Annotated in this window: 52 protein-coding genes, 2 tRNA genes, 1 rRNA gene and 2 riboswitches (1 of these 57 running past the window's edge); of the genes, 41 read left to right on the top strand and 14 right to left on the bottom strand. The window is 38.6% G+C overall.

Going from position 1 to position 57671, the window contains the following annotated elements:
- A protein-coding gene (locus tag GH754_RS14965) for a hypothetical protein (RefSeq protein ID WP_153729494.1) crosses the window boundary here: on the top strand, positions 1–444 show its 3' portion. It extends 198 nt beyond the left edge of the window; 444 of the gene's 642 nt are visible here — the last part of the coding sequence; its start codon lies off the left edge, out of view; it ends in the stop codon at positions 442–444.
- Positions 445–580: 136 nt separating this feature from the next.
- Here GH754_RS14965 and GH754_RS14960 read toward each other — a convergent pair whose 3' ends face one another.
- Complete coding sequence (locus GH754_RS14960; protein ID WP_153729493.1) at positions 581–751, bottom strand: hypothetical protein; 171 nt, start codon at positions 749–751, stop codon at positions 581–583.
- 257 nt (positions 752–1008) lie between these two features.
- Entirely contained in the window at positions 1009–1896 is an 888-nt protein-coding gene (locus tag GH754_RS14955) for a cation diffusion facilitator family transporter (protein WP_153729492.1), read from the bottom strand.
- Between the two features lie 547 nt (positions 1897–2443).
- On the opposite strand from GH754_RS14955, the gene GH754_RS14950 reads away from it, so the two are divergent.
- The 10 genes from GH754_RS14950 (at position 2444) to GH754_RS14905 (ending at position 15137) form a co-directional block, all read left to right on the top strand.
- Positions 2444–5878 carry a YncE family protein gene (locus GH754_RS14950; protein ID WP_153729491.1) on the top strand — a complete coding sequence of 1145 codons (3435 nt, stop codon included), beginning with the start codon at positions 2444–2446 and terminating at the stop codon, positions 5876–5878.
- Between the two features lie 875 nt (positions 5879–6753).
- On the top strand, positions 6754–8439 hold the full coding sequence (betA, locus tag GH754_RS14945; RefSeq protein WP_153729490.1) for a choline dehydrogenase: 1686 nt from the start codon (positions 6754–6756) through the stop codon (positions 8437–8439).
- 868 nt (positions 8440–9307) lie between these two features.
- The gene (locus GH754_RS14940; RefSeq protein WP_194841370.1) at positions 9308–10063 is read left to right on the top strand and encodes a class I SAM-dependent methyltransferase; all 756 of its coding nucleotides are present in this window, start codon (positions 9308–9310) and stop codon (positions 10061–10063) included.
- 149 nt (positions 10064–10212) lie between these two features.
- Complete coding sequence (locus GH754_RS14935; protein ID WP_153729488.1) at positions 10213–10461, top strand: hypothetical protein; 249 nt, start codon at positions 10213–10215, stop codon at positions 10459–10461.
- An 80-nt stretch (positions 10462–10541) separates the two neighbouring features.
- Positions 10542–11744 (top strand): MFS transporter, encoded by a 1203-nt coding sequence (locus GH754_RS14930; protein ID WP_153729487.1) that lies wholly within the window; start codon positions 10542–10544, stop codon positions 11742–11744.
- A 171-nt stretch (positions 11745–11915) separates the two neighbouring features.
- Positions 11916–12464, top strand: a complete 549-nt coding sequence (locus GH754_RS14925; protein WP_153729486.1) for a GNAT family N-acetyltransferase — start codon at positions 11916–11918, stop codon at positions 12462–12464.
- Between the two features lie 184 nt (positions 12465–12648).
- On the top strand, positions 12649–13185 hold the full coding sequence (locus GH754_RS14920) for a GNAT family N-acetyltransferase (RefSeq protein WP_153729485.1): 537 nt from the start codon (positions 12649–12651) through the stop codon (positions 13183–13185).
- Between the two features lie 399 nt (positions 13186–13584).
- Positions 13585–14160, top strand: a complete 576-nt coding sequence (locus GH754_RS14915; protein WP_153729484.1) for a histidine phosphatase family protein — start codon at positions 13585–13587, stop codon at positions 14158–14160.
- A 124-nt stretch (positions 14161–14284) separates the two neighbouring features.
- Positions 14285–14704 carry a hypothetical protein gene (locus GH754_RS14910; RefSeq protein WP_153729483.1) on the top strand — a complete coding sequence of 140 codons (420 nt, stop codon included), beginning with the start codon at positions 14285–14287 and terminating at the stop codon, positions 14702–14704.
- Between the two features lie 49 nt (positions 14705–14753).
- Positions 14754–15137 carry a VOC family protein gene (locus GH754_RS14905; protein ID WP_153729482.1) on the top strand — a complete coding sequence of 128 codons (384 nt, stop codon included), beginning with the start codon at positions 14754–14756 and terminating at the stop codon, positions 15135–15137.
- A 96-nt stretch (positions 15138–15233) separates the two neighbouring features.
- Here GH754_RS14905 and GH754_RS14900 read toward each other — a convergent pair whose 3' ends face one another.
- Both GH754_RS14900 and cudC read right to left on the bottom strand, forming a co-directional pair.
- Positions 15234–16133, bottom strand: a complete 900-nt coding sequence (locus GH754_RS14900) for a glycine betaine ABC transporter substrate-binding protein (protein ID WP_153729481.1) — start codon at positions 16131–16133, stop codon at positions 15234–15236.
- Positions 16134–16322: 189 nt separating this feature from the next.
- Entirely contained in the window at positions 16323–16874 is a 552-nt protein-coding gene (gene cudC, locus GH754_RS14895; RefSeq protein WP_153729480.1) for a choline uptake/conversion transcriptional regulator CudC, read from the bottom strand.
- 293 nt (positions 16875–17167) lie between these two features.
- Between cudC and betB the strand changes: the two genes are divergently transcribed.
- The 5 genes from betB (at position 17168) to GH754_RS14875 (ending at position 21070) form a co-directional block, all read left to right on the top strand.
- Entirely contained in the window at positions 17168–18637 is a 1470-nt protein-coding gene (gene betB / locus GH754_RS14890; protein WP_153729479.1) for a betaine-aldehyde dehydrogenase, read from the top strand.
- A gap of 71 nt (positions 18638–18708) precedes the next feature.
- A complete protein-coding gene (locus GH754_RS19830; RefSeq protein ID WP_267206678.1) occupies positions 18709–18843 on the top strand; it encodes a hypothetical protein in 135 nt (44 codons plus the stop codon).
- Positions 18844–19400: 557 nt separating this feature from the next.
- Complete coding sequence (gene yiaA / locus GH754_RS14885; RefSeq protein WP_407690675.1) at positions 19401–19850, top strand: inner membrane protein YiaA; 450 nt, start codon at positions 19401–19403, stop codon at positions 19848–19850.
- 278 nt (positions 19851–20128) lie between these two features.
- The gene (locus tag GH754_RS14880) at positions 20129–20827 is read left to right on the top strand and encodes a Crp/Fnr family transcriptional regulator (protein WP_153729478.1); all 699 of its coding nucleotides are present in this window, start codon (positions 20129–20131) and stop codon (positions 20825–20827) included.
- Positions 20828–20932: 105 nt separating this feature from the next.
- Positions 20933–21070 (top strand): anti-repressor SinI family protein, encoded by a 138-nt coding sequence (locus GH754_RS14875; protein ID WP_323742046.1) that lies wholly within the window; start codon positions 20933–20935, stop codon positions 21068–21070.
- A gap of 64 nt (positions 21071–21134) precedes the next feature.
- Here the strand turns inward: GH754_RS14875 and GH754_RS19735 are convergent, their stop codons facing one another.
- From GH754_RS19735 to GH754_RS14860, 4 genes are read right to left on the bottom strand one after another with little or no spacing between them, the layout of a single operon-like run.
- Positions 21135–21347, bottom strand: a complete 213-nt coding sequence (locus GH754_RS19735; RefSeq protein WP_323742054.1) for a response regulator — start codon at positions 21345–21347, stop codon at positions 21135–21137.
- 6 nt (positions 21348–21353) lie between these two features.
- The gene (locus GH754_RS19730) at positions 21354–21497 is read right to left on the bottom strand and encodes a response regulator (protein WP_228550282.1); all 144 of its coding nucleotides are present in this window, start codon (positions 21495–21497) and stop codon (positions 21354–21356) included.
- Between the two features lie 30 nt (positions 21498–21527).
- Complete coding sequence (locus GH754_RS14865) at positions 21528–22094, bottom strand: MEDS domain-containing protein (RefSeq protein ID WP_153729477.1); 567 nt, start codon at positions 22092–22094, stop codon at positions 21528–21530.
- 25 nt (positions 22095–22119) lie between these two features.
- Positions 22120–22944 carry a helix-turn-helix domain-containing protein gene (locus GH754_RS14860; RefSeq protein ID WP_153729476.1) on the bottom strand — a complete coding sequence of 275 codons (825 nt, stop codon included), beginning with the start codon at positions 22942–22944 and terminating at the stop codon, positions 22120–22122.
- Positions 22945–23142: 198 nt separating this feature from the next.
- On the opposite strand from GH754_RS14860, the gene GH754_RS14855 reads away from it, so the two are divergent.
- From GH754_RS14855 to GH754_RS14770, 18 genes are all read left to right on the top strand, one after another.
- Positions 23143–23295: an aspartyl-phosphate phosphatase Spo0E family protein gene (locus GH754_RS14855; RefSeq protein ID WP_153729475.1), complete on the top strand. Its 153-nt coding sequence runs from the start codon at positions 23143–23145 to the stop codon at positions 23293–23295.
- A gap of 183 nt (positions 23296–23478) precedes the next feature.
- Positions 23479–24714, top strand: coding sequence for a Bcr/CflA family efflux MFS transporter (locus GH754_RS14850; protein ID WP_323742053.1), 1236 nt, complete (start codon positions 23479–23481; stop codon positions 24712–24714).
- 515 nt (positions 24715–25229) lie between these two features.
- Positions 25230–28724, top strand: coding sequence for an NEW3 domain-containing protein (locus GH754_RS14845; RefSeq protein ID WP_153729474.1), 3495 nt, complete (start codon positions 25230–25232; stop codon positions 28722–28724).
- 390 nt (positions 28725–29114) lie between these two features.
- Entirely contained in the window at positions 29115–30482 is a 1368-nt protein-coding gene (locus GH754_RS14840) for a sigma-54 interaction domain-containing protein (protein ID WP_153729473.1), read from the top strand.
- Between the two features lie 187 nt (positions 30483–30669).
- Positions 30670–31464, top strand: coding sequence for an enoyl-CoA hydratase/isomerase family protein (locus GH754_RS14835; RefSeq protein ID WP_153729472.1), 795 nt, complete (start codon positions 30670–30672; stop codon positions 31462–31464).
- Complete coding sequence (locus GH754_RS14830; RefSeq protein ID WP_323742052.1) at positions 31458–32639, top strand: acetyl-CoA C-acetyltransferase; 1182 nt, start codon at positions 31458–31460, stop codon at positions 32637–32639. The genes GH754_RS14835 and GH754_RS14830 overlap by 7 nt, the downstream gene beginning before the upstream one ends.
- Positions 32611–33456, top strand: a complete 846-nt coding sequence (locus GH754_RS14825) for a 3-hydroxyacyl-CoA dehydrogenase family protein (protein WP_323742045.1) — start codon at positions 32611–32613, stop codon at positions 33454–33456. The genes GH754_RS14830 and GH754_RS14825 overlap by 29 nt, the downstream gene beginning before the upstream one ends.
- 12 nt (positions 33457–33468) lie before the next feature.
- A complete protein-coding gene (locus GH754_RS14820; protein ID WP_153729470.1) occupies positions 33469–34602 on the top strand; it encodes an acyl-CoA dehydrogenase family protein in 1134 nt (377 codons plus the stop codon).
- Between the two features lie 13 nt (positions 34603–34615).
- Positions 34616–35383: an SDR family NAD(P)-dependent oxidoreductase gene (locus tag GH754_RS14815; protein WP_194841369.1), complete on the top strand. Its 768-nt coding sequence runs from the start codon at positions 34616–34618 to the stop codon at positions 35381–35383.
- A 16-nt stretch (positions 35384–35399) separates the two neighbouring features.
- Positions 35400–35561, top strand: coding sequence for a hypothetical protein (locus GH754_RS14810; RefSeq protein WP_153729468.1), 162 nt, complete (start codon positions 35400–35402; stop codon positions 35559–35561).
- Positions 35562–35582: 21 nt separating this feature from the next.
- Positions 35583–37157, top strand: coding sequence for a sodium:solute symporter family protein (locus GH754_RS14805; protein ID WP_153729467.1), 1575 nt, complete (start codon positions 35583–35585; stop codon positions 37155–37157).
- 29 nt (positions 37158–37186) lie between these two features.
- Complete coding sequence (locus tag GH754_RS14800) at positions 37187–38800, top strand: long-chain-fatty-acid--CoA ligase (protein WP_153729466.1); 1614 nt, start codon at positions 37187–37189, stop codon at positions 38798–38800.
- A 12-nt stretch (positions 38801–38812) separates the two neighbouring features.
- A complete protein-coding gene (fabG, locus tag GH754_RS14795) occupies positions 38813–39553 on the top strand; it encodes a 3-oxoacyl-[acyl-carrier-protein] reductase (protein ID WP_153729465.1) in 741 nt (246 codons plus the stop codon).
- Positions 39554–39655: 102 nt separating this feature from the next.
- Entirely contained in the window at positions 39656–40102 is a 447-nt protein-coding gene (locus GH754_RS14790; RefSeq protein ID WP_153729464.1) for an acyl-CoA thioesterase, read from the top strand.
- 155 nt (positions 40103–40257) lie between these two features.
- Positions 40258–41253 carry a zinc-dependent alcohol dehydrogenase family protein gene (locus GH754_RS14785; RefSeq protein WP_153729463.1) on the top strand — a complete coding sequence of 332 codons (996 nt, stop codon included), beginning with the start codon at positions 40258–40260 and terminating at the stop codon, positions 41251–41253.
- Between the two features lie 406 nt (positions 41254–41659).
- A complete protein-coding gene (locus GH754_RS14780) occupies positions 41660–42169 on the top strand; it encodes a hypothetical protein (protein ID WP_153729462.1) in 510 nt (169 codons plus the stop codon).
- A 371-nt stretch (positions 42170–42540) separates the two neighbouring features.
- On the top strand, positions 42541–43923 hold the full coding sequence (locus tag GH754_RS14775; RefSeq protein ID WP_153729461.1) for a DUF6880 family protein: 1383 nt from the start codon (positions 42541–42543) through the stop codon (positions 43921–43923).
- 146 nt (positions 43924–44069) lie between these two features.
- The gene (locus GH754_RS14770; protein ID WP_153729460.1) at positions 44070–45071 is read left to right on the top strand and encodes a DUF3231 family protein; all 1002 of its coding nucleotides are present in this window, start codon (positions 44070–44072) and stop codon (positions 45069–45071) included.
- Between the two features lie 49 nt (positions 45072–45120).
- Here the strand turns inward: GH754_RS14770 and GH754_RS14765 are convergent, their stop codons facing one another.
- The 4 genes from GH754_RS14765 to GH754_RS14750 are packed head-to-tail and all read right to left on the bottom strand — an operon-like array spanning position 45121 to position 49379.
- Complete coding sequence (locus GH754_RS14765) at positions 45121–45564, bottom strand: flavodoxin domain-containing protein (protein WP_153729459.1); 444 nt, start codon at positions 45562–45564, stop codon at positions 45121–45123.
- Positions 45565–45573: 9 nt separating this feature from the next.
- Complete coding sequence (locus GH754_RS14760) at positions 45574–46611, bottom strand: ribonucleotide-diphosphate reductase subunit beta (RefSeq protein ID WP_153729458.1); 1038 nt, start codon at positions 46609–46611, stop codon at positions 45574–45576.
- Between the two features lie 12 nt (positions 46612–46623).
- Positions 46624–48912, bottom strand: coding sequence for a ribonucleoside-diphosphate reductase subunit alpha (locus GH754_RS14755; RefSeq protein WP_153729457.1), 2289 nt, complete (start codon positions 48910–48912; stop codon positions 46624–46626).
- Positions 48909–49379 carry an acyl-CoA thioesterase gene (locus tag GH754_RS14750; RefSeq protein ID WP_153729456.1) on the bottom strand — a complete coding sequence of 157 codons (471 nt, stop codon included), beginning with the start codon at positions 49377–49379 and terminating at the stop codon, positions 48909–48911. The genes GH754_RS14755 and GH754_RS14750 overlap by 4 nt, the downstream gene beginning before the upstream one ends.
- A 182-nt stretch (positions 49380–49561) precedes the next feature.
- Positions 49562–49753: riboswitch (cobalamin riboswitch) on the bottom strand.
- Positions 49754–50095: 342 nt separating this feature from the next.
- On the opposite strand from GH754_RS14750, the gene GH754_RS14745 reads away from it, so the two are divergent.
- From GH754_RS14745 to GH754_RS14735, 3 genes are all read left to right on the top strand, one after another.
- The gene (locus GH754_RS14745) at positions 50096–50437 is read left to right on the top strand and encodes a hypothetical protein (protein ID WP_153729455.1); all 342 of its coding nucleotides are present in this window, start codon (positions 50096–50098) and stop codon (positions 50435–50437) included.
- A 15-nt stretch (positions 50438–50452) separates the two neighbouring features.
- Positions 50453–51271 carry a GNAT family N-acetyltransferase gene (locus GH754_RS14740; RefSeq protein WP_153729454.1) on the top strand — a complete coding sequence of 273 codons (819 nt, stop codon included), beginning with the start codon at positions 50453–50455 and terminating at the stop codon, positions 51269–51271.
- Between the two features lie 53 nt (positions 51272–51324).
- Positions 51325–51426: riboswitch (SAM riboswitch) on the top strand.
- A gap of 103 nt (positions 51427–51529) precedes the next feature.
- Positions 51530–52633, top strand: coding sequence for a 5-methyltetrahydropteroyltriglutamate--homocysteine S-methyltransferase (locus GH754_RS14735; RefSeq protein ID WP_153729453.1), 1104 nt, complete (start codon positions 51530–51532; stop codon positions 52631–52633).
- A 527-nt stretch (positions 52634–53160) separates the two neighbouring features.
- On the opposite strand, the gene GH754_RS14730 is transcribed toward GH754_RS14735, so the two are convergent.
- Entirely contained in the window at positions 53161–54330 is a 1170-nt protein-coding gene (locus GH754_RS14730) for a GNAT family N-acetyltransferase (RefSeq protein WP_153729452.1), read from the bottom strand.
- Between the two features lie 180 nt (positions 54331–54510).
- Between GH754_RS14730 and GH754_RS14725 the strand changes: the two genes are divergently transcribed.
- From GH754_RS14725 to GH754_RS14715, 3 genes are all read left to right on the top strand, one after another.
- Positions 54511–55161 (top strand): SDR family oxidoreductase, encoded by a 651-nt coding sequence (locus GH754_RS14725; RefSeq protein ID WP_153729451.1) that lies wholly within the window; start codon positions 54511–54513, stop codon positions 55159–55161.
- A 92-nt stretch (positions 55162–55253) separates the two neighbouring features.
- Positions 55254–55331 (top strand) — tRNA-Asn (locus GH754_RS14720).
- A 1-nt stretch (position 55332) separates the two neighbouring features.
- Positions 55333–55404: transfer RNA gene (locus GH754_RS14715), tRNA-Ile, on the top strand.
- Positions 55405–55470: 66 nt separating this feature from the next.
- Here GH754_RS14715 and GH754_RS14710 read toward each other — a convergent pair.
- Complete coding sequence (locus GH754_RS14710; protein WP_323742051.1) at positions 55471–56223, bottom strand: YqcI/YcgG family protein; 753 nt, start codon at positions 56221–56223, stop codon at positions 55471–55473.
- Between the two features lie 844 nt (positions 56224–57067).
- Here GH754_RS14710 and GH754_RS14705 point away from each other — a divergent pair.
- Positions 57068–57671: ribosomal RNA gene (locus GH754_RS14705) — 16S ribosomal RNA — on the top strand; the annotation flags it as partial.

Raw genomic sequence — 57671 nt, 5'->3', positions numbered from 1 at the left:
TTGGTAAAGGAGATTGCAAAGGGATTTAAATATCGGCAGTTTGATGTGAATTTTTCTAACTTATCTTCATTTAGTCCAACCCAATTTTATGAAGAAATGTATAAAAAATTTAATGAATATGCAACAGAGGATGCCATGGAACACCTGCTAAAACATAATGCTTTTTATCACGCTGTTATGATGGCAGAAGGTACGCGTAGCAATTTGAGAATGAGCCAAATGCACATAAAAGATTTAAAGTTTGAATCAGAGGAAGAGGTCGTACTTTTTTATGATGTTGACATAGAGTTTGAACGACTAGATTTAGAGAATCAAAAACAATATATGACAAACCCAGGTATATTACGTTTGATTCTTACGGATGATGGCTGGAAGGTAAATATTGATGAGCAAAGAATGAGGTCCTTGGAAGAGGTTAAGGAACATTTAAATCAACAGGAATGATTGATATGCTAATAAGGGCAAGAATTTATTTACGGGTACCTTTCACTCCCAGGGTTAAGCACTCCCAGGTGGTTGATATATCAATCCTGATGAGTGCTTTTATGTAAATTAAAAATCAAATGTCGGTTAAGAAATACTACTCACTAAACTCCTTTACACACCACTTCTTATCTGAATGGGTATGAGTGTTAAGTTTTTTAGCAAAGACTTCAGCCTCCGAATAATGATGGAAGGTCTTATTAGAATTACGATTTGAGTCTTTTAGGATTTCTGTTTTCCCTTCTAATTCCCTCAATATTATGTACATTATGAATCCACTCCCTATACACAGAATCCTAGATTTGTATAATATTATATCCCAAAGTTATAGATTTTCGGGTTAAAGTTTGTTTAAGAATTCTTTACGATTTTAAAGTTATATTACAACCAATATGTTAGTGAACAAGTGCCTGTCAATTCCCGGTTTAAGTCGGAAAGTGCAGGCACTTGTGCATGATTACCACTTTTCCAAAGATATCAAGTACGATAAAAAGACAAATAAGAGATTTCCCTTACTTGTCTTTGTTAACGTTTTTTTCTAAGTTTATTCTCAGCTGGCTCTACATGAATATGGACATAGTTTATATCCATACTTTTTTGTAGTTTGTCTTCAATTTTATCTGCAATGATATGCCCCTCTAGCACAGAAATATAGGGATCAACCTCAATAATAACGTCAATTAATGGATTGCTCCCATGATACCTACCTTTTATGTCTTTTAATGTTATGACACCGGGCGTTTGAATAATGACATTTTCTATATCTTTTAAGTTTTCATCTTCAAAACTGTCTGTTAAAGAGAGGGAGGAATCTTTAAAAATGTCCCAGGCAGTTTTACATATTAAGATCCCTACGATGAATGCAGTAATCGTGTCAATCCAAGCAAAACCGAATTTTGACCCAAAAATACCAATACATGCACCAATACTAACTAACGCATCAGATTTATTATCTTGTGCGGCAGCCATCATGGCGTGACTCTTAATCTTCTTCGCTAATCTGAAGTTAAATATAAAGACTCCAAACATGACGCATGCACTGAACAAAGCTGTCCAAGCAGCAATGATGTCAGGTGATTGCTCTTTTGGGGTAATGGCAGATAGGGATGCATCATAAAGGACATGTAGGCCCACAGCCATAATGATGAAAGAAGCTAATAGAGCGGCAATTGTCTCTGCTCGGAAATGTCCATATTGATGATTATGATCTGGTGGTTTTCTCGATATCTTAAGCCCAATTAAAACTGAAATGGATGCAATGATATCAGTAGAGTTATTTAATCCGTCTGCTGTCAGTGCCTCAGACCCTGCTATATTTCCAATTAATAGTTTTAAACTAGAGAGAATGATGTAGGCTATAATACTGAGCCAAGCGCCAATTTCTCCTAGCTTTAAATTTTCGGTATGACCCATTCTTTTGCTCCTTCACTCCATAATTCAGCTTTATTAGATTACCATAGCGATATCGTGTGGGTCTACAGAAATCTTTTTGTATGAAGGAAACAATTATTTGTCTGGGAAAGATATATCGATATAATAGTCGGCTGAAACGATCGAAGTACCTAACATTTATCTCGGATGAAATTTATTTTCATTCGGGATAATAAAATCAAACCAAAAATCAAGGGCTGTCAAGAGTCGGCATTATTCGGTGATAATGATAGATATTTCATGCTGTGGTTACCGCAAAAGACATGAAGCTGAGAGATGTTAATTCGAGAGTGACAGGGTACCGAAAAAATAAAGTGGGGGAGTCATACTTAAATATTCTATAACTTTGAATATTTTCAAAAAATAGGTGTTTTTTACTATAAAATCGATGTCGCTTTCTGTCGATAATAAATGAAGTGCAATATTTAACTAATAGAGAAAATATTGCCACTAATAGATAATTTAAGGGGGGACATAGAACGGTTACACAGGAAATTAATATGAATAATAAATTAAGAGGGGGAATTTGATGAGAAAGAGCTTTATAATCTTTATCATCTCAACATTACTAATATCAATTGTTATAACGGAATCTCTTATTAACAAGGCATACGCAAGCGACGACAGTGTAATTTCCTTAGAATCAGACAACTTAGTTGATTGGATACTTGATAAGGAAAATAATACAATCTACGCCATTACAACTAATGGTAATTTACATTATATATCTTTGGACTCATTTCAGATCATAAATACTTTTCCAATAGGTAAAAACCCAGTCGATCTTGATCGACAGGATGATCAGCTATACATATCCTTACCAGACTTTTCTGCAATAAAAGTATTTGATCTGGTATCCCAGAAGGTTGTTAAGGATATCCAAACTTCCTATAACCCGTATAGAATTGCGGTTAGTCATGACCAAATTTTTTATGTAGATGATCAAAGTGAAACACTGTATGACTACAGTTTAGCCACAGCCTCGGAAGTAGAGGTAACAGTTCAGGGAGAAAACTATTCGTCATTTTATAAGCCAGTAATACACTTAGAAGACGAAACCGATACTTTATACATTGCTGAGACAAACTTATCAGGAACAGAAATAGAGGCTATTTCTACCATTGATTATGCAGTTAAAAGCCAATCTACTTTTGACGAGGGGTACGGATTTCCTTATCCGGAAAGACATTTGCTGCTAGATGGACAAGAGGTTTATTTTGCGGGTCATAAAATAAATCAGACGAATTTAGAAGAGATTTATGGTGTATATACAGAAAATTACAGTCCAAATTCAAATAATATTACAGCAGCAGACGTACTTGCGGTGGATGAAAACTATGTTTACTCCACCAAAAGTATATTTGATCGAGAGACGTATAGGAAAGTAGGGTCATTTCAATCCGAGGTTAGTCACATTTTAACAAATGGTCAGGAAAGATACATTTACAATGCCGATGATCATACCATAACTATACACAATGATACCTTTTCAGCTCCTTCCGTTGAGTCGGAGGTACTAAACAATAAGCTTTTGCTTGATCAACAAGTGGATGACTGGGTAATGGATGAAACGAATAATCGCATTTATGCTATTTCTGAGAGTAGTAATGAGCTGATTTACATTGATACGAATACCATGAAGGTTGTGGCTAGACAGTTTATTGGTTCTATCCCAACTGACATTGAGTATTTGGATGGAAAGCTGTACATTGCTCTTTTTGGTGGTACAAAAGTAGCGGTGACTGAACCTATACCAAACGTTCCAGTAACGTATATAACCACAAAGCAAAACCCATTTGAAATCGAAACAGATGGGACGAATTTGTATTATACCAAGGAAGATCAATGGGTTGAGATTTATCATATTGACTTAAGTACCAATACTGAAAAAATAATAGAACCAACAAATACAAACGTTTATAACTACTATGAAGCAAACATTGAACTAGATAGTCAGAATAACCAGTTATATATAGCAGAATCTGGACTATCAGGTTCAAGTCTATATGTAATGAATGTAGTAAATGGTAGTCATGTGATGGCAACAGACTACAATGATGGATACGGTTTTCCTTATCCTGGGCGTCAAATGTTACTAGATGATCAGTACGTTTATTATGCAGGGTTTCGATTACAGAAATCAGACATTACGGTAGAACAAGGCAGCTATTTTAACAAAGGCGAAGATCTAGTGTCCTTACAGGGGGATTATGTTTTTTCTTCTCATAAAATCTATCATAAGGATACCCTGTTACCGGTTTATACTTTTCCACAGGATATCAGAATTAATCTAGCAAACACCAATAGTAAGGGAGAGATATTTCTTTCTGTTCCTGGAAAGAATGCTATTTATAAGTTCAATTCACTTGAGGAATTGCAGCAACGTATCGTAAAGAATCCTCGAAATAGCTTTAACCCGAATGGAAAATTTCAATTGAATTGGGATATGGTGACCGGGGACGGCTATAACATCTATGCGAAGAAAACAGATGCAGAAACAATGAACTTGCTAAATACATCACCGTTAATGGAGCAACAATATACGGTAACCGACTCACAGTTGAAGAACTGGTATGGGAATACGGTACAATTTGGAGTCAGATCGGTATTCGGAGAAAGTGAATCTACTGACATGAAAACGATAGAATATACTTTTGATATTCCTGTTCCATCAAATCTACAATCTAAATTTGAGGAAGTGCCTGTTGAATTAAAAGAACAATATGGTGAAACATTTTTCACGGTAACCTGGGATCCTGTTAATTTAATAGACGGCTATAATTTCTATTATTATACGGATGATAGCACGGTTAAAACAAAGGTTGATAATATTTCAGCAGATGACCAAGAGGTTTCCTTTCCAAGCTCATTCACTGAATCATGGGAAGGCAAAACCGTTTACTTCCAGGTCGCATCTGTTGTAAATGGAAAAGAATCGAACCTATCTGAGGCCCATAGTTATACATTTGGGAAAAACTCAGATGACTCAACTCCAGAAGAGCAACAGGATAAAGAGGAAGAAAATGGGGATAATGAACAACCATCGTCTGAACCAACAACTGACAACAATACCGACAATGAAGAGTTACATACAGATGAAGAGCCAAGGGGAAAAACGGAACAGCCTGAGAATGGTTCAGATAAAGATTCAAGTAATGTAGATTCAGAAGAGGAGCAAAGTGACGAGTCAGAAGAAAATCACACAACTAAAGAAGAAAGTACTACCTCTGAACAAAATTCACAAAATGATGGAAATAAAGTATACGTACATCATACAAAAGAAGGAAACACTGTAGTCGTTTCAGAAGAACAATTTAATCAACTAGAGAATAATTCTGAAGTAGGAATCGATTTAACTGATTCTGAGGATCCAACCAGTGAAGTTTTATTTACAACACATCAAATAACGGTATTAAAAAGAACAAATAGTAGTATTTCAATAGAAAAGGATACGACAAGCGTTTATCTCCCATCGTCTATTTTTGATGACAACGCTCAGGAAACGAGAATAACTCTGAAAAAAGAGGATGCTGTAACGGGAGCTATCAGTGATGTTTATGATTTTACAATCACTCAAGGAAAAGATATTCTTAGCCAATTCTCAGAGCCAGTATTATTATCTTTCAAAGTAGACAAAAGCAAAGTCGATAATCCTGATAACGTAAAAGTTTATTACTATAATGAAGAGGAACAGAGTTGGGAACTGATTGGTGGCGTTTATAAAGATGGTGTCGTAACTGCAGAAACCAATCACTTCAGTAAATATGCTGTATTTGAGAAGGAACAAACAGCATCAGCTGACGAACAAGCTCAGAAGAATGTTGAAGAAAAAGGAACTGAAAAAATGGAATCTGAAGATCATTCCGAAAAAGCTGATTCTTCTACATCAACATTTATTTGGATTATTGTAGGGGTGCTTGCGGTTATTGGGTTAATCGTGATCTATATTAGAAAGAGAAGGTAGTTCTCGCCTATTTGACGGTGCAGGGCACGAATAAAATGAATTGTGTGCGTTGCTTGATGAATTTGGTTTTGGTAATTAAAAGGTGCTTGTCACTTCTAGTAATTTGGGAGTGGCAGGCACCATTTTTTTGTTGTGAAGAAGGGGGACGGGAATAGGTTCACATTTGACGGGATTACATGAAATAGTGACGGAAATATGCCATGAGTTGATGGGAATAAAGAGCGTGGACGGGAATAAGAGGAAAACAGACGGAAATACAGTGATAGTCAACTAGAATAGTAGCTGTCATGACAAGAATCCCACAGCAATTGACGTGAATAACCATCTAAATGACGTAATGCTTATTCCGCTAAAATGTTACGACGTGAATCATCTGCATGTTGACCGATTCTCCAACATACTGACGGAATAAAATCATAAACTGACGTGATTACAAGAATTATAGACGGGTTTCGTTCACAGATGCCTGCCACTTCCCTGTTTTTGTCGAGTTTGGGGAGTGGCAGGCATCTTTTCTAATGCGCTGGTTTACAAAAAAAACACGCTATGGTATATTAAAAAAGTTAAAAATGTTAAATAAAAATTTAACTAAATTAACAAACGGAGTAAAATGCAATTTGAGTGGTTCTGCTCTGATTAAATAAAGGACTTCACTCACCCATTTATGCAAGCTAGTGGGTTCATACTGGCTTTGGCAGCATGGTTAGGTAATTCCGGATAGAGAGAATACATATAACCTTCTTAATGTATTAATGCCTAAGCTGTTGTATGGGTTTATGACCCTATTAAACAATTAACTAGTTTCAATAATTGAAGGCTGTTAATAAAGTTTTCATCACACATTGAATTCTAAACATCATAGGAGGTACTTAAAAATGAATCAAACATATGACTACGTAATTATAGGTGGCGGTAGTGCGGGTTCTGTACTCGGTGACCGTCTTAGTGCAGATGGGAAACGCAGTGTACTAGTTTTAGAGGCAGGACGTAAGGATTTTTCATGGGACTTATTAATTCAAATGCCTGCCGCTTTGCCGTTCCCTGCAGGTAAAAGCCTTTACGACTGGAAATATGCATCTGACCCTGAACCATACATGAATGGACGACGTGTCAAGCATGCTCGTGGAAAGGTGCTCGGAGGTTCGGGCTCCATTAACGGTATGATTTTCCAACGTGGTAATCCAATGGACTATGAACGTTGGGGAGCAGACCCAGGAATGGAAAATTGGGACTTTGCGCATTGTCTTCCGTATTTCAAACGCATGGAAAATGCTTTAGCCGCAGATCCAGACGATGAGTTTCGTGGCCACGATGGTCCTCTCAAATTGGAACGCGGACCAGCCACTAACCCTTTATTCCAAGCCTTTTTTGACGCAGCTGTCGAGGCTGGCTATTCGAAAATTCCTGATGTGAACGGTTTTCGACAAGAGGGGTTTGCACCGTTTGATAAGCATGTATATAAAGGTAGACGGTTTGGGCCTTCCCGTGCATATCTGCATCCGGCTATGAAGCGTCAGAACCTCACTGTCAAAACGCGTGCATTTGTAACAGGTATTGACTTTAATGGTACTCGTGCGAATGGTGTAACATATCAACGTAATGGGAAGACTCATCATGTCACTGCTGGTGAAGTCATCCTCGCAGGCGGTGCAATCAATACGCCGCAGCTCCTTCAATTGTCAGGTGTGGGGGATGCTGAACACTTGCGTTCACTTGGCATTAAACCAGTAGTTGATCTTCCTGGTGTAGGTGAAAACCTTCAGGATCATCTTGAAGCCTACATTCAATATGCTTGTCCACAACCGGTTTCTGAGCAGCCTAACTTAAATAAGCTGAAGATGCCTTGGATTGGTCTGCAGTGGATACTTGGACGCAAAGGACCAGCAGCTACGAACCATTTCGAAGGGGGAGGCTTTGTTCGTTCGAATGAGAATGTCGACTATCCAAATTTAATGTTCCACTTCCTGCCGGTAGCTGTACGATATGATGGAAAGAAAGCAGATACGGAGCACGGGTTCCAAGTACACGTTGGACCTATGTACTCTGATGCTCGAGGATCACTGAAGATTCGCTCGAAGGATCCTAAGGAGCATCCAAGCATGGTCTACAACTATCTTTCTACTGAACAGGACCGTCGTGAGTGGATTGAAGCCGTACGAATTTCAAGGGAAATTATGTCTCAGTCAGCTATGGCACCATACAATTCAGGAGAAATTTCACCAGGTCCTTCCGTTCAAACAGATGAGGAGATTTTGGATTGGGTGGCAAAGGATGCTGAGACGGCACTTCATCCGAGCTGTACAGCTAAGATGGGACCAGCTTCAGATCCAATGGCTGTCGTGGACCCTGAAACTATGAAGGTTCATGGTCTTGACAATGTCCGTGTAGTCGATGCATCTGCAATGCCTTATGTGACGAACGGAAATATCCATGCACCTGTCTTGATGTTGGCAGAAAAGGCATCTGACATTATTCTTGGACGTAAACCTTTAGAACCAATTAATGCTGACTTTTATCGTCATGGCGTACATTCACCTGATGCTGGGACATTAAAAGCATAAACCAAATCATACTTATCAATCAAAAGGCACTCTATCTAAAATGATAGGGTGCCTTTTTTGGTTAGAAGATAGATTTTGCTATCCCCATTTAAATGTAATTTACTTTTATCGAAGAATCGATGAATCGAAAGGTGATGCCTCTACATATAACGCTACGTAAATGACAAAAGGGATTTTGAAGTAGATTATGCACTTATGGCCTTGTGCGAAAGAGGAGAGTGTTTCGACTGCGGTGGATACAGCTCAATGAATTCTTGATATAAATTAAGAAGCTATCCCTTTATTGAGTAGTTCAGTTTTGGAGTGCAAAATTGCAATTTGTATCCCTAATTGGACTACTATTTTTATATGAAATTATAATCTAAAATGTAAGGCTTTTTGTTATCGAAATTGTATAACTAGTTAAAAGAATTTTTCTACAATCAAATAGTCAGCTTGATGAATGGGAGATAGAGGCAGATAATCACAACTTTAAATTATTTTGGTCTCCATTAGACAACTTACCACAAATTGTTTCTCCTCAAAATGAGTGGCTTGTCTATCTATTAAATGAGATGAATAATTTTTAATATTATATTCTAAGCAAACGCTTATTAAATTAACGGGAGCTTTTCTTTAGTAACGAATTGCCCCTAGTTCCATTAAAAAAGCAGGATTGTTGAATAAGACAATTCGTATACTGAATTACGCATAATTATCTTGACCATTTTTTACCATTAGAATAAAATAAAAATTAATTAATTATAGAAAGTGAGTGAATTTGATGATTGCAGAAAATAGAAGAAATCAAAACATTTTTAGGGGCACGGAAGAATAATAGAATAATAATTTCTTCCGTGTTATTAAACTATACATGGAGGGAAAAACGTTGAAATTAGATAATAAATTAAACGATGCATTCGAATATAATGGTAGCTATTTCGAGGAAATTGGTGATTTTATCAAAGAAAATTACCTGGAATATGGATTTACTAAAGGTACCAAACAGGAAGTGGATTTTTTAGTTAAAATCATGGATCTTCCTCAAAATTCTAGTATTCTTGATATTGGTTGTGGTCCAGGTCGTCATTCTTTGGAGTTAGCAAGACGAGGGTTTAATTCAGTTGGAGTTGATATTTCTTCTGAATTTATTAAATATGCTAATCAAGTAGCAAAAGATGAAAAACTTAAAGCAGAATTTTTTGTTACTGATGCTCGTGAATTAAAATTTAGTCAAGAATTTGATGGAGCGATTTGTCTTTGTGAAGGTGCTTTTGGATTAGCTGGTAACGAAGATAATCACCGAAAAGTTTTAAAAAATGTTTATAATGCACTGCGTCCAGGTTCTTTATTTATATTAACTGTTATTAACGCTTTAAGTGCTGCCAGAAGTATAACAGATAATAGTGAATTCGATGTTTATACCTGCACTAAAATTGATAAAGATACAATTACAAGTCCTGAAGGTGAAACAAAAGATGTTAAAATATACACTACGGCTTTTACTTTCCGCGAATTGAAATTTTTAATGGAAAGTGAAGGCTTTGAAGTGGAAACTGCATATGGCTGTTCGGCTGGCGATTTTAGTGAAAAAACATTGACTGTTAATGACATGGAAATTATGATGATTGCTCGACGAAAATAAAAAAGAAAGAGGTCTTGGGTTTTATCCAAGACTTCTTTTTTGTAATTTTCTTTTTCAACAAACGAAGCAGTAATGTTGAACAATGAATTGGTTATTCATGGTCGAATTTTAATGAGTTTAATTGCTTTAAACCGAAATGGGGGAGTAACTTGAAAAAATCTGTTGCTTTATTTTTTGTGTTTCTTTTATTAGTTGGTTGTTATTCACCTTCACTTGAAGAGGCAATAAATAAAAAAGGATATGAAAATGTAGAGGTCTTATTCCAAGATGACACTGATAAAATTGTAATCTTTTCTAGTCGGAACAAGCCGAATCAAACACTACATACATTGAATTCTATTAGTAAAAACACAGAATTTATCTATATGACCCCTTTGGAAATAGAATGGAACTTTTAGAGTGGGAAAAGTAAAAAAATCGGGTTAGTTACTTATAAAAGTGTACCTAACCCTTGATTATGCTACTGGGGGAATGATCTTTGAGAGGTTTTAAAAATATAATAATTACCTTTTTTTTATCTGAATTTAGTAGGGCTATGTACTTTGTATCAGTAACTTGGCTTTTATACCAACTAACAAACAATGCACAATATACAGGAGTATTAGTAGGTCTTGGTTTTTTACCTGGACTTGTTTTGAATTTGTTTTTTGGTGTTATTGTTGATAGATTTAATCGAAAAAACCTATCGATTTTAGCTAACCTATTATGTACTTTTTCAATGGCATTATTATTGTTCTTTTTTGTAATTGATAAGGTAGACCCTTGGTTAATAATTGGTGTTCATATGATTTTGCAGGTTTCTGGCTCATTATTTCGTCCAGCCATACAAGCTTTCATTGCAGAATGTTTTGATAAAGAGTATTTACCAAAAGTATTCTCTCAATCATCGTCTGCTGCAATTGTAGGAGGATTACTTGGAGCTTCAGTCGGGGGGCTTATTATTAGCTTTATTTCTGTTTCGGGCTCTATGTTAATCGTAACTGGAAGCTTTGCTATTTCTTCGCTTTCGTTGATATTAATTAGAGGTAAGGTGAAACAAAAACAAGCGATAACTAAAAGAAATTCTATTGGCAAGGACATTACTGATGGTTTTCTCTATATTAAAAATAATAAGTTTTTACTAGGTCTATTTATTATTATGTTAAACGGTCAACTTGTCTTCCATACAACTTTAGGTTTTTTGTCAGTATATACAGTAGATTATTTGCTTCAGTCTGCTACTATTTATGGCTTATTAGATGCTACAATCTCATTAGGGGGAGTTCTTGCTGGATTATTTGGAACATGGTGGTGGAAAAAAGTCAAAAGTAAAATTGCTCTTTATTCACTGTTCATTGTATTAGTTGGCTTATTGTTCGTTGGAGTCACTCCTATATTATCACTTTCATTTTTGGGAATTTTCCTAATTGGACTTGGCACGACTTGGATTCGTGTACTTCTGCAATCGGTTCAACAAATGGCTACTGATCCAGAGTATCACGGTAGAATGGCGAGTTACCGAATGATTGGGAATCAAGGTTCTGTTGTCATAAGTGCTCCACTCCTTGGCTGGATAGCATCAAATTTTGGAGCGAATTATATATTTCTAAGTTTAATGGTACCAATAAGTTTATGTATTTTGTTAGCTTTTTTCCAATCGAATCAAGAGCCATTTACGAAAATAACAAGAAAGATTGCATAAGTTAATGAGCCTCGTTAGTATTTGTAATGTTTTTTTTTATTTCATGATCTTAAGATGTAAAATAGTGTACTTAAATTAAAGGATGCGATTGTGGAACATGGCAGTCGCTTCTTTTGCTAACGGGCAGATTACTACAACAAAATCAACTTTTAAAAGTGAGGGGGAGAAAGTATGTTTTATTTTAAACTTAATGAGGACTCTGAATTACGATTGCTAGAACCAAGACATGCAGAAAACCTATTCAATTTAACTGATAAATCAAGAAATTATCTTAGAGAATGGTTGCCTTGGGTCGATGTTATAAAAGAGAAAAGCAATTCAAAAGGGTTTATAGAAGGGACAATGAAGCAATTTAGTAATAATAATTGCTTTCAAGCTGGAATTTGGTATAAAGGTGAACTAGCAGGGGTTATAGGCTTACATGGTATAAACTGGGCTAATAAATCAACTTCATTAGGTTATTGGTTAGGGGAAGAATATCAGGGTAAAGGTTTAATGACAAATGCTTGTAAATCAGTTATTGAATATTGTTTTAATGTACTAAACTTAAAAAGAATAGAGATTCGTGCAGCAACAGAAAATCTCAAAAGTCAAGCTATTCCAAAAAAACTTGGTTTTCAAAAAGAAGGTTGTATCCGAAGTTCGGAATTTTTATATGATAGGTATGTTGATCATTATGTATATGGATTGATAAACGAAGATTTTAACCGAGTTACTTAATAAAACGGAAATATTTGGGGACAAAATATTTCTGTCCTTGTGTCGCTAACGGGTGCAAATATTGAATAAGAAGTTGTCGGTGGCAGCTCCTATTGTGTTAAAGGGCAGGTTAATGGAACAAAAAACTCCGTTAAATATGACACGATACTCTGTATGGAACAAAAGAAACGAGGGGAACTTTATTATGATTGAATTAAAATTTTTCGAGCGTTCAGATTTCCAACATCTAATAGATTGGATTGAAACACCAGAGTTTCTACTTCAATGGGGAGGTCCTAATTTTAGTTTTCCATTAGATGAACAGCAATTAGAAAACTACCTCAACAATGCCAATAGTGACAATTCTAATACATTGGTTTATAGCGTTATAGAAAAGGAAACTGGGAAAGTCATAGGACATATTTCGTTAGGGAATGTTGATAGAAAAAACAAATCAGCAAGAGTTGGAAAAGTTTTAGTTGGTGATAAGAATGTAAGGGGAAAAGGTATAGGTCAACAAATGATGACAGAAATTCTTAAAGTTGCATTCGATGAACTTCGCTTACATAGAGTTAGTCTCGGAGTGTTTGACTTCAATTCCTCTGCAATTGCTTGTTATGAAAAGTCAGGATTTATAAAAGAGGGATTATTCAGAGACGCAAGAAAAATAGGTAATGAGTATTGGAATTTATGGGAAATGAGTATTTTAGAAAATGAATGGTTTGAAATAAATAAAGGTTAGCTTTATTCTGCTAACGGGGGCGTTCCTGTAACAACGGTAATGCTCTTTTGCTTATTGAAGTAAAGAGCAGTAATACTCAATAAGTTTTTATGGATTGTTATAGTAAAACAAGTAGGGGGTGATGAAGCGAATTTTGTACAAGCGTTAATGTTTATTGTTACTATAATGCTTTTTCTATACACTGTATTAGGTAAAATGGTTTGGGATTATCCAGTTTCAACGTATTACTATATTTGTTTATTTTTCTCATCAGGAGTATCGCTGACTTTATTGTTTAATTCAAAAAAACATCAAAATAATTAAACTAATGGGGGCTTATCTGAACAATGGATACAAGCCTTTATTTGTTACAAGGCAGGTTATTGGAATAAGAGTAAGTTATGAACAAGGGGGAGTTTAATGGAAATAGTATTTATTAGACACGGACAAGGGGAACACACTTTAGATTTACCTAAAAGTCTACATACTCCAGACCCTGCATTAACAGAGGAAGGAATAATTCAAGCCAAAACTTTAAAAAATCATTTTCCTTTATCGCAATCAGATGTAATTATAGTTAGTCCAATTAGAAGAACCTTACAAACAGCACGAATTTGGAGTGAAGGAATAAAGTGTCAAAAAATAGTTAGTCCGTTAGTATCTCCAAGAATGTTTCCTCAAAATCCAGAATGGCAAACACTTCCTTGTGATGAAATCCTAACAAAAGAACTAATAAAAGATGATTTTAATGATTTTTACCTTGAAGAAGAACTTTCAAATGAATGGTGGTTAAAAGGGATAAATAAATTACCCGAAAAAGAGTTTAAGGTTATAGCAGAAGGATTTTTAGAATGGTGTAAGCACATTGGAAACAAAAGAATATACATAGTTTCACACGATGGAACAATAACGTCTTATAGACAACTTATTACTGGTCGAAAACTCAGCAGAAATGATTTTCCAAAAGAAACTGGGTTTCTAAAAGTTAATTTATAATATTAAGCTAATGGGACAATTTTAAAGAAGGAAATCGCTCCTTTTTTATTGAAGTAAAGAGGAGCAATGTTAAAAAATGTATGTTCTATCTTTCTTTTAGGGAAAGCTATTTTTGGTGAGAAACATGAGAATAAGAACAGCTTTATTAAGCATAGTGATGCCAGGGCTTGGTCAGTTATTCAATCGTCAATACATTAAATCCATCACATTTTTAATTATAGAACATTCTATAAATCGTCTATCCCATCTAAATCAGGCACTTTATTTAGATATGAATGGATTACATAAGGAAGCATTATCAGTAGTAAATTATGAATTTGCGATGTTTTATCCTGGATTTTATGTATTGGTCGTGTTGGATGCAGTAATGAACACAAAAGAAACCAAAGATACAAAATTCATTTACTGGTTTATTTTATCTGGACTATTAGGGACAGTTGGTATCATTTACTCAAGGTTTATTCCTATACCTGTTTTTACAGTTGGGTTCTCTATGGCTGTTTTAATGCTAATCGGTACTATTCATTGTTCTAAAAATAATTAATAGTATTCTTCAACTAATGCTTTGTAATAGCCGTTTGAGAGGGGAAAAAATGAAACTAAGAATGGAATTGTTCGTGAAGAATATAGAAAAGTCAATGGAGTTTTATAGTAATGTGTTAGGTTTTAGCTTGCCAAAGGATATAAATAAAAAATACGTACCTGTTAGAAAAGATGATGTAGTGTTAGGTTTAGGGGAAATGAAAAATTTACTTAAAAATCATCCTCTTAAAGCGACTGAGGGTCATCAAATCGGTTTAGGAGTTGAAATAGTCTTAGAAGTGGAAGATGTAAAAGCTATTTATGACAAAGTAGTTGCAAAAGAATATCCAATCCATACCAAATTGACTAAAAGACCTTGGGGATTGGAGGATTTTAGAATAATTGACCCCGATGGATACTATTTAAGAATAACCTCTTCAACGTCAAATGACTAAAATTCATTGTTTTACTACAATAAAAAATGAGCGTTGAATCAACGCTCATTTTATAATACATAATTATTTGTACTCCAAAACTAAACTACTTACTTCTTATTTTACCCACTCATCAACCAATTCTTGATTCTCTTTAATCCATTTCTTAGCTCCATCAAGTGGTTCTTCAGCATTTTCTACATAAGCGATAAGCTCACCAATTTGTTTGTCATTCATCTTCCAATTGTTAAGCCACTTGCTCACTTCTGGATGATCTTCTCCAAAACCTTGTCTTGTAGCATGGTAAATCTTTTCGACACCACCATATGTGTTTTGCGGATCTTCTAGGAATTTTAAGTCATATTTGGAGAATACGGAGTGTGGACTCCAAAGTGGTGCCACAATCGGTTCTTCATTTTCTACTGCTTTACCAATCTCCGCTAACATGGCTGGTTCAGAGCTTGGCAGTAATTCCAAATCAAGATTATAATCTTTAATCAATTGTTCCGTAACCTTCATCGTACCTGCACCAGGTTCAAAACCAACAATTTCTCCATTAAACATTTCTTTGTGTTCATTTAAGTCTTCTATACTATTAATTTCTTCTAAATAAGTTGGAACAACAAGTCCTACCTTGGCATTATCAAACCAAGCAGTTTCTGCGAAGTTAACGGTATCTTTATATTCCTCATAATAAACAGCATCTTGGACCGGTAACCATAATTCTAATGCAGCATCTAGCTCGCCGCTTTCTAACCCCTGCATCATAATACCGATGTCCAACACCTGTAATTCCACGTTATACCCTTTATCTTCTAAAATGGCTTTCCATAAATTTGTTACGGCAATATTTTCAGCCCAGTTAATTTGGCCAATCGATATTTCTCCCTTACTTTCCTCTGTTTCAGCATTTGCCTGATCGCTGTTTGATTTCCCGCTAGTGTCGCCACATGCTGTTAATACAACAGCCATTAGTAGTGCTAAGATGAAACTAAGATTTTGTTTCCATTTGTTCATGTTGTAAAACTCTCCTTTATTATTTCTATATATATTTAAAACATTCCAAACATTAATTTTGTTTGGAAATATTTTAACAACAAAATTGCAATAAACCTACCTCTTATTTTTAAAGAGGCAAGTGTAACATCCATATACTGAGTAGTCTATAGTTGATCCTTAATAGACTACTCAATAACTTTTTTCAATTTATTCCTGTTCATCACCTTTAGGCAAAAACTCAAAAATCTTACCACTTCTTATACTTGCAACTAAGTCTTCCAACCAATTATAGTATGTTTTAGATTCTTCTAATTGGTCATAGTATTTTTTTGCCTCTGTAACGACGTCTGGTTCGCTGGATTCTTTTATGACATTTATTAAATCTTCCTGCGCTTCCTTGATTGCTTCCATGTTCATTTTTACTTCTCGTTCCCACATTTGACAATAAAACACCATAAAGGAACGGAAGAAGTTTTTTTCAGCTATATAGGTATGTTTCCTAGAACCGCGTGTAAATGTTTTTTTAACCATCTCGATTTCTTGAAGCTTTCGGACACTAGTACTCATACTCGGCTTACTCATTTCAAGTTCTGAACGCATTTCATCAAGCGTCATTTGATCCTTAAAGTACATGGTTGCATATAAATTTGCAGCAGATGGTGTTACACCATATAAATCCATTGTCTCTGCAATTGCTCCAATAACTTTATCTTTGGCTTCCTCTATTTTCATTTTGGATTTTTCAGTAGATTCACTCATAAAATCGCTCCCTCAATGTAAAGTAAAGCGTGTTAAATATTTTTAAAATTTTTTTCACAACATTTATGTTAACGTGTTCAGATTAAATGTCAAATGGAAAAACAGGATTATATCTTTTTTAAATGTCGACTAGCTTAGTATCCACTACTATTCTAGCTGATTCTATTTCTTTTTAAACTTTTTGTTATACATGATTAATCTTTGACAGTCTTCAAAAGAAATGTTACCATCATTAAAAACGTTAAATAAATTTTTAACAAACTAAATTTAGTCTGAAAACTGGAGTTGATAGAATGAGTATAAAACAACAATACATAGATGGTAAATGGGTTGGTGCAAATTCAGGGAATACGCGTGATATTATTAACCCTTTTAACCAGGAAGTGATTGCTACTGTTCCAGAAGGTGATCAAACGGATGCAAAAGCGGCAATTGCTGCGGCGAGAGCGGCGTTCGATAGCGGAGAATGGTCATCCACTCCTGCAACCGAGCGCGGACATATTGTAAGGAAAATTGCTGAATTAATAGAAAGAGATAAAGAGGAGCTTGCTAGATTAGAATCTTTAGATACGGGTAAAACGGTTGAGGAAAGCCGCGGAGATATGGATGATATCGCAGGTGTATTTCGTCATTATTCAGAACTTGCAGATAAAGATGGTGGGGAACTGATTGACTCTCCGGTGCCAAACTCTATTAGTAAAGTAGTCCGTGAGCCTGTTGGAGTTTGTGGTCAAATTACCCCTTGGAATTATCCATTACTCCAAGCATCTTGGAAATTGGCCCCAGCCTTGGCTACAGGTAATACGCTAATTATGAAGCCAAGTGAGATTACACCACTTACTACCATTAAAGTGTTTGAGCTGATGGAAGAGGCGGGAGTACCTGTTGGTGTAGCGAATCTAGTTCTTGGTGCTGGTCATACAGTTGGTGCAGAGCTTTCTAGTAATATTGATGTGGATTTGATCTCGTTTACAGGAGGAATTGTGACTGGCAAGAAAATCATGCAAGCGGCAAGCGTTAACGTGAAGAAGCTTGCACTTGAGCTTGGCGGGAAAAACCCTAATATCATTTTTGCTGATGCAGACTTTGAGACAGCTGTTGATCAAGCATTAAACGGGGTATTCTTCCATGCTGGACAAATCTGTTCTGCTGGTACTAGATTAATAGTAGAAGAAAGTATTCATGATAAGTTCGTGAACTCACTTGTAGAGCGAGTGAAAAAATTCAAGCTAGGTAACGGATTTGATGAAGATACACAAATGGGCCCACTCATTTCAGCTGAGCACCTTGCGAAGGTTGAAAAGTATGTAGAAATGGGTATTGAAGAAGGCGCGACATTAGCAGTTGGTGGTAGCCGTCCGGAAGACCCAGAACTACAAAACGGATTTTTCTATTTACCAACGATTTTCACAGACTGCACAACAGATATGAATATTGTTCAAGATGAAGCTTTTGGTCCTGTGATCACCGTTGAGAAATTCCGTACAGAAGAGGAAGCAGTAAAGCTAGCTAATGACTCTATCTACGGACTTGCGGGTGGCGTTTGGACAAGCGATATCGTAAAAGCAGAACGTTGTGTCGCAAAGATGCGCATGGGTACCGTTTGGATTAATGAATTCAACCTCTACTTCCCACATGCACCATGGGGCGGATTTAAGCAGTCTGGTATTGGACGTGAACTTGGAAAACAAGGAATTGAGGAATATACTGAAACGAAGCATATTATGCATAATCTTAAACCTGAACCTATAAATTGGTTTTAAGAAGTAGTATTAAAGGTCATGAGCTGGGCTCATGGCCTTTTTTGTTTATGGGACAGTTCTGGTGTAGACGGATGGGAATAGGTGTGCATTTGACGGCATTACCTGTAATAGTGGCGGGAATGATGCCGCGAGTTGACGGGATGATAGGGCGTGGACGGGAATATGAGGGAAAAAGACGTGATTACGTTGATAGTCAACTAGAATAGTAGCTGAAAGGACAGGAATTCTGCTGCTATTGACATGAATGCTCATCCAAGAGACGGAATGCTTTTTCCGCTAAAATGATTAGACGTAAATCATCTGCATGTTGACCGGATTCTCCAAAAACTGACGGAATAAACATATAATCTGACGTGATTAATAGCATAATAGACGGGTTCCATAACAGAGCCCCAACTTAAGATATAACTTTTTCGAAAAAATTGATTGTTATAACTCAAAAACTGGACATACCCGCATACGGAGGGGGTATACATTTAGAAAAACATTGATGGCTACTGCAATACTTATGGTGAAATGAAGTCTATGGTTACAGATTTAATAAAATCAACACCATTAGAGGAGTAAACAGTTGTGGAAAGAATTGAAATACCGGACGTTACGGATGGTAAGAAGGGGAGTTTTCGAGAGTAACTCAAGCATTAAAAATTTTCCGTCAATTACATTGGCAAAATATGCTATTATGGATGTAACAAGCACTGTAGAAGAATTTTGTTAAAACGAACAAAGGGGGGAGAAGGCAGTGTCTAATGAAAATGAGGCCATCGTTGAAAAAGAGGAAATAGAAAAACCTTTGCCTGAAAAACAGAGAGTGGAAGGTGAGCCGACAGCTGCGTTTAAGGGGGCAGCTTGGTCCGCGTTGTTCATAGGTGTGATTGCTTATTTGATTGGGCTATATAACGCAGACATGCAGTTGAATGAAAAAGGATATTATTTCGCGGTGTTAGTGTTTGGTCTTTATGCTTCTGTGTCCTTGCAAAAAGCGGTACGAGATAAAGAAGAGGGTGTTCCAGTGACAAGCATCTATTACGGGATTAGTTGGTTCGCCTTAATTATAGCCATCTCTTTAATGGGAATTGGGTTATATAACGCTGGAAGTATTACATTAAGTGAAAAAGGTTTTTATGGAATGTCTTTTGTTCTCAGTATTTTTGCAGCCATTACGATTCAGAAAAATATTCGTGATACACAAAGGGCTAGAGAAAATGAATAATATGACGAAAGGATCCAATCTATTTAAATAGAGTTGGATCCTTTTTTGTAAATATTCATTCGTTTGTTTAGTACAAGAGGATATTACGAGATGTGTTTTAAAGCGACTTTGAAATTAGGATATTATTATATCAATTTAACACAAAAGGTTTAAAATTTACCTAATGAGGTATTAATAACTCATTAATTTTTCAAATAATTCCAAAATTAAGAAATCAAGCGCAAGTTATATGTTATCATATTATATGGCTATAGTAGTATAAAAGATGGGGTGATTGGATGAAGTCAGAGCAATCTCTAGATAAAATGTGGTATTTATCTAAAATTGGTTTTTTTGAATTTTTACCAATGGATGATTTGAAAATATTTTCATCATATATTGATCATCAAGAGATCCGAAAGAGCAATCTGATTCAAACTCCAGAAACAACGAAAAATGGCCTTTTCTTTGTAAAAGAAGGAGCTGTACGAATATATGGCATAAATAAAGATGGCAGAATGTTTACACACAGTCTGCTAGGGCCGTATAGTACTTATGGAACTTTACGCTCATTTTCTTTGGGGACAGAAAATGTTTATATAGAAACGATTTCTGATGTCCATCTTTGCTCTGTTTCAGAAGCAGATTTTCATGTTTTATTGAAGGAATATCCTTCGTTAATATATAAAGCAATGGAGCTATTATCTGATAGACTAAGAGAAAGGGAAAAAATGCTTGAAATAATTGCAACTGGTAGTGTGAGGGAGCAAATGATGCATTTACTCTTTTCCATGGCAGATACATATGGGAAAAAGGGACAGAGCTTTGTAGATATACCATTCCCTTTATCTCACCAGGAAATTGCCAATATGTTAGGGGTAACAAGGGAAGCTGTTTCAGCAAATATGCGCTACCTTAAAGATAGAGGATATATCTGTAGTGCAGGGAGAAAAACGATAAAAGTCAATCAGCAGGCTATTCCTTCACTTACTAATTGACAATAGAAAGCTAAGTTTGTGAAATAGATTACAGAAAATGAATTAATCTTGCTCTATAATAAATGAAATGGATGAGGATATACGTTCAAGAGGAGGTGGGGAGGCGTGTTTGATAGAGAAAATACAGTTTCAGAAGAGAATTTAGATCCTGATTGGATATACTTAATCCAAGAAGCCAAAGCGTATGGGCTCAATATTGAAGAGATAAGAAACTTCTTAATCCTTGGGAGTGAAAAGTATTAAACACGCAAAAACTTGACCTTACCAAACTATTTCATGTTAAGGGGCATATCCATACAGACCTTAACTATTTCAAAGCCCCTCTTATTTCTTCTATTAATCCAGCTAAATGTGGTTTTACAATAAACCCCTTCGCACCTGCATCATATGCGGATTTCATATTTTGTTCCGTTCCTAAAGATGAACGCATGATTATATTTGCTTCAGGGTCTAAGCTGATAATACCTCTCAGCGTTGATATACCATCTAATTGGTCCATGGTTATATCGAGTAGAACAATATCAGGTCAATATTGTTCATATTTTTCAATAGCTTCTAAACCATCTTTTGCTTCAGCCACAACTTGAAATTCCCTAAGCTGTTTACCAATTATATTTTTCAACCAATTCCGCATAAAACTTGAGTCATCAACAATTAATATGTTTTTCATCATGCAATCCTCTAACCTGTTGTTTTTTATCTACATATGATGGTGTTGAATTGAATATAAAGACGATTGTACAAGCTCTTGATCGGTCATCAGGTACTCATGACTTCGCATTAACCTCGTCTGAATAGATGCGGAGACTTTTGTGGCATCATATGCACATACTGACATTAACCCCATATTCTTCACGCTACAATCCGCAAGACATTCAAATTCATCAAGTTTCTCTATGATATTATCTTGCTTTTTCCAATCTACATGTGCCCACGTACGAACCTCCAACTTCTCATTTAATAATGGCTCTAACAGGTCACTAAAACTTTGAATAATATGGTGAATGTTGAAGTCTCCATAACATTGATAATATTGTTGATTGTCCACAAAATGGATATACTTGTGCTTGTCTTTGTGAACCCTTTTCTGAACTTCTTTCCAAAATGGTAATTCTTCTATTACGATGATGTGGTGATTTCTTTTTATTCCTTCATTAATATAGGATATCAAGTTTTGAAGATAATACTGGTTATCTTCATAAAAATATAGGATATGTGCAGAATTATGAATCATTAAGTTATTAGTTAAGGAAATCAAATCTTTCATACTATCACCTTTTTATCATATAAAGTCAATCTTGTTGTTTTGTACTTTTTTCTTGTAGAAATAGGGAAGGAGAGACCTTTGAGTTATTACTAGAAAGATAGATGGGCGAATTTACTATTTCATAGTCTGTCATTAAAAACGGATATATTCGCATCATTTTGATATGGTCGCCTGCTGAAATCTTAGTTGCATTGTAGCATCGTATCAATTTTATACTTTCATAATCTAACTCGTTTCCTTTTGCCTTTATGTCATTCTCTATCATGTATAACCAATTCATTGGAAAGCAAAACTGTTCATCACGCAGCCAAATTCCGATAGAGCGTTTACCTTTGAACTGTGATTGTACATACTGAATTGCCTTCTCTGGCTCATAATCAAAAAACTCGTCATGGTCAATAAACAATATTGAATTGCACATTTCATCCTTTGTTAACATGGCTTGCAGACTTTGTTGTATTTGATTAATGTTATTACGATCATCAATCATTATTCGAAAACTTTTTGTCTCTACTCCTGTTAGTAAAAAAGTAATAGCCTGGTAAAGATAACTTTCTTTATTATTGTATAAATATATTACTCGTCCGTTGCTTTTCTTTTTAAAGAATTCGGTTATCCCTCCTTTTAATGGAGCTCCTTGCTGAGGGTTGGCACTGAATTGCTCTTGAAAGAACATCAATGGATCAAAGTCTAATACTTTCGAAATGTTAATGGCAACATTAATTCCAGGGTCACGCTTTCCCGTTTCAATTTGTGAATAATAGCCTCTATCAATAAAAGCATCAGAAGCTACTTTTTCTTGGGTCATTTCCTTGGATTTGCGAAATTGGATCAACCATTCTCTTTTCATATCTCTCCTCCAATCTCACTTAACTAGTACATATACTTTAACTACTATAAGTATTGAAATAAAGTTTAGCAAATATTAAGCGTATCTTGTGTGGCTACTTGCCACATGGTTATCTGTTGAATTTTAATGAGAAATTATTACCATTATATTTATCTCATTTTATTCAGATAGGTTTATTCACAAAGGAGTAAAGAGACCATGAACCATTTGAAAGAGAAAGAATTACAAAACAAGATTTATGCGAAACGAAAGAAAATGATAGAGTTAGGGTTAACAAAAGGCCTACACCATAAAGAAACGTTATGGATTAGTCAAGAACTAGACAGGTTAATAAATAAACTTCAGAGGTAGTATTGAATTGGTGCCTGTAATTGAATTGGCGCCTGTCACTGGCTGGGTTTTGTCAAATATGATGATTTCATTCTAGGTACTTTGTAAATAATGATTGTATATTTCTATACTTAACCCCCCGAATCCATTATAATGGATTAGATTAAGGAGGGGTTTGTTATTCAACACGAGAAACGTAATGAAATTATACAAAATCCAACTGGGAAAGAACGCTTAGGATTGGCTTTGTTACTCGGTATGCTATGCATGTTGGGACCATTTAATATTGATATGTACTTACCGAGTTTTCCGGAAATTGCGGAGGATATGAATGCTCAGCAATCACTCGTTCAATTAAGTTTAACTGCGTGCTTAATCGGGCTTGCTATTGGGCAGCTTATTGTTGGGCCAATCAGTGATGCAAAGGGTAGAAGAAAACCGATATTGATCTTTATTAGTTTATTTTCATTAGCTTCTATTCTTTGTGCACTTGCCCCGAATATTATCGTTTTAGTGATTGGGCGGTTTTTACAAGGCTTTACGGCTTCAGCGGGAATTGTATTATCCCGTGCGGTGGTTCGTGATGTGTTCACAGGAAAACAATTAACGAAATTTTTTGCTTTACTAATGGTGATTAACGCAACAGCGCCGATGATAGCTCCGATTAGTGGAGGTACATTGTTATTGTTACCTTTTGCTTCATGGCATACTATCTTTGTCTTTTTAGGCATATTGGGTGTTGCGATCGTATTTGTTGTTGCTTTTAAATTAAAAGAGACGTTACCAGAGGAAAAAAGACAACCTAGTTCACTAGGAAACTCTCTTCGTACAATGGGAGGCTTACTAAAGGATCGATCCTTTATCGGATATGCGATTGTCGTTGGCTGCATTCAAGGTGGAAGCTTTGCCTATGTTGCGGGAACGCCATTCGTCTATCAAGATATCTATCACGTCTCCCCACAAGCATTTAGTATTTTGTTTGGGATCAATGGGTTAGCGATCATAACCGGTAGTTATTTAGTTGGACGCTTGAGTGATATTTTTGAGGAAAGAAGCATCCTACGTGTGGGAGTCTTAGGTTCTACTTGTGCGAATGCCGTTTTACTTTCCATGGCGATTATCAAAGGACCTTTATTTATGATTGTTATACCGATTTTTATCCATATGTTATCCATTGGAATTATCTTAACGAGTACGTTTACGTTAGCCATGAAAAATCAAGGCCATCGTGCAGGAAGTGCTAGTGCATTCTTAGGCATGCTTCCTCTAGTTGTTGGGGCAATGGTCGCTCCAATTGTTGGAATTGATGAAACAACCGCAATTCCGATGGCGACGATTTTATTTAGTTGTTCGTTTATTGGGTTAGTTGCTTTCTTTGGGGTGACAGGGGAAAAGAGGAAGAGGCATACTAAAGAACTTGAAGTAGTTTCAGGGAGATAAAAGTTGGATTATTGAAAATTTTGTCTCGTTTTTTTTCATTATATAACACAAAATTATGTAGAGTGTATTTAAGGGGCATGAGGGGTCAATTTGCATAACAAAAGCTATTTCTGAACTTCTAATGATGATAATAAATTATTGGATTTGAATTGCAGGCACCACAAATGGACAAATGTCTAATTGTGGTGCCTAACACCTTTTGAAGGAGTTTAAAGTCACTTCAACACCTCAATTATCTTTCCATTAACCACAACATTATTAGGATACATCTGAATAGACAATATAGAACTCTTTAGAATATGCGGAATAATGAAATTGAAAGATATCGATACAACGTGGGAAGTGTTATTTATACCATGAGCCGACCAAGTGCTTTTGTCTATCTCTCTTACCAAAGCTAATATTCCAGCGCATTTTATAGGTCCAAACAACTATAGACAGGTATATACCTCAGTGCTACGATTATGATAGGTTTATAATTTATTAAAAATTCCGAACATTATGGAGGATTGCCTATGCAGAAAAATCATTTTCGGTTTTTAACTAGTATTATGATCTTAACCCTACTTATGTCCATGTTTAGTACACAGTCATTCGCGACTTCACATGGTGAAAGTTCGGATGACACGAAAAACAATCGATCAGTCGTTCCTATTGATTGGTCATCCATTTCAAAAGAAGAGCTAACAAGTAAAGATGCACAGTTGTTAGAGGACGTTATGCTCAACTCTACGAAATACATTTTAAATACATGGTATCTAGAAAATGGATATGATGAGGTAGATGGATATATTAATTTTGGGGGAACATCTGAAGTTCATATCCGTGGACCTAGTATGGCTGCATTGGGTGCATCAGTAGCTATTGCAACTGGTTCGTTTGATTCAGAAGTGGTGGGACTTTCAGAAGAGATTGCCCGGAAACGTGCTATTCATGTCATTACTTCATTAGCACATCATCATCGTGTCAATTCATCAAGTGGTTGGGGTGGCTCAGAAAACCATTGGCAGACTCCATTATGGAGTTTTTACACCGGGTTTGCTGGTTGGTTACTTTGGGAAGATATAGAATCCCAAGACCAAGACAAAATTCGAAACATGATCGAATCAGAAGCGGATGGAATTCCGTCCCCACGTTATTACAAAAATAAAGAAGGGGAAATTGTTTACGGTGGCAATACCCAATCCGAAGAAAATTCATCATGGGCTAGTCTATTAGGCCTTGCTACGGCCATGATGCCAAATCATCCCAATTGGAAAGAATGGCAAAATAATTTGGTCGATTTATTAATTGCGGCATATGCTCGCCCTGCAGATCTTAGAAGTGACCAAGTTGTAAATGGTCGTGTCCTGAAGGAAGTATTGAATGGATCGAATATTGAAAACGATGGGACCGTCATTAACCATGGATTTTTGCATCCCATCTATATGCTTGCTTTTGATCAGAGTGTGAATGTCGCTCTTACCTCCTCGCTTGCAGGTCAGTTTACGCCAGAGGCAGCTTTCCACAACACAGATATTATCTACAATGCTTTAGTCGACAAAGAGTTTCCTACATCTCATTACAACTCACCTGGTGGAACGATTTACCGCGATGGCTCATCCGATATTTATTATCCAGAAGGAAACGACTGGGGGACAAAGTTTCCGCTTTATTTCGGCCAAGCTGATGTTCTAGCGAATGCTTTTGGCTTTGATAACCTAAGCAGTACTCCGGCATCGACGTGGGAAAACCTTCATATTCGCGAAGCCCTTGCTATGCAAGAAAGATTTGAAGACGGCCATAGCTATGATGGTTTAGATGAAAGTAATTATAGGCTCCGTGAAGAAAGAATTGCTCAGATTGCTGGTTTGTCTTACCTTGCTAAATGGATTAAAAAGCAGGGAGTTTTTCACGTAACAGATCGGGCCTATACGTCAGATGAGGCGGACCCAATTGTTGGAGAGCTTGAAGAACTTGAGTTAATGGTTCAATCACTTATCCACGATTTATCGAGATCTAAAACCATTGAGAATGGCAAGAGGAATCATATCGAAACCGTCATCAAGGACCTTCAAGGTGAAATTGAGGATGCACGCACATCTTATTTAGACCAACATCAGAAAAAGTTTAATTCGTCTTTAGAACGAGCACTAACTACAGTTGAAAAATTAAAGAAATGGTTGTCTGAGCAAGTAAAGGCTGGTCACATTACGAAAAATATAACTTCACAGTTTATGGATTTGTTGGAAAAGATCAATAGTAGGCTGTCTACCCTTCATAAGTCTTCCGATGGGGAGGTAAATGCTACTCTCGTTTATCGCGAAAAGGCTATTGATGTTGGAAGAACATTTCAATTATCAGCGGTCATAGAGAACTCAGGAGACCGTACATTAAAAAACGTAAAATTTTCATTAAATATGCCAAATGGATGGACGGTAAAACGGGTGAATAAAAACGAGACAGTAGAAGTTGAACCTGGAACTTCATATGGAGCGAAGTATGAAGTAACCATTCCTCAAGATGTTCATTTACCTTGGAACACAGCTATAACTGGACAAGCAATCTATGAAGTACGAGGTGGAGAAGTACAACTTCCTATGAGAATGCCAGTAGGTTTGGAAATTTACCACTTTGACCCGTTGCCTAAGTTACCAGAAGGGGCCACTCGTTCATTTTCAAGTGAGGATTCCTTCGTTAGAGGAGGAAACTATGCTGATGAAAATTATTTTCAAAACACTGAAATTGATGTGAAATTAGACCGAAGTAGTTCTTATACAAGGGAAGCTTATATGAAGTTTGATTTATCCTCTCTTTCTATGACACCGACAGCGGCAACCATTAAACTCCCAGTCATCCGGGTTGGAACTGATGTTAAAAAACAGGCCGTCGAGTTAGTCAAAGATGATTGGAGCGAAAAGAGCTTAACGTGGAACACCAAACCAGAACCAAGCGGAATTACAATAGCTGAGTGGATTCCGAATACGGATGGACTGGAAATTGATGTGACAAAATATGTGAAAGATGCGTTGGAAAATGGGGAAGATAAATTATCCATTCGCATTTATGGAGTCGAATCCCCGGGTGGAGAAAATTTTGCCGTTTATGGTTCCAATAATCAACTTGACCCGAACTTACGCCCACGAATCATTTTCGAAAATACTCCACAAGAATTATCGCTAAATACAAAACTTCAAGAAGTTCCAGCTGGTGTCCCGGTTCGAGTGACTGGCTTATTCCAAAATAGAGAGGAAAAAAATCTATTGGATGTCCAGGTATCTCTTGAAGTACCTGATGGTTGGACAGCTGAAGCTATATCTGCAGATGAACGAGATTTAAGTCCACAGGAAGAAACGGAATTCACTTGGAAAGTTATTCCTCCTGATGATGCCGGTGTAGGGACGCATGATCTGAAAGCTTTAGCCACCTATATGGTTGATGGAGAGGAGCATGTCCTTGATTCTCAGTTATCGGTAGATATATCAGTTCTCCATCATAAACTAATGGAAGCGTTTAATAACATTGGCATCACGGATGACTCAAACCCTGAACCAGGAAATCTTGATGGTAGTGGAAACAGTTTTTCAGCTCGGGCGCTTGCTGATGTTGGTCTAACACCTGGAGCAGAGGTAACACATAATGGAGTATCCTTTATATGGCCCGATGTCCCGGCTGGTGAACCAGATAATGTGAAAGGAAAGGCGGCAATTAGTGTATCCGATAGTGGAAATCTACTCGGTTTTATCGGAATCGGAGTCCGTGATCAAACTGGAGTTGTCACAGTGATTTATAATGATGGAAGTAGTGAAGAATTGCCTGTTTCGTTCCCAAATTGGGCTGGAACTCCACCAGCAGAAGCTGATGTCGTTGCAGAGTTTGAATACCGCAACACCCAATCTGGACCTGCAAACTTTGGATATGGTTATCAAGTGTTTTATGACGAGGTTTTGGTTAATCCAGATAAAACCGTGGAGGCAGTAGTTTTGCCAGATAATTCTAGTATGCATATATTTAGTTTGGCATTGGAATAAAAGTTTAAATGAGGAGAGAAGCGATAGGTTGCTACCGCTTCTCTTGTAGGTGTGCTCGGCAGGTATAAACTCAAGATAAAAAGTCCCGAACAGTGAAGGCAGTAGTAGCTGTAGCATAAGGTTACTTTATAAAATAAGGGACTATGATTATTCCAATGTACAAATTCAACATGAAATGGTTTAGTTATAAGAATCACCCTTTGTGGCGATTTTTCACTTAGTTGTTCATCATATGTTCTATTCTTCTATTCTAGCAAAGGCACCAGTTAACAAGACGCAAAAAACAACAAACACAATACATAAGCTATTTCAGATTCCCTAAGTATGCTAAACTAGTAATAATTAATAGAATATTATTACTAGTTTTTCTTTTGTGATCTGAGGTGAACCATGTATAAGGACAACCTAAACTATCGACTAAAACACACCGACCTAATCGAAACCATTGAGCAAATGTACGAAGGTTTTTTGCTTTCAACGATTGAAGGGCGAATCTTTTATGCCAATCAAGCCGTGGCAGATATTTCTGGAATTCCCCTAAAGGATATTGTAGGTAAAACGCCAAAAGAAATGGAAAAGGCGGGCATTATCGTTAAGCAGTCTACGAAAGTGAAGTCCAAAGCTCCCATTACCATGATTCAGAAACTGAAAAATGGCAAGGAGATTTTTATTACGAGTCGACCGATCTATGACGAAAAAGGAAGTATTATTTGCTTTGCTGCAAATTATCACCACTTGCAACAGTTAAATTATTTACATAAGCTTCATGATCACAGTAGCCAAACAGAATCCAGGGATGTAGTACCACCCCCTAGTATTCAAACAGAAAACTGGATTGGAGAAAGTTACGCTACAAATCAACTAAAAGAAAAAGTGGCTAAAGTGGCGACTACAGAAGCGATTGTTCTTATTCAGGGTGATTCTGGAGTGGGAAAAGAGGTCGTCGCGAAAAATATTCACAAGCTTAGTCAGCGCAAAAATAAACCATATATTCAAATCAACTGCGGTGCCATTCCGGAAGAATTGATTGAAGCAGAATTATTTGGGTATGAAAAGGGTGCATTTACAGGTGCCAATTCCGATAAAGAAGGGCTATTTGAAGCGGCAAATGGAGGAACGGTTCTGTTAGATGAAATTGGTGAAATGCCTTTACACTTACAGGTGAGGTTATTACGGGTTATTCAGACTAAAAAAGTTACCAGAGTAGGTGGAACGAAAGAAAGGCCGTTAAATGTACGCTTTATTGCTGCATCCAATAAAAATCTACAGGAATCAGTGGATCAGGGTGAATTTCGTGAAGATTTATTTTACCGGTTAAATGTCATTCCTATATTTATTCCGCCTTTAAAGGATCGTAAAGAAGATATCTTACCTTTATGTGAGTATTTTTTGGGTACATTTAATGAAAAGTATCAGACGAAAAAGGTATTAACTCCAGAGACATTGCAATTATTTCAGGAATTTGACTGGCCTGGGAATGTACGACAATTGGAGAATATCATTGAGCGCTTAGTCATTATTACGGAAGAAGATACCGTCTCGCCTATTTTTCTTCCAGATGAATATAAACATAGACATCCTCAAGTGATTAAAGGGATTAAACCCTTAAAGGAAGCGCGTGAACAGGCTGAAATCAATATGATTCAACTAGCGATTAACAAGTATGGTTCTATTCGTAAGGCCGCCAAACATTTAGAGGTAGATCATTCGACGATTGTAAGGAAAATGAAAAAATATCATATAAAAGAGGATTTCTAGGGGAGGAAGTGGTTCGAAATTGCACCATTTTCTCCCCTTTTAATTAAGTGGTGTATTTTTGCAACAAGTATCGGTGCGATAATGCACCGTTTATGGTTTAAGTATTTAAAGAATTTCAACGTTTATGGGGGTTTAAATCTTGGCATGAATTTTGCATATAAGGACAGTGAGGAGGTGCTAACGAAAGATGGAAGTAAAAGACTATCAATATTTACAAGTGGAAAGACGCTTGGACGATCAAATTGCAATCGTTCAAATTCAAAGACCAGAAGCTATGAACGCACTGAACTCAAAGGTCGTAAAGGAATTGAAGGATACCGTAACCCAACTGGAGAATGATCCACCCATTACATGTGTAGTGTTAACAGGAAATCCTGGTTACTTCGTGGCTGGTGCGGATGTTCGTGAAATGAATGGGTTAAGTGTTAAAGACGCCTATCTTTTTGCAAAAGAAATGAAAGCGCTTCATGACCAAATCGTTCAATCGAAAAAGCCATACATAGCTGCTATTCAAGGCTACTGCTTAGGTGGTGGGTTTGAGCTTGCGTTAGCATGTGACATTCGTCTTGCAGATGAGACAGCAAAGTTTGGACTGCCGGAAATCAATCTTGGCATTATACCCGGAGGAGGCGGTATTCAGCGATTACTAGAGTTAGTCGGTACATCTCAAGCCTCTCAAATCATTATGACTGGGGATATGTTTGATGCGGAAAGGGCCGAAGAGCTAATGGTGGTCAATTCTATCTCGACCGATGTAGTGGAGGAGGCAATCTCTATAGCGACGAAAATGGGATCCAAAAGTCGTTATGCACTAGCCGCATCGAAAAAGCTATTAAATCAACGCAAACTGAACCAATCCACAAAAGACTTTGAGGAAGAATTACATGAATTTGCGCTCCTCTTTGATTATCCAGATGCTTTTGAAGGCATGAGTGCATTTATTGAAAAAAGAAAACCAGCGTTCCAAAAGGGGGAATCGTAATGAGTGATGTCTATATAGTTGAGGCGAAAAGAACAGCCATTGGTAGTTTCGGGGGTAGTATGAAAGGGCTATCTTCGGTTGATTTAGCGGTACCCATTATCAAAAATGTGTTATCAAAAAGTAACGTTCCTGCTGATCAAGTAGATGAAGTGATTTTAGGTAACGTATTTAAAGCCGGTGGCAAAGGAAACCCGGCCCGTCAAGCGGGGATTAAGGCTGGATTAGCTAAAGAAACACCTGCGATGACCATTGATAAACAATGTGCATCCGGACTTCGCGCTATTACGTTAGGAGCATTAGAAATAGGTGCAGGAGATGCTGATATTGTGGTTGCAGGTGGAACGGAGAGTATGTCCAATGTCCCTCACCTTTTATTAAACAGTCGTTGGGGGCAAAAAATGGGTGACATGAAAACGGTAGACGGATTACTCTATGATGGTCTTCACTGTGCGATTGAAGGATATCATATGGGGGTTACGGCCGAAAATCTAGTAGAAAAATACGGAATTTCTCGTGAAGAACAAGATGAATTTGCATTAAGAAGCCAAGATAAGGCGTTGAAGGCTATAGAAGAAAATCGATTTGCTGATGAGATTGTTCCACTTACGATTAAACGGAGACGAGAAGAACTAGAATTTAAAGTTGATGAATTTCCGAAAAGTACGAGTAAAGATAAGTTAGCAAAATTGAGCCCAGCCTTTAAAAAGGGCGGTAGTGTAACTGCGGGTAATGCTTCAGGAATCAATGATGGTGCAGCCATTACGGTTTTAGCTTCTGAGGAAGCAGTGAAAAGACATAACTTGAAACCAATTGGTCGTATTGTGAGTTCCGCTAGTGCAGCTGTAGATCCTTCTATTATGGGTATTGGTCCAGTGCCTGCAACTCAAAAAGCTTTAAAGAAAGCAAACATGGATATTAGCCAAATGGAATTAGTGGAATTGAATGAGGCCTTTGCCGCACAAGTTCTAGCTGTTAATAAAGAACTAGGGATTGATGAAGAGAAAATTAATGTAAATGGTGGTGCGATTGCCTTAGGCCATCCGGTTGGTTGTTCAGGTGCAAGAATTGTCGTGACCTTATTACATGAAATGAAGAAAAGACAACAAACGTATGGTTTAGCAAGCTTATGTGTAGGAGGTGGACAAGGTGTCTCTATTATCGTCGAGTCCTTGTAAACAAGTATTAGTGGTAGGTTGTGGATTGATGGGTGCAGGCATTACCCAAGTAATCGCACAAGCGGGTATAAAAGTTATTGCCAATGATCGAACAGAAGCTGATTTAGAGCGGGGAAAAAAGCAAATCCAAAAAGGCATCAGGAAAAAGAGCGAAGAGGAACAACAGACTATTTTAGAAAACATCACGTTCACCACATCGATGGAAGATGGGAAAGATAGTGATCTTGTGATTGAAGCTGTACCAGAAAAATTAGAAATAAAAAAAGACGTTTTCGCTCTGCTAGATCAATTTATGAAACCGGAAGCGATATTAGCTACCAACACTTCTTCTTTGTCCATTGCAGCCATTAGTTCAGCAACAGAAAGACCGGAAAAAGTTATTGGACTTCATTTCTTTAGTCCTGTCCCAATTATGAAACTATTGGAAATTGTAAAGGGCATCAATACAGGTGAGGAAACTGTGGAATTTGGAAATATGTTTGCTGAACAAATTGGCAAGAAAGTCATCGTAGCCAATGACTTTCCAGGCTTTACGGTGAATCGAGTGTTGGTGCCAATGTTGAATGAAGCTGCATTTTTAGTTATGGAAGGTAATGATCCTGAAGAAGTGGATCGTGGCATGATGCTTGGAGCCAACCATCCAATTGGACCCTTAAAATTAGCAGATATGGTTGGTGTTGATGTCCTATTACACACTTTAGAGAGTCTATATGAAGGGTTTAATGATTCCAAGTACCGCCCATGTCCAGTCTTAAAACGGATGGTAGAGGCAGGACATCTTGGTAAGAAATCAGGTCAAGGATTTTACCAATATTAAGGAGGAACCGATATGTTATTAACGGAACAACAGGAAATGATCAAAAGTGTAGCCCGTTCCATTGCGAAAGATTACATTGAACCGCGTGCCATGGAAGTAGACAAAACGGGTGAATTCCCTTGGGATAATATAAAGGTTATGGCCGAGAATGGATTGTTTGGGGTTCATGTCCCAGAGGAGTATGGCGGAGTTGGAAGTGACATGATAAGTCATGTTGCAGTTGTGGAAGAGATTGCCAAAGTTTGTGCGTCGACTTCCGTTGCCCTGTCTACGCAAGCATTAGCTACGGCTCCATTCTTAATTGCTGGAACCGAGGAGCAAAAGAAAAAGTATGTCACAGCTTTAGCAACTGGGGAATCACTTGGTTCCTTTGGTATTACAGAACCAGGGGCAGGCTCAGATGTGGCGAGTCTTAAGACGACAGCTGTTCCTGATGGAAATGATTATATTTTGAATGGCCAAAAGGTATTTATTACAAACGCAGGGGAATCTGGTATTTACGTGTTCGTTACCCGTACGTCAGAGCATCGAACAAAAGGTATTACTCTTTTTATTGTAGAGGACGGTACACCAGGTTTATCTTTTGGTAAAAAAGAGGATAAAATGGGAATTCGTGGTTCAGTAACGCGTGAAGTTTTACTAGAAAACGTGCGAGTGCCAAAAGAAAACATGCTCGGAGCAGAGGGTGAAGGTTTTAAAATCTTAATGAAAGTATTTAATGAAACCAGACCTGTTGTTGGGGCACAAGCAACAGGAATTGCCCAGGGTGCTCTAGATTATTGCTTGGACTATGTGAAGGAAAGAAAACAATTTGGAAAGGAAATTCATCAATTTCAAATGGTGCAATCCAAACTAGCAGACATGGCCATGAAAATTGAATCTTCTAGACTATTAGTTCAGAAGGCTGCCAGGATGCTAGATAATGAGGATAAAAATGTTGCTGGCTATTCTTCTATGGCTAAATGTTTTGCTTCTGATACAGCAATGGAAGTGACTACTGATGCCGTTCAGTTAGTGGGTGGCTATGGCTATATTAAGGAATATCCAGTAGAGCGTATGATGCGTGATGCGAAAATTACACAAATTTATGAAGGCACGAACCAAATACAACGAGTCATTATTGCCAATCATTTAATCAATGAGTAAGGAGGAGAAACGAATGGATTTGTTTAGCTTAAAAGGAAAAACGTCGATTGTCACAGGTGCCGGACGAGGAATTGGAAGAAGTATAGCACTAGGGCTTGCCGAAGCAGGTAGTAATGTAGTGATTTGTAGTCGAACAACGAGCGAATTAGAAGAACTTGCTAAGGAAATTGAAGCGAAAGGCGTTGATGCACTTGTGGCGCCTTGTGATGTATCCAAAGACGGGGATATCGATCGAGTCATTCATGGAACTTTAGAAAAGTTTAACACCATTGATGTATTAATCAATAACGCTGGGGTTACGAAGAAGCACTCAGCAGAAGATTATCCAGCAGAAGACTGGAACCAAATTATTTCCGTAAATCTAACAGGGGTTTTCCAATTTGCTCAAAAGGTAGGAAGAGTCATGCTAGAACAAGGGAGCGGCTCTATTATAAACGTATCCTCAATAGCATCCCAAACGGCTCTGAAAAAATCGATTGCTTATGCAGCAAGTAAGGGTGGCGTTAATATGTTGACAAAAAACTTTGCTGCGGAATGGGCGGATCAAGGCGTTCGTGTGAATGGCATTGCTCCAGCTTATATTGAGACACCATTAGTGTTAGCCGTTAAAAACCATCGCGAAGGGTTTGCGGAGGATATTGTTAACCGTACACCAATGAGACGAATGGGGCAGCCAGATGAATTGGTTGGTGCAGCCATTTTCCTTGCATCTAATGCTTCCTCTTATGTTACAGGGGAAACTATTTACGTTGATGGTGGATGGACAGCATTAGGACTTTAAAAAAGGAGTGAAGATTATGTTGGATAACTTTTTAGGAATTCCATCGTCTGGATGGATTGCCATTGCAATATGGCTCACAGTAAATGTTGTACCGTGGATTTATTCACTGTTTTTTGTTCACAAGATTAACCAATCAGGTGTTGAGCGTTGGGGCGCCAAAAAACCTAAAAATAGCTAGATAGAAAGAGGAGGGGAATTCATGAAGTGGGAGTTAGTTTTAATTACGATTGTATACTTTATCGTATTGTTTTATTTTATAAGAAAAGGCTCCAAAAAGTCTGATTCCATCGATGATTTCACTGTCGGTGGCTGGAGCATGGGGATTATTGTAAACGTTGGTTTCTTCACAGCAACTTGGGTCAGTGCGGCATCCGTACTAGGGGTTCCAAGTTTATTGTATAGTTTAGGTTTTGCAGCTGTAACAGGTTGGTTTGCCGGGTGGTTTTTTGCAAACGCTTTATTGCCTTTCATTGCATATAAGCTAAGAAAACCTAAATTTCCAGTTCGTACAATCCCAGAATTTATGCGTCTTCGTTATGAACCGCACGTTAAGCATAGTAAATTACAGGTCTGGTCATCGCTCATTATGGTTGTCGGATACATTAGTTATGTTACGATTCAAATAACTGGAATCGGTTATCTAGTTTCTGCGATGACGGGACTATCCTATCAAGTATCCATTTTTATCTTTTTACTATTTACATTAGTAACCGTTCTAGGTGGAGTTTGGTCTGTTGCATTAACTGACTTATTTAATACCGCTGTGATCGTCGTTGGTTTGGCCATTGCTGCTTTCATGATTTTGCCACAGGTGGGCGGCGTTACGGAAATGTTTATCCAAGCAGGTCAAATTACAACACCGGATGTGGTGGGCGGAACTGCCATGACAGAAGGTGGAATGTTTAGTCCATTAGGAACATTCTCGATAGCGGCTATGGTGGGAATCTTTTTGTCTAATTCATTGGGTGCATCTGTTGCTCCGCATTGGCCAACAAGATTGTTGTCCGCGAAAAATGTGAAAACAGCGATTATGACACCATTGCTTTCTAATGCGATTATTTTTATCGTATTCTCTAGTTTACTAGTTATTGGAATTGGTGGTCGTGTACTGGTTCCAACGATGCCTGAGGGCATGGCAACAGATCAGATTTTTCCTCTATTGATTACCGATTATATGAATCCAGTTATTGGTGGGATTGTGTTAGCAGCTATATTCGCAGCGGCGTTATCAACAGCAAACGGGATGATATTACAAAGTACAATTGCGATTACGTATGATATTTTCCGTAATATGAGTAAAAAGAGAGTTAAAGATTCATCCTTTATTAAGATCACTCAAGGGCTATTAATTGTTGTAGCAATTATTGCGACATTATTTGCTCTTAATCCACCAGCGTTTATTGCGATGGTTGCTGCCTATGTATTCGGTCTATTTGGTGCAGCCTTCATCGGACCGATGTACTTAGGGTTATATTGGAAAAGAGTGAATAAACAAGCAGCATACTCAGGTAGTATTACAGGTGTAATATCCTATGTCGTGTTCTCTGTACTTATTGAAACTGGCACCATTGCTGGAGTCTTGCCTGCCGTTGTTTGGTCGGTATTAATTTCCTTAACTCTTATGATTATTTGTTCATACGTATTTAAACCTGCACCAAAAGAAGCATGGGAGCCTTACTTTGTAGCGGAAGTATCTGAGAGCACTCAAGAAACGATTGATAAAGCAATGCAACGTATTAAAGAGGAAGATGAAAAGAAGGAAGCTGCAGTATAAATTATTCATGAAGAAAGGGGTAGTCTTTCATGGTCGATAAAAGATGGCTTCTCTCCTATCCTGAAGGGGTAGAAGCAACCACGCATATTGAAATTCCGGAGCTTACGATTGTTGATTTTTTAGAGAACTCGATTAAAGAAAGACCCAATCATCCTGCACTCGTTTTTGAAAATGAATCGTACACGTATCAAGAGTTGGGTAGTATCGTAAGAAAAATTGCGAATGGATTGCAAAAAAGAGGCGTAAAGAAGGGTTCTAGTGTAGGACTGATGATGAATAATTGTCCAGAGCTAATCTTTTCGTATTATGCTATCCTTTTCTCCGGTGGTATTGTGGTCCAAAACAATCCCATGTATAAAGAGCGGGAGTTAAGCTATCATCTACAGGATTCTGGTGCAGAGTTTCTCATTGTTGAGCATAACATTTTGGAAACGCTGCCAACAATTTATGAGAAAGTTGAAAATATAATTGTAACTAGAGTAGATGAGCACCCGGATTATGACACTGTAGCGGGTTATATTCAAAACGAGAGTGATAATCTTTCTCCAGAGACGTTGAATCCTAAGGAGGATATCGCTGTCCTACAATATACAGGAGGGACAACAGGAGTATCGAAAGGGGTAAAATTAACCCACTATAATCTCGTTAGTAATGTTGTCCAGGTTGAAAAGTTTATGGGGGTTCATTGTCGTAAGGGTGAGGAAAAGGTTCTTAATGTATTGCCATTGTTTCACGTCTATGGCATGACCGTTTCCATGAACTATTGCTTTTATTTACAATCTACTCTGTACCTTGTGGAGCGGTTTGAATCTACGAAAATACTTTCAATTATTCACGATGAAAATATTACGATGTTCCCAGGTACACCAACTATCTACGTGGCGGTTAATTCCGATGATAATATAGCAAGATACGATCTATCATCTATTCACACTTGTATCAGTGGTTCGGCGCCATTATCTGTAGAAGTGAAGAATCAATTTGAGAGCATTACAGGTGCTAAGTTAGTCGATGCTTATGGGTTAAGTGAAGCCTCTCCAGTTACCCATAGTAATCCAGTGAATGGGGTTCAAAAGCCGGGTAGTATGGGGCTTCCGATCTCCGGTACTGATTGTAGAATTGTAGACATTCATGACGGAGAAACAGAAATGGATGTCAACCAGCCTGGGGAGTTAATCGTTAAAGGTCCTCAAGTGATGCAGGGATATTGGAATCGAGAAGAGGAAACTCATATGTCCTTACGTAATGGCTGGTTGTACACTGGAGATATTGCGTATATGGATGAGGAAGGCTATTGCTTTATAGTTAGCCGGAAGAAAGACGTGATTATAGCCAGTGGATATAATATTTATCCTCGGGAAATTGAGGAAGTCCTTTACGAACATCCAAGTGTGCAAGAGGTTGTGGTTTGCGGAGTTCCGGACAGTTATCGTGGAGAAACTGTGAAGGCCTTCGTCGTAAAGAAGGATGGTCAAGAAGCAACTGGAGATGAACTCAAAAACTTCTGCCGTGAAAAGCTAGCGAAATTTAAAGTTCCTGCTTATATTGAATTTAGAAAAGAACTTCCTAAGTCAACCGTTGGAAAGATTTTGAGAAGAAAGCTAATAGAAGAAGAACAAGAAGAATCAAATTCAGTTAATTAAAGGAGTTCTAAGATGAAACTATTAAATAAAACAGCTTTAATCACAGGTGGCGCCCGTGGGATCGGGCTTGCCACCGTTCAAAAGTTTTTACAAGAAGGCGCCAATGTGGTGCTCCTTGATTTAAAAAAAGAAGATATTGAGCAAGGAATAAATAAACTAGGTGATTTCGAAAAACAATTAGCCTACTATGTTGGTGACGTAACCAACAAAGAATCAGTAACGGCCGCTATCGATTATACCGTCGATAAATTTGGGCAAATCGATATATTAGTTAATAATGCCGGAATTACTGCAGATGCTCAACTTTTAAAAATGGAAGATGAACAATGGGATAAGGTCATTGATGTGAACCTAAAAGGTGTCTTCCAAATGACAAGAGCAGCAGCTGCTAAAATGAAGGAACAAAAATCCGGGGTCATCTTAAATGCATCATCTGTCGTAGGCTTATATGGAAATTTTGGCCAAACCAACTATGCTGCGGCTAAGTTTGGGATTAATGGTATGACTAAAACATGGGCAAAAGAGCTTGGTCGTTACAAAGTTAGGGTAAACTCCGTTGCACCAGGATTTATCCAGACTGAAATGACCGCTAAAATACCTGAAAAGGTACTGAAAATGATGGAAGAAAAATCGGTACTAAATGAAATGGGGAAACCTGAAGATATTGCCAATGCCTATGCTTTTTTAGCATCAGATGAAGCTCGGTATATTACAGGGACTGTTTTGAGTGTTGATGGCGGCGTTGTGGTTTAGGATCGAAAGGAAAAAATAACCAGCCCAATAGCCTGAGTTCATAAGGGACTCAGGCTAGTATTATATTAGTTTAGTCCATGACAAACTTAAGGAGGAATAATGATGAAACAAAATAGACCAAATTATGAAGACTTCCCATTAAAGTCATACGACAAGATTAGGTATCGAGATACGGATCGGCAGGGACACGTGAATAACGCACTTTTTTCAACATTCTTAGAGACGGGTAGGACAGAGCTCCTTTATGTAAATATGCGATTAAATCCTGAAAACGCCTCATTTGTGATCGCAAATAAAAACCTGGATTTACTTTCTGAGATACAATGGCCTGGAATAGTTGAAATTGGTACTGCCATTAGAAGGATTGGCAACAGTTCTGTGTCTTTATTTCAAGGACTATATCAGAATGGAAAGCTTGTCGCATTAGCAGATACTGTGATTGTTCAAATGAATGAAAAGACAAGGAAACCCCAACCACTCTCAGTTGAAACGAGAGAAGAGTTAAAGCAATATTTGGTTGAAAATAAGTTTGAAAAAGAAAGGAATTAATCTATTTAAATTAATACTATCTGAACTCATGAAATATATTCCACAATTTATCTTCTTTAAAATTGAATCTTCCATATAACATACCCAGAAAATTCACATGATTTTAAAAATGATAGATGCATAGTGTAAACTAATAGAAAAGGAGGGTGATCAGATTGAAAGCACAGGTCATTAAAAAATTTGGAGATTCATCTGTATTTGAGTTGGAGGACATTCCGAAGCCTGAAGCAATTTCTGGGCATGTGGTAATCCAAGTGAAAGCAACAAGTGTCAATCCGATTGATACAAAGGTTCGTAGCGGTGCAGTCGCGGCTGTTGCTCCGGAGTTTCCGGCGGTGTTACATGGTGATGTAGCTGGTGTTGTATCAGAAGTCGGCGAAGGAGTAACCAATTTCAAGGTCGGTGATGAGGTCTATGGCTGCGCTGGTGGATTTAAAGGGACTGGTGGTGCCTTGGCTGAATATATGCTTGCAGATGCACAGCTATTAGCACCAAAACCCAAAAATTTGACGATGGCACAAGCAGCATCGCTTCCACTGGTAACGATTACGGCTTGGGAGTCCCTTTTTAATCGTGGAAATGTACATAGATCCCAAGACGTACTTGTTCATGCAGCAACAGGTGGGGTCGGACATGTAGCCATTCAGTTAGCCAAACATGCTGGTGCAAACGTATTTGCAACGGCTTCAACAGATGAAAAGTTAAGTATTGGAAAGCGTTTGGGCGCAGATGTAGTCATCAACTATCGTGAACAGTCTGTCGAGGAGTATGTAAAGGAATATACGAACGGAAAAGGATTTGATGTTGTTTTCGATACAGTGGGTGGCGAAAATCTCGATCGTTCGTTCCAAGCGGCAGCCATGTATGGGACCGTATTAGGGATTGCGGCACGCTCAACCCATGATTTGTCCCCTCTCCACGGGAAAGCTTTATCATTACATATAACGTTTATGCTTTTAAAAATACTAAATAAGGAACATCGTCAGGATCATGGGGAAATTTTACGAGAAGTGACAAAGCTTGTGGAGGAAGGCAAGCTTCAGCCATTAGTGGAAGAGAAAAGCTTTACCTTTGATCAAGTAAGTGAAGCACATGCGTTATTAGAGTCCAATCAGGCGCTTGGGAAAGTTGTATTAACGAATGAATGGTAAGTAAAAGAGGAATTCCCTATAAACTCACACAAGACTAATCCGTTTTAATTAATGGATTGGTCTTTTTTTAATGATTCTACTTTGCTTTTCGTTATGGAGTCTTTCACTTAAGACGGCTCACGAACATAGAATGGTGGAAAAGTACGCGAAAAGTCCGTGACGAGGTTACTAACGGACAAAATGCAGTAGAGGGTTAAGTGTAACGTCCTTGATGAGGTATCTAACGGACAAAGTGGAACTGGTAATCTATCATATTGTCCTTGAAAGAGCTAATCAAGGCCAAACAGATGGGAACCTCAATCAATATGTCCGTGACCCAATGAAAGAACGTGCAGAGCTATCTAATAAGTGTATTCCCCCCCACATCATGGTAAAATAAAGAAAAAGAAACAATGAGGGACTGACCATGAGCCGAAAAAAGACTAGTAAGCTGTTCCAAAAATATAAACGTCTACGAAAAGAAGCTCAAACCGAGTTAGATCAACTCATTGCGGAATTCAAAGAAGATCTTGGACCAGCAGTTCGTAATGAAAAAGAATTATTAGAAGAAGTGAAAAGTCATCTCAAGGCAGAGGCAAAATCTACCACTCATGTCGGTGGCCGAAGTATTTTTCTTTCGTTTGCTGTAGGAACCATTAGCTTAGTACTAGCGGCGACTCTCTTTAATATGGGGTATAGCCAAAATCTTATTGATATCGCGAATTCCTATTTCAATTGGATTGAGGAATTTAGCTTTATGGGTGAGTTCGGGGCTGCTTTGTTGGGGTTGTTACTATTACTCATTTTCATGATCATGCTTTTTATTCCTGTTTATTGTTTAACCTATTTGTTTGATCGGCCAATGCGGAGGTTTATTTATAAATCTCATTATAAAATAGAAAGTTTGGAGAAAAAGCTGTCAGGTCTAAAAGAGTAGTAGATACAGGTTGAATTGCGAAACTTCCGTATGGTGGAGTTTCGTTTTTTTATGTGCAATGCAGGTGTGGTATGCTAAAGAGTGAGTTATAAATGCTGTAAAGCGGACCGTAAATGCTGAAGGCAAGTCCAAATGCTGAAGCTGTGGTCTAATCGGCTAAAGTTTTGTCTTGAAAAGCTAAAATTGGAGGAGTAACTGCTGAACTACGGTAGTCATTTGCTAAACTTTGTTCCCTGCCTCAGTACCCTACTCTGGGACATTAAAAAACCCATTACACATGTCCGATTTACATTTTCATTTGCGAAGCCTTCCCGGGTTTATGCTAAACTATATAATAGAAGTTTTTGTTGAAGGGGAAGGGGATTAACGATTTGGATTTGCATAAAAAGATATCTAAGCTTACAAAACAGGAGTTAGTAGAATTAGTGATGGACTTAGTCGAGGGGGATGAGGATGTTGAGAAGCAGGTAGAGTTTAAAATTATCACCCCAAATGATGAAGTGAAGGCTAGTAAACAACTAATTCGACAATACATCAATGATAACAAGCGACGCGGATTTATTTCCTGGCGAAATGTGCATGCTGCGCTTCAGGGAGCGGAGATGGTGTTGGAAAAGGGCCGGGATAAGCTCATGAGTGGGGAAGAAGAGACTGCCATTCGTTTGGGGGTTACTGTCGTTTCCATGGTGATGGATATGCTTCAGTATACGGATGATTCGGGTGGAGAAATTGGCTTTATTGTAAATGAAAGCATTTCCCTATTAAGAGATGCCTCCTCCAATGCGCTTTTCTCAACGGGACATCGTGTGCAGGGGAATATGTTTCAGCTCATCCTAAAGGAAGCCATGCATAAGCGCTATGATGGTTGGACGGATATCCGGCATGAGCTGTTGGATGTGTGTACCATCTATTCTGCTAGGTCAACTGCCAGAGAGAAGTTGGAATCCACACTGGATAAACTCCTCACACAAGTTTCCACACAATCCTCCTGGTCGTCGGATTACGATCAGCAATTGATTAAACAACTTCAGTTGAAAATCCTCGAGCGTAATGGGGAATTGGAGAAGGTGCAGCAGTTTATCGGTGAGAACCTGCAATTTGATGAATTTAGAGAAACGGCGATTAAAAAAGAGATGGAAAATACAAACTATACTGCTGCCTTAAAGCTTTGTGAAGAAGGGGAAGAGAACGATAGCAAGTATCCTGGATTAGTGAAAAAGTGGAAACGTTATCGGTTACAAATTTATGAGATGCTGAAGGATATCGATAAGCAAAAGGAACTCCTGCTTGAATTTGTTTACGACAATGAATATGAAGCCTATAGTAAGCTAAAGGAATTATATTCTCCGGAAGAATGGCTACAAGTTGTCGAAGAAATGTTCCAAGCACTGGAGAACCAATCCAGTCATCTGCCTCATATGTATGAATATATAGCAAAGGCAGAGGATCGGGGTGATAAAATCCTTACCTACTGTGAACAATCGCCAGCTACTGTTCTCGAACTCTATCCTTATTTATTGGAAGGATATAGAAACAAGGTTGAAGAAATCTTTACAAGTTATTTGGAAGATGAGGCCGAGATGGCATCCAATCGGAAGGAATATCGGGCCGTGAGTAAGAAGATGAAAATTTACGAGGAAGCCTGTGGCGATGCGAAGTTTGATGCTATGGTAAGAAAATTAAAGCAAACCTATCATCATAAGCCAGCATTTGTTAATGAGTTGGAAAAGGTTGAGCGGCAGGTTATGTCATAATATAGTTGAGTGGGGTTCCATGTCTTGTGGCATGGAACCCCTTTTTGAACGCGCGTATTTAAGCAAAATGTCAGTTTTTTAATAATAGTTCTTTAGTTGGATATACTGTTATTAAAAAATATAAATGGAAGGGAAGAAATTTTCCTATGGATAAGCCCCCATTAACTTCGGCGGAAATTGGGATGCTTTGGACGCAATATATGCAAAATAGTATGTCTGTTCAAATCTTGAAATACTTTCAGGAGACAGTGGAGGATAAAGATATACAAAAAGTGATAGAAGGTGCGTTGACGATAGCTGAAAAAGCAGTCAACGAAATTGGGCATATCTATCAACAGGAGGAAATGGTCATTCCCTTTGGCTTTTCTGAGGCTGATGTGGACTTGAAAGCTCCAAGGATATTTACAGATCCTTTTATGCTTGCTTTTGTCGAAAACCTTAGTACAGCTGGGATGTTAGCTTGGAGTATTTCACAAGGAACCTCTACTAGAAGTGACATCCGAAACTTGTTTACAGGGTTTCTAACTGAAAATTCTTCATTGTTAAATGTAGCTATTGATACAGCTTTATCGAAAGGGTTGTACATTAGACCCCCTTATGTGTCAAAGCCGAATAAAATTGAGTTTATCGAAGGAAAAAAATACTTATTAAGTGGACTAAGTCCTTTTAAAAAACGCCCATTAAATAACATCGAAATCACACATCTTTTCCAAAATATCAAAACCAATTCAGTTGGTGAAATGATTAGTACAGCCTTTGCTCAGACAACGAATTCACAAGAAGTGATGGCGTATATGAAACGAGGGAAGGAGATTTCACACAAACATAAAAAAATATTTGCAGAATTTTTGTCAGCTTCTGACCTCAGTACACCTATGACTTGGGATAACGGGATCACAGATTCTACAACTCGTGTTTTTTCAGATAAGTTGATGATGTTTTTAATCGACGTCTTAAGTGCTAGTGGTCAAGGAAACTATGCTACGGCTTCAACGGCAAGTATGAGATATGATTTAGTCATTAATTACCAAAGGCTCTCTGTTGAAATTGCTTTCTTTGCCAAGGATGGACTGGAAATAATGATTGATAACAAATGGATAGAAGAGCCCCCTCAAGCTCCTGATCGGGATGAATTGTTTCATAAATAAGGTGAGGAAACACCCAATCAGGAAACTTGAGGTGACTATTTAATTTAGATCATAAGGGAATTTTCATTTTCATCATGCATTTTTCTACAAATTTCAAACATTTCGTTTCATCCTGTTTTTGAGGAAATAGTTCTACCTTCAGCGTGACAGCCAGTTTCGTCCTATTCATCAGGACATTTTTAAAGTGATCCACTGCCCCACAAAAGTGCGGGAAGAAACGATCTCCTGTACCAAAAACACCTGTGACAAGGTGAGGCAGTTCAAGTCTTTGCAGGTCCCGAAGTAATGGCTTCATCTTTTCAGGCACCTCTCCATTTCCCCAGGTATAGGTGCCAATGACAAGAATATCAAAATCCTTTACCCATTCCAACAAAAATTCCTCGACTCGATATTCCTCGACTTCACACTGACATCTTTCAAATTGCTGGGCAATCCGGTTGGCCAGCCCCTCTGTATTTCCAGTGACAGACGTATATACAATGGCTACCTTCATGGAGAGCACCTACAACTCATCAAAGCCATTTTCCTCTGACACCTTTGTATAGGTGCGGGATTTTTGTTCAAAGAAATCCGATTTGGTTTCGTTCATCATTTCATCAGAAAAAACATGAATCCATGGCATAGGATTTTCTCGTTCTACATATACATTTTCCAGACCTAATTGCCGGAAACGCTTATTGGCGAGATACTCTAAATAGTCCTCAAATTCTGTGAGGTCAATTCCGTCAATATCCTTCAAAATAAAGTGAGCCCATTCCTTTTCTAGCTGAACAGCTCGGTCAATAGAGTCATAAACATATTGGATATTGTCCTCCGTATTTAACTCAGGGTTTTCGGTTAAAAGAATTCGAACAAACTGAGTGATAAAATAAGCATGCTGCATTTCATCTCTCTGAATGTAGCTAATCATAGTACTCGTTTTCACCATTTTTTGCTGCCGGGCTAAATGGTAAAAGAACGCAAAGCCTGCATAGAAAAAGATGCCCTCTAAATTGATTGACTGAATCCCTAGCTCAAATAAATGCTGTGGGGTAGGGTTCGCTCTAAATTTTTCATACGTGTTTAAAATAAATTGATTACGTTTCCGAACGATTGGGTCATCCTTTGCCTCATTAAAACGCTCCTTTTGCTCACTTAAAGGGATTAATGAGCTCAAAATGTAGGAATAGGATTCATTGTGCACTGCCTCTTGCTGGGAAACAACCGCAAAAATTGCTTTGAAGCTAGGGTCTGTCACATAGTCCATCACCTGGGTCATGGTTGGTGTTTGCAGACTATCAAGGGAAGCGAGCTGTGTATTAATCCTGAGAAAAACATCCTTCTCATGGGCGGACAGCTGATCCCACTGCTTGATGTCATCCTGCATATTAATCTCCTGTGCCTTCCAGAAATTCGCGAGTAGTGTCTGATATAGCTGATACATTTGCGGATAGGCAATGTGATTCCAATTTAAAATTCCAGATGCGCGGCCATTGATGATACCGGTTGATTTGTTCGGAAATGCCGGATTGAGCAGCTTAATTTTCTGTAATGCTTCCATGATTTCTCCTCCTTAGCTATGGCATGCCTCACATGCTTCAATTTCAGTTTGAGATGTACTTCTGACGTAATAGGTCGTTTTTAATCCTTCTTTCCATGCGGTCAAATGAAGGTTGAGTAAATCCTTTGCCTTAATGTCATGACGTACATACAGATTAAAGCTGATGGCTTGGTCAATGTGACGCTGCCGGGCAGCATTTTGCTTTATGCTCCATGATTGATCGAGCTCGTGCCTGACACGACGGTAATAAGCGTATGTGTTGTGATTTAAGTCCGGCGGCGTAACTTTAAACTTAAAATTTTTCTTTTCCTCCGCGTATTCGACCGAATAGATTGGGTCGATGCCATCGGTTGAGCCACCAATTTTAGCAGTAGACGAATTGGGTGCAACGGCCATCATCCAGCCATTCCGAACCCCATATTTGGCAACGTCCCTTTTGAGTGCCTGCCATCTTTCTGAGGTGTACTGCTTCCGTGTAAAGTACTTCCCGGTTTGCCATTCCGAGCCTGGAAACTTCGAGTAGGCGCCTTTTTCCTGGGCCAGCTCCATTGAGGCTTGAATGGTGTAATAGGCAATCTCTTCATAAAGGCGGTCTGCATATTCAACGGCTTCATCAGATTCCCAGTAAATCCCCTCTAATGCGAGCAAATGGTGCCAGCCAAAGGTTCCCAATCCCACGGCCCGATATTTTTGATTGGTGATGGCGGCTTGGCTGACAGAAATGGTGTTTAACTCAATGACATTATCGAGCATCCTCATTTGAATCGGGATTAAGCGGTCCAGCACTTGTCCGCGAACAGCATTAGGTAAATGAATGGAGGATAAATTACACACCACAAAATCACCCGGCTTGCGAACAATCACAATATTTCCATCTTCATCCTCATATTCGTTTTGCTTGAGGGTTGGTGACATGTTTTGGGCAATTTCTGTGCAGAGATTGCTGCAAAAAATCGACGTTCGTCCCTCACCGCGAATATGCTTATTCGGGTTTTGCCGATTGACTTCATCCCGGTAAAACATATACGGGGTGCCAGTTTCAAGCTGTGAGACCATGATTCGGGCCATGATGTCCATAGCTCTGTAGGTTTTCCGCGGTAGTAGCGGATGATTGACCGCTTCTTCATACTTTTGGGTGAAGTATTTTTCGTCGTCCTCATCATAAAAGTCCTCAAGACCTAGTGCTTGACCATGTTCGTCCTTCCAGCCCATAAATTGTTTGACCTGATGGGGGCAGAAGGTGTGCCACTCCCCAACACTCCGTCCATTTTCATCAACTTCCTGCAGCTTTTTCATAAACAAATCTGGAATGGCCACGCCTGTGAATATATCGTGGGCCTTTCTCCGCTCGTCCCCATTGTTTGTTTTTAAATCCAAAAAGCCATCCATGACATCACGATGAAAAACATCGAGGTAAACGGCGACCGCTCCTTGTCGTTGCCCTAACTGGTCGACACTCACCGCGGTGTCATTGATTAGTCGAATCCAGGGGACGATGCCGGATGAATTGCCTTTGAATTTCTTAATATCAGACCCCAGAGCCCTGACCTTTCCATAATAAATCCCAATTCCACCACCATCCTTACTGAGTCTAGCTACATCCCAATTGTTTAAATAGATTCCGTCCAACGAATCATCAACCGTATCGATAAAACAAGAGGACAGCTGGCCAAAGCTTTTGCCTGCATTGGATAGTGTTGGTGTTGCGACAGTCATATAGAGATTGCTCAGTGCCCAATAGGCTTCTTTGACATGCTCAAGACGCTGGTGCTTCGATTCATGCTGCATCAAAGTCATGGCAATAATCATAAACCGTTCCTGCGGGAGTTCGAAAAGGTTCCCGTCATAATCCTTGGCAAGATAGCGATCGGCAAGTAAAAATAACCCAATATAATTGAATAGCTTATCATTCTCTGGCTTGATTTCATTTCCGAGTTCAGCGATTTCCTCCTTGGAGTAATGCTGTAGCAGGGAGGACGAATAAATACCCATATCTGTTAGCGTCTGAATGAGATGATGGAAGTCACCATATTTTTGGTCGCGGTGATAGCCTCTATTCTGCGCTGCTTTTTGATATAAATCCTCCACATACAGCCGTGCTGAAAGGAAGGTCCAGTCCGGCTGGTCCATTGAAATTTGATTTAATGTATACCATAAAGCCTGCCGATGTACGGATTGGGTGGACTCTGCTGTGATTTGCTGTTTTACGTGTGAGGTGTCGATACCATATTGATCCTCCGCCTCTTCTAGCAGCTTGATAACTGATTCTATTTCTGAATGGACTTGTATTTGACTACTCATTTTTCATTCTCCTTTAAACGTCTATGTTTTCTAGCCTGTGCCTCTTGATGAAGTGCTTGCTCTTCCTCTGTTTCCGGAATTACCCCTGGAACCTTAGTTGGTTTTCCGTCTTGGTTGGTGGCGACCATGGTTAAAATTGAGGTAGTAGTCAAGGTTCGATCACCGGTTTCCAAATTCTCGCACTCTACCTTGACGTACACTTCCATCGAGGTTCGGCCAGTTGAAACGACAACCGCTTCAAGCATCAAAATGTCCCCAACTCTCGCTGATGATAGGAAGTTCACCGTATCAATGGAGGCTGTGACGACGACCTTTTTGCTATGCTTCATCGCTGTAATGGCCGCAATTTCATCAATGTAAGATAAAACAGTCCCACCAAAAATCGTCCCGATATGGTTGGTATCAGGTGGTAAAACAAGCTTCGTTTGAATGGTTCTGGAAACGTGTGATGATAATGGCTGGTTCATAGAATTCCTCATTTCTTAATAGAATGAGGAGTCGAGGATATAAAAATCCCATCACTCTTAACAAGAGGATGGGATCTGAAGAGACGTTGATATGTATAATAGACAAATTTCTTTCGGTGTATGTCGTGTGAGACCTGTCTAGTAAAATACCATCGTTCTATCTCCTCAACTCCCGAAGAAGATAACACGCGATAAATATGGCAGGTCTCCTGACTTGTGCTTTCACCTCATGAAGGCCTTCCCATCTAATGAAATAGACAGTGGATTCATCTTCACTCGTCAGCACTTACAGTTGCGGGGACAGCTCTGGACTTTCACCAGATTCCCTATTAAGTCATCAAATCTAGTTTGACACCATATTTATTGGTAATGCTATATGTAGTTACATTCTTCATGTTACGGCACTAGATATGGTTGTGTCAATAGTTGTTTTTTGGATGATTGGTGGGGCTGCTTGGAGTGTGTGGGATATGCTGAAGTTGGGGGTGAGGATGCTAAAGGTGTAGGCGGATATGCTGAACTTAGGAGGAGAAAAGCTAAAGAGCGGGGTAAATGCTAGAGTTGGAGACTAGATTGCTAAAGATCGAGTGGAGGATGCTGAAATTCAATGTGACTCGGCTATAGATCCCCAGTATTTTGCTAAATCCTTTTTAGAAAGGATTTTCGCTCATTATGTCGAATTATAACGTATTGGATTCGGAAAGGGGACTGGGGTTATGTTAAAAGAAGTGAACGGAGTCAGCATCTCATTTACAAAATCTGAACTTAAGAATAATCCAAAAGAGGCTACCATTCAAATCGAGTATTTTGATGAGGAATTTTTTTATGAGCTACTTTGCATTGATTTAGTCCAAATTAAGGTGAAACACATTGGGAAAAGGTGGATCTATGCTATTCGGGACATTAATTATGATTTTTATGAGAATCATAAAGATGAATTTCAACACGTGATTAATACCATACATATGAGGATCAAAGACTATCTTAGTAGATTTATAGACATAGGAAATGAGCGGGCTTTAGCGGATCATTTTAGCAAAGTGTATAAGTCTGTTTGAAATGAGGGGAATGCCGTGATTTACGAGTTAAATAAAAAGGATTTTTCAAAGTGTCAGGAATTGGCCAATAACCAGAGGCATATAGAGGTGAAAGCGATTATCCATGGGCACAATCCTGGTCGAGTGTTTGTCGATGATGTGGATTCGCCTAACACCGCGCTCGTTTGGCTAGGGGATCATGATGGGTTTTTCTTTATCGGCGACGAACGAAACCCACATTTTAACGAGCACATCAATTCATTTATAGACTTAGTTATCGCCCCAGCAGCGAAAAAGGAAGGTCTTGACTGCTTTGAAGCAATTGGGTCTAATGATCAGTGGGGCAAGGTTATCCCAAAGCTATTTCCACACCGCGAATTAGGAAGTTGGACGTCAAGGGTCTATTCAATTAATTCTGATCAATATCGAAAAGCCATGGAGCCTACTATCGCGGGTAATTATGAGATTCACCGGATTTCCATTGATTTGTTAAACTCTGCTTCCCACCATTTTATGCGGGACAAAGTGCTGGAATCCTGGTCGACTATGGAGGATTTTATGGAAAGGGGCATGGGCTATTGTGTGATGAAAGACCAGGTAGTGGTGGCTGTCTGTTACTCCAACTATTCTAGTGGTAGAGAGCATACCATTGCGATTGAAACGGTAAAAGAACATCGTGGGAAGAAGCTAGCGAAAAAGCTTGCCCACTATTATCTGCAGGCCTGTTTCGATGAGGGAGTTCATCCGTATTGGGATTGTATGGTGGAAAATAGACCTTCAGTCGCGATTGCGAAGGGTTTGGGTTATGTAGAAGACTTTTCATATGTTGGATATGATTTTGGATTTTCTTCTTGACTTTCCAATTCAATACCTGTATTGTATTGATTAATAATTAAATATTTTTACAATTCTTATCCAGAGAGGTGGAGGGACTGGCCCGACGAAGCCTCGGCAACAGACTGAATTCAGTACTGTGCCAATTCCAGTAGCGCAATGCTAGAAGATAAGAAGAGCGATGATGTTACATAATCTAACCCTCTTCTTATGGATGAAGAGGGTTTTTTAATTGGTCTAGCATTTGCCGAACAAAAAATATAGAAAAGGGGAATGAAGATGTCTATTACTTTAACGAAAGCGCCATTTCGAGCAGATCACGTTGGGAGTCTTTTACGACCAGAGAACCTACATAAAGCGAGAAAGGATTTTAAAGAGGGAAACATTACAAAAGAGCAATTACGCGAGGTTGAAAACAGTGAGATTAAGCGAGTTGTCGATAAACAAATTGAGCTAGGCCTTCAGGTTGTAACCGATGGGGAATTCCGTCGCACCTGGTTCCATCTAGACTTTTTGGAGCATTTGAACGGAATTGAGGGCTATGTACCAGAGACTGGGTATAAATTCGTTGGTGTTGAAACGGAAAAATATGATGTGCGAAACACGGGAAAGATTTCATTTAACCCAGACCATCCATTTGTGCAGGACTTTGTTGAGTTGAATGAGATTGTAGATGGTCGTGCCGTGGTGAAGCAGACGATTCCAAGTCCTAACCAGCTGTTTAACGCTGGAATTCATAATCCGGAAGTTTATCCCGACCTTGAAGCATATGCTGAGGATATTATTCAAACCTATCGCGATGCTGTGAAGACCTTTTATGATGCAGGCGTTCGTTATTTGCAGCTTGACGATGTGTATATTGCCGGCCTTTCTTCACCAGAAATTCCGTTTAATGATGGAAAATATTCCAGAGACTATTTAATTGATTTAGCCTTGCGTGTGATTAATGGCGTATTTGAGGATAAGCCTGAGGACTTGATTGTCACTCAGCACTTATGTCGTGGAAACTACCAATCTACATGGGCATTCGAAGGCAGCTATTCTTTGATTGCACCTACCTTGCTAGCACAGGAAAAGGTAGATGGATTTTTCCTTGAATATGACGATGAGCGTTCTGGTGATTTTAAACCACTTGAGCACATTCCGAATGACGGGCCAAGAGTTGTTTTAGGCCTTGTGACTTCTAAAAATGGTGAGCTTGAGGATAAAGAGGCGATTAAAGCTCGTATTCACGAGGCTACTAAACATATTCCGCTAGAACAGTTGTCTTTAAGTCCGCAATGTGGCTTTGCATCAACTCATCATGGGAATAAGCTGACTGAGGAAGAGCAGTGGAATAAGTTGAAGTTTATTGTGGAGATTGCTGAGGAAGTTTGGGGTTAAGATATTGCTTTAGTTGAAAGGGATCCTTGGGGGGGGTCTCTTTTTCTTTTGTGAGATGGGTGTGCTTGCTTAAGTCCGTTATGGGTTCGCTATGCTGAAGGCCGAGAAGATGCTAAAGATAGGTGGTGGAATGCTAAAGTCATGGGTTGATATGCTGAAGTTGGTGAGGAGGAGGCTGAAGTCTACCGCGAGTTGGCTAAAAAATGCTCCAGTTATGCTGAAGCCCTAGCAGATGCTGAAAAAGGGCCTTGAAATGCTAGAGTTTGAGCCTCAAAAGCTGAAGACGAGTGATAATGCTAAAGTGTCGCGTCGTTTCACTAAAGAACAGTAAATAAAAGCTGAACCGCAGCCCAAGCATGCTGAAGAACGCTACCCAAATGCTAAAGTCCAAAAATATACTAAAGACCACCACAAAATCGCTAAAGATACCAGCCCAAATGCTGAAACACTGCATCGGCACACCTTAAACCAAAAAAATCAGACACTCAAACGGCACGCACGCTGTTGAGTGTCTGATCACATAGATTCTAAAAAAAGTCAGCCAGAAATGTCTGGCGATGAGGAATCAACTTCTCAAGGTGTTGAATTGATGAAACATCCCCACTCAATAAACCAGTATCATAATATTCCATGGGGCGTTTAAAGCCTAAAAACATCCCGGTTAATATTTGAATGGAACACTGAATGCTCTCTGATTTCACCACTGAGCGACTATATGAAACATTGTTACTAGATGGCTGGATGAAATAGGTACCGCTATTTTCTGGAAAAAAGTCATCCTCCACGGTGATTGCTATAGAAGTTGCTGATTCGTCTGATGGCTGTTCATAAGAAAAATCCTTTAAAAATTTCTGGACGTCCACAATGCGAGCCATAAAATAAGGATTAATTTTTTGCTCGAAGCGTGGCTCATCTATTAGAAGCGGAAGGGTATCATTTTCAGGCACGACCATTTCTACCTTTTTCACCATGGAATCGTGGTTGCCGATGAACTCTAGTAGTTGTTTCAGACTTGCAAGATTGGTATATACCAATTCCATAATGTTCATGATGTCTTTTTTTACTTGATATATCACATATCCAGCGGCTGCTTCATGTTCATCATAGGATACAGCGACCTGATACTCCTCCTTCAACACCCGTTGTTTCCACCATTTTTCATCACGATTGAGCATGCCGTTATAGTTTTTCGCGTACTCGTTATAAACCTGATCGAGCAATGTGTAATCGTGCTTGATTCGTCTCATGTAGCCTTTGGTTTCCCATTTTTTCTTAAATTTTTCAATGGGAATGGTGTATTCTTTCTCATTAAATGTATATTCCCAACCATATCTTCGGTAAAACGGAAAGGAAAAGGGATGTAGAAAAGAGAGCGTTTGGCCATTGGCTTTCATATATTGTAAGGCGTGAGCCAATAATTGCTTGACCATTCCTTGCCTGCGAAATTCAGGCCAGGTCGCAACGTTACTAATGCCTCCCATTGGAAAGCTTTTTCCATTGATGTAGCAGGACAGCGGGATGAGATGAAGCTTGGCTGCTAGCTCATCACCCTCTTTAATGCCCCAAATGACATGTCGTTTCGTTTCTTCTGTTTTCTTTTTGATTTCTTCGTCACTCAATCTGTATTGAAAGGCGAATTGGGATAAAGAGAATATATCCTTAAAATCTTTTTCTGATAGTTTATGTATAGGATTCAATACGGGCCCTCCTTATTAAATTCAGTTATTTCTTATATTAGATTAAATTGACATAATATTCAATTAGGTTTAGAAGCCGTTTTCTAGACATTCATCTTTTTTCGATTTAGGATAAAAATAAGGAACCCACAATAAATGGGAATTGGGATTTACACTATTTACATAGAAAGGATGAAGAAAATGAAGGTTCTTGTAGTTGGAGCAAATGGGCAAATTGGAAAGCATCTTGTTTCTTTTATTCAAGAGAGTGACAGCCTGGATGCGAGAGCAATGATCCGCAAGCAGGAGCAGGCTTCCTTTTTTGAAAATTTAGGTGCGGAAACGGCAGTGGTGGATCTTGAAGACGATATCGATGCAATTGCCAAGGCTGCTGAGGGAGTGGACGCCATTGTATTTACGGCAGGCTCTGGTCCGCACACTGGAAAAGATAAAACGATCATGATTGATTTAGATGGTGCGGTAAAAACCATCGAGGCAGCTAAGGTTGCTGGTGTGAAACGGTTTGTGATGGTAAGTTCCTTTGATACAACACGCGAGGCGATTCAATCAGCACCTGAATCCTTTGCACCATATGTAGCCGCGAAGCATTATGCGGATGAGTGGTTAAAGCGTACAGATTTGGATTATACGATTGTCCAACCAGGTGCGTTAACAAATGATGAAGGCAAGGGGCAAGTACAGGCAGCGCCAAGAGTGGACCGCGGTGAAGTTCCACGTGAGGATGTAGCAAGAGTGATTGTGGCTGCCCTAGAAAATGAGAAAACAATCGGGAAGCAGTTCCAGGTTGTGACAGGAAATACGCCAATTAAGGAAGCTGTTGCTTCAGTCTAAATAAAAAAGGGTCCAATTCTTTAAGGAGATTGGATCCTTTTTACTGTATAAAAACTTGGAATCCGAATCATAATAGTAAAGGATTGCATCATTCCACAGTAGCTGCTCAGTGGTAGAGCAATCGGCTGTTAACCGATCGGTCGTAGGTTCGAATCCTACCTGTGGAGCCATGGAGAAGTTATCTGGCCAAATGGGTGGCCCACTGCATATGGCAGTGCGAGGGTTCAATTCCCTCCTTCTCCATTATATGTAGTTCCTCCTATAGATACTGAAGACTACAATTACACGATTAATTGTAGTCTTTTTTCGTTACTTCCATATATTAAGAAATTGGTGGAAGGGGCACTTAGATAGGGAAGTATCATCATCTCTGATGAAATATTGTCTCCATTCAAAGTTATCCTCTGCTCCATAGCTGTTTAAATCAGGATGTACGGAGATGGAGTCATATTGGGATAGTCTCCTTCTGATTCGTTCTTTAATCCTTTTAGCTTGATTTTGGGATTTGTTAAATTCCTTTAAAACCCATCTTGGCGTAATGGCTAACATCATGGTATTAAAATGTCGGCTCCTACGATTCGTGTGGGCAGGAGTTGCACAAAACATAAAATACTTTTCACCATGAAAACAAAACTCCCACAACGGGCGATGGGGATCGGTTGGAATCTCCTCTGGCCATATCTCGTCATCAATGGCGGCTAGTTCATTTAATTGGTACCAAAATAATTGCTCATATTGTTCAACGGAGTAGTTGTTCTTCATATCCACTGGAATTTCATAAAACACAATAAGAGATGCATAGTTCCCAATATTTCTTGAGACCTCTGTGAAAGTTTTCAATAGGGATGAAAGTTCTAAAATAGTAGTGTGTTTTCTCGGGTCACCTATAAAGCCATACCTTAGGTGGTTTAGCGAGAAGCCTATAGTCGCAGGTATACATGGGAATGGTCTGTCTTTATCGGACATTTTAGCCTCGAATTGTTTAAGGATGGACTTTTCCCAAGGATTAAGCTGCTTTTGATTCGTTGGTGTATTTTGATAAAGCTCTTTGATTTGAATCACCACCTCGAATTCTCTTGTACAGCATATTCGTATTTATAAATATGGGTGAAGTGTCTAGTGGGAATTGGGCTTGGTTTAAAAAGTAACTTTTATTCAAGCTAAGAAATCTGTATTACTATGGATGAGTTTCTTCTATTGTAAATAGATGAAGAGTCAGATGTGGTAGGTAGCGTACCTCTTAAAGTGCAATCATGTTATGACAAAAATTGGATAGTGATTTGGTGTTGAACAAGTTATGATACCGTGCTATATTATATATCTGCCGCAAAAAACAAGGCATTTTAACGGCAAGACAACAAAATTTTGCCAGGAAAAAATTGCGGTTTTTAAAATTTATCATTGCATTAATTAGAATGTATATGTTATATTATTTTTTGTCGCTGTCACAGCGAAGCAAAAACAAATTAAAAAAGTTATTGACACAAACTTGTTAATTTGTTATATTAATAAAGTCGCTATTTTGAGAGGTAACATTATTCGAACCTTGAAAACTGAACAAACCAACCAGTACGTCAATTCGCTATTTTAATAGCAATTTGATTTAATTATGAGCTTTTTGGATTTTAAACATCCAATACTATTTTGGAGAGTTTGATCTTGGCTCAGGACGAACGCTGGCGGCGTGCCTAATACATGCAAGTCGAGCGCGGGAAGCTAACTGAACCCTCCGGGGTGACGTTAGTGGAACGAGCGGCGGACGGGTGAGTAACACGTGGGCAACCTGCCTGTAAGACTGGGATAACTCCGGGAAACCGGGGCTNCAAACCAACCAGTACGTCAATTCGCTATTTTAATAGCAATTTGATTTAATTATGAGCTTTTTGGATTTTAAACATCCAATACTATTTTGGAGAGTTTGATCTTGGCTCAGGACGAACGCTGGCGGCGTGCCTAATACATGCAAGTCGAGCGCGGGAAGCTAACTGAACCCTCCGGGGTGACGTTAGCGGAACGAGCGGCGGACGGGTGAGTAACACGTGGGCAACCTGCCTGTAAGACTGGGATAACTCCGGGAAACCGGGGCTAATACCGGATAACACTTTGAACTGCATGGTTCGAAGATGAAAGACGGCTTTTGCTGTCACTTACAGATGGGCCNGTGGAACGAGCGGCGGACGGGTGAGTAACACGTGGGCAACCTGCCTGTAAGACTGGGATAACTCCGGGAAACCGGGGCTAATACCGGATAACACTTTGAACTGCATGGTTCGAAGATGAAAGACGGCTTTTGCTGTCGCTTACAGATGGGCCCGCGGCGCATTAGCTAGTTGGTGGGGTAAAAGCCTACCAAGGCCACGATGCGTAGCCGACCTGAGAGGGTGATCGGCCACACTGGGACTGAGACACGGCCCAGACTCCTACGGGAGGCAGCAGTAGGGAATCTTCCGCAATGGACGAAAGTCTGACGGAGCAACGCCGCGTGAGTGATGAAGGTTTTCGGATCGTAA

Source organism: Salinibacillus xinjiangensis, from assembly GCF_009649735.1.
Classification (GTDB): Bacteria; Bacillota; Bacilli; order Bacillales; family Alkalibacillaceae; genus Salinibacillus; species Salinibacillus xinjiangensis.
The sequence above is the reverse complement of the archived record's forward strand: the minus strand, read 5'-3'. Positions and strand labels throughout refer to the sequence as shown.

Excerpts from the sequence above, each read along its gene's own strand:
- GH754_RS14960 (WP_153729493.1), bottom strand. The coding sequence starts at position 751 with ATGTACATAATATTGAGGGAATTAGAAGGGAAAACAGAAATCCTAAAA.
- GH754_RS14955 (WP_153729492.1), bottom strand. The coding sequence starts at position 1,896 with ATGGGTCATACCGAAAATTTAAAGCTAGGAGAAATTGGCGCTTGGCTC.
- GH754_RS14950 (WP_153729491.1), top strand. The coding sequence starts at position 2,444 with ATGAGAAAGAGCTTTATAATCTTTATCATCTCAACATTACTAATATCA.
- betA (WP_153729490.1), top strand. The coding sequence starts at position 6,754 with ATGAATCAAACATATGACTACGTAATTATAGGTGGCGGTAGTGCGGGT.
- GH754_RS14925 (WP_153729486.1), top strand. The coding sequence starts at position 11,916 with ATGTTTTATTTTAAACTTAATGAGGACTCTGAATTACGATTGCTAGAA.
- GH754_RS14920 (WP_153729485.1), top strand. The coding sequence starts at position 12,649 with ATGATTGAATTAAAATTTTTCGAGCGTTCAGATTTCCAACATCTAATA.
- GH754_RS14915 (WP_153729484.1), top strand. The coding sequence starts at position 13,585 with ATGGAAATAGTATTTATTAGACACGGACAAGGGGAACACACTTTAGAT.
- GH754_RS14910 (WP_153729483.1), top strand. The coding sequence starts at position 14,285 with ATGAGAATAAGAACAGCTTTATTAAGCATAGTGATGCCAGGGCTTGGT.
- GH754_RS14905 (WP_153729482.1), top strand. The coding sequence starts at position 14,754 with ATGAAACTAAGAATGGAATTGTTCGTGAAGAATATAGAAAAGTCAATG.
- GH754_RS14900 (WP_153729481.1), bottom strand. The coding sequence starts at position 16,133 with ATGAACAAATGGAAACAAAATCTTAGTTTCATCTTAGCACTACTAATG.
- cudC (WP_153729480.1), bottom strand. The coding sequence starts at position 16,874 with ATGAGTGAATCTACTGAAAAATCCAAAATGAAAATAGAGGAAGCCAAA.
- betB (WP_153729479.1), top strand. The coding sequence starts at position 17,168 with ATGAGTATAAAACAACAATACATAGATGGTAAATGGGTTGGTGCAAAT.
- GH754_RS19830 (WP_267206678.1), top strand. The coding sequence starts at position 18,709 with ATGGGAATAGGTGTGCATTTGACGGCATTACCTGTAATAGTGGCGGGA.
- GH754_RS14880 (WP_153729478.1), top strand. The coding sequence starts at position 20,129 with ATGAAGTCAGAGCAATCTCTAGATAAAATGTGGTATTTATCTAAAATT.
- GH754_RS19730 (WP_228550282.1), bottom strand. The coding sequence starts at position 21,497 with ATGAAAAACATATTAATTGTTGATGACTCAAGTTTTATGCGGAATTGG.
- GH754_RS14865 (WP_153729477.1), bottom strand. The coding sequence starts at position 22,094 with ATGAAAGATTTGATTTCCTTAACTAATAACTTAATGATTCATAATTCT.
- GH754_RS14860 (WP_153729476.1), bottom strand. The coding sequence starts at position 22,944 with ATGAAAAGAGAATGGTTGATCCAATTTCGCAAATCCAAGGAAATGACC.
- GH754_RS14855 (WP_153729475.1), top strand. The coding sequence starts at position 23,143 with ATGAACCATTTGAAAGAGAAAGAATTACAAAACAAGATTTATGCGAAA.
- GH754_RS14845 (WP_153729474.1), top strand. The coding sequence starts at position 25,230 with ATGCAGAAAAATCATTTTCGGTTTTTAACTAGTATTATGATCTTAACC.
- GH754_RS14840 (WP_153729473.1), top strand. The coding sequence starts at position 29,115 with ATGTATAAGGACAACCTAAACTATCGACTAAAACACACCGACCTAATC.
- GH754_RS14835 (WP_153729472.1), top strand. The coding sequence starts at position 30,670 with ATGGAAGTAAAAGACTATCAATATTTACAAGTGGAAAGACGCTTGGAC.
- GH754_RS14820 (WP_153729470.1), top strand. The coding sequence starts at position 33,469 with ATGTTATTAACGGAACAACAGGAAATGATCAAAAGTGTAGCCCGTTCC.
- GH754_RS14815 (WP_194841369.1), top strand. The coding sequence starts at position 34,616 with ATGGATTTGTTTAGCTTAAAAGGAAAAACGTCGATTGTCACAGGTGCC.
- GH754_RS14810 (WP_153729468.1), top strand. The coding sequence starts at position 35,400 with ATGTTGGATAACTTTTTAGGAATTCCATCGTCTGGATGGATTGCCATT.
- GH754_RS14805 (WP_153729467.1), top strand. The coding sequence starts at position 35,583 with ATGAAGTGGGAGTTAGTTTTAATTACGATTGTATACTTTATCGTATTG.
- GH754_RS14800 (WP_153729466.1), top strand. The coding sequence starts at position 37,187 with ATGGTCGATAAAAGATGGCTTCTCTCCTATCCTGAAGGGGTAGAAGCA.
- fabG (WP_153729465.1), top strand. The coding sequence starts at position 38,813 with ATGAAACTATTAAATAAAACAGCTTTAATCACAGGTGGCGCCCGTGGG.
- GH754_RS14790 (WP_153729464.1), top strand. The coding sequence starts at position 39,656 with ATGAAACAAAATAGACCAAATTATGAAGACTTCCCATTAAAGTCATAC.
- GH754_RS14780 (WP_153729462.1), top strand. The coding sequence starts at position 41,660 with ATGAGCCGAAAAAAGACTAGTAAGCTGTTCCAAAAATATAAACGTCTA.
- GH754_RS14770 (WP_153729460.1), top strand. The coding sequence starts at position 44,070 with ATGGATAAGCCCCCATTAACTTCGGCGGAAATTGGGATGCTTTGGACG.
- GH754_RS14765 (WP_153729459.1), bottom strand. The coding sequence starts at position 45,564 with ATGAAGGTAGCCATTGTATATACGTCTGTCACTGGAAATACAGAGGGG.
- GH754_RS14760 (WP_153729458.1), bottom strand. The coding sequence starts at position 46,611 with ATGGAAGCATTACAGAAAATTAAGCTGCTCAATCCGGCATTTCCGAAC.
- GH754_RS14755 (WP_153729457.1), bottom strand. The coding sequence starts at position 48,912 with ATGAGTAGTCAAATACAAGTCCATTCAGAAATAGAATCAGTTATCAAG.
- GH754_RS14750 (WP_153729456.1), bottom strand. The coding sequence starts at position 49,379 with ATGAACCAGCCATTATCATCACACGTTTCCAGAACCATTCAAACGAAG.
- GH754_RS14745 (WP_153729455.1), top strand. The coding sequence starts at position 50,096 with ATGTTAAAAGAAGTGAACGGAGTCAGCATCTCATTTACAAAATCTGAA.
- GH754_RS14735 (WP_153729453.1), top strand. The coding sequence starts at position 51,530 with ATGTCTATTACTTTAACGAAAGCGCCATTTCGAGCAGATCACGTTGGG.
- GH754_RS14725 (WP_153729451.1), top strand. The coding sequence starts at position 54,511 with ATGAAGGTTCTTGTAGTTGGAGCAAATGGGCAAATTGGAAAGCATCTT.